Source organism: Bradyrhizobium sp. 179 (assembly GCF_023073535.1).
Taxonomy (GTDB): domain Bacteria; phylum Pseudomonadota; class Alphaproteobacteria; order Rhizobiales; family Xanthobacteraceae; genus Bradyrhizobium.
In genome coordinates this window covers 1-55295 of the sequence record NZ_JADPJR010000055.1, presented here as the reverse complement: position 1 = coordinate 55295, position 55295 = coordinate 1, and the positions used below count along the sequence as shown (strand labels likewise).

Genomic DNA, 55295 nt, shown 5'->3' with positions numbered 1-55295 from the left:
ATCTCCGCGAGATGGGGGTGGGCGACCAGACCGTGCCGAAGCGGATGCGGGCTTTTGGCGAGGCCTTCTATGGCCGCGTCCAGGCCTATGACCAGGCCATGGAGGGCGGCGGCGAGGCGCTGGCATCGGCGATCTGCAAGAATATCTTGAACGGGACCGGCATCGATCAGGCGCAGAGGCTCGCGGCTTATGCCCGGGCCACAGAAGCCGATCTCGGCCGGACCGACGAGGCCGCGCTCTTGCGCGCGTCCTTCAAGTTTCCCCCAGCCCTCCCAGAGGATGTCACGCCATGAGCCGACCGACGACCGGATCCGAGCCCGATCCCTGGCGGGCGCCCGTCATCGTGGCGCAGGTCCCTGACACCGGCCTGCATCGCGTACTCGAGGCCTCGGCGGCCGAACGGCAGGCCATGGCCGAGCTCGCGGGCCTGCGGGAGATCCTGTCCGCTCATGCCAGCTTCGATGTGGTGCCGAGAAGCGGCGGGCGGATCCAGGTCACGGGGCTGGTCCGCGGCCGGATCGGCCAGACCTGCGTCGTCACGCTCGATCCGATCGAGACCGAGATCGAGGAGGAGGTGGACCTGATGTTCGCTCCCGAAGCCGAGGCGCGCCGGCTGGCCGACCTGATCGAGGAGGGACAGGACGACGAGGCGCTGCCTGCGGTCGCCGACCCGCCGGAGGCGATCGTCAATGGCATCATCGACCTTGGGCGTCTCGCCACTGACGCGCTGTTTCTGGCAATCGATCCCTATCCGCGCAAGGAGGGGGCCGTGTTCGAGGCGGACGTCACCGCCCTCGATCCCGAGGACCATCCCTTCGCAGCCCTGAAGGCCCTGCAGGACAGGAAAAAGGGCAAATAGCTTGGATTTGCGGCGGGACCGCTTCGGACCGGACACGAACCGTTTGCCGCGCTGGTTTGAAGAACGGTTTCATCCGTTTGATTTCAATGCGTTTCCGCCCTGATTTGTCGGTGCGCTCGCGGATCGTCCTGAATGCAAAAGGCTGGGGGCAAGAGGTTGTTTCGGGGGTACAAAACGCTATTGTCGCGGCCCGGTCCGGGTGCGGCGTGGCGCTCGGCCAACCGCCATGTCCGTGGCGAACCCATTTTGCGGCCCGCTAGCTTAAGACCGCACGAGACCAGTTCCAGGACTTTCATGCCAAGCAAGATTCGCATCGCGCTGGACGCCATGGGAGGCGATGTCGGCCCCGCCGTGGTCATTCCCGGCGCTGCCATCTCGCTTGGCAGGCACCGCGACAGCGAATTCCTGCTGGTCGGGGACCGCGCCAAGATCGAGCCCGAGCTCGAAAAGCACTCCGCGCTCAAGGCCGCCTCGAAGATCATCCATACCGACGTCGCGGTCAGCATGGAGGACAAGCCGAGCCAGGCGTTGCGGCGCGGCCGCAAAACCTCCTCGATGTGGCTCGCGATCGATGCCGTGAAGAAGGGCGAGGCGGATGTTGCGATCTCCGCCGGCAACACCGGCGCGCTGATGGCGATGGCGCGTTTCCACCTACGCACGCTGCCGGGCATCGACCGCCCGGCGATCACCGGGATATGGCCAACTAAGCGTGGCCAGTCCGTCGTGCTCGACCTCGGTGCGACCATCGGCGGCGACGCCCACCATTTGGTGTCGCTCGCGCTCATGGGCGCGGCCATGGCGAGCGTGCTGTTCGACAAGACGCGGCCCACGGTCGGGCTGCTCAACATCGGCGCCGAGGAGATCAAGGGCCACGAGGAGATCCGCGAGGCTAGCGAGATCCTGCGTGCGAGGAACCTGCCGGAGCTCGACTATATCGGCTTCGTCGAGGGCGACGGCATCGGCAAGGGGCTGGCCGACGTCATCGTGACCGAAGGTTTTAGCGGCAACATCGCGCTCAAGGCCGCCGAGGGAACCGCACGGCAGATGGCGGAATTACTCCGTAACGAGATGCAGCGGAGCTGGCTGTCCAAGCTCGGCTATCTGTTTGCGCGCAGCGCTTTTCAGGCCCTGCGCGACAAGATGGACCCAAACAAGTCGAATGGCGGCGTGTTCCTGGGACTGAAGGGACTAGTGGTCAAGAGCCATGGCGGAATCAGCGCCGAAGGCTTTGCCTATGCGATCGATGTTGGCTATGAGATGGCTCACTACGATCTCCTGAACAAGATCAATCAGATGCTCAACCGCGAGGGTGGTGCACTCAGTTCCGTGCAGGCCGCGCAGGAGGCTGTTTCGTGACGAAAATTCGTTCGGTCGTGCTCGGCTGCGGCTCTTATCTGCCGGAGCAGGTGGTGACCAACGCCCAATTGGCGGCCCGCATCGACACCTCCGACGAGTGGATCGTACAGCGCACCGGCATCCGTGAACGGCACATCGCGGCTGAGGGCGAGTTCACCTCGCACTTGGCGCTGCGGGCGGCGCAGGCTGCGCTGAGCGATGCGGGGGTGGACGCGCAATCGATCGAGCTGATCGTGCTGGCGACCTCGACGCCGGATAATACGTTTCCCGCAACCGCGGTCGCCGTGCAGCACGGGCTCGGCATCAACCATGGCGCGGCGTTCGACCTCCAGGCGGTCTGCTCCGGTTTCGTGTTCGCGCTGGCCACCGCCGACAATTTCCTGCGCACCGGCGCCTATAAGCGCGCGCTGGTGATCGGCGCCGAGACCTTCTCGCGCATCCTCGACTGGAACGACCGCGGCACCTGCGTACTGTTCGGCGACGGCGCCGGCGCTGTCGTGCTGGAGGCGCAGGAGCAGCCGGGCACCGCCGCGACCGACCGCGGCATCGTGACCACTCATCTGCGCTCCGATGGCCGCCACAAGGCAAAGCTGTTCGTCGACGGCGGGCCGTCCTCGACACAGACCGTCGGCCATCTGCGTATGGAGGGCCGCGAGGTCTTCAAGCATGCGGTGGGCATGATCACGGACGTGATCGTCGATGCCTTCCAGGCGACCGGGCTCAATGCCGACAGCATCGACTGGTTCGTGCCGCACCAGGCCAACAAGCGAATCATCGACGCCTCCGCGCACAAGTTGCATATCGCGCCGGAGAAGGTGGTGCTGACCGTGGACCGTCACGGCAACACCTCGGCGGCTTCGATTCCCTTGGCGCTGTCGGTGGCACGCAGGGACGGCCGCATCAAGAAGGGCGACCTGGTTCTCCTGGAGGCCATGGGCGGCGGCTTCACCTGGGGCTCCGCGCTCGTGCGCTGGTAGCAACAGTCGATAAAATTTTGCCGGAATCAGCGCGATTATCGATGCGTCTGCATTGATGAGCGCTGTTGACCGTTGTATCGTAAGCTCCTAATTTCAGACAACAATTGTTCGCCGTGATGTGGGGCAGGGCGATGACCGATCAAAGCAAAACCGTAACGCGTGTCGATCTGTGCGAAGCCGTCTACCAGAAGGTGGGCCTGTCGCGCACGGAATCGTCCGCCTTCGTGGAACTCGTGCTCAAGGAGATCACCGACTGCCTTGAGAAGGGCGAGACGGTAAAATTGTCCTCGTTCGGCTCCTTCATGGTGCGCAAGAAGGGTCAGCGTATCGGCCGTAATCCGAAGACCGGCACCGAGGTGCCGATCTCGCCGCGCCGGGTGATGGTGTTCAAGCCGTCGGCGATCCTGAAGCAGCGGATCAACGCCCAGCACCGCACCAATGGCGACGCCAGCAAGGCTCAACCCGAGGCGTAATCGCCTTTCGGAAAGGATTGGCATTTGGACAAGGCGCCGGATGCGTTCCGAACCATCAGCGAAGTAGCGCAGGAACTCGACATTCCGCAGCACGTGCTGCGGTTCTGGGAGACGCGGTTCTCCCAGATCAAGCCAATGAAGCGCAGCGGCGGCCGCCGCTACTACCGCCCCGACGACGTCGACCTGCTCAAGGGCATCCGCCGCCTGCTCTACGGGGAGGGCTACACCATCCGCGGGGTGCAGCGGATCCTGAAAGAGCACGGCGTCAAATCGGTGCAGGGCCTCGCCGACAGCGCCGCCGCGGTCTCGTTCGGGGCCATCGAGGACGCCATCGGCGCGAGCTTGATGGAGCCCGACGACGAGGCACCGATCAGGGGCGTCACCGACAGCGACGATGACGATTACCAGGGCGACGAAGAGGAAGGCATCGACTTCCGCTTCGCCGAGATCGACGACGAGGACATCCTCACCACCTTCCGCAAGGGCGGCACTGCCGCCGCGCCGGCTGGCCCCAGCGCGCTGGACCGGGAGCGGCTAGGGCGGGCGCTCGCCGACCTCGTTGCCTGCCGTGAGATGCTGGATCAGGCGCTGAAGGACGGGTAGGGCCGTTCCGCCGGCTTTGCGGGCAGTTCCGGAATTTGAGCCGACACCAATTTGGTGCGGGCGCCTTGCACAAGGCGGCGATCCTAGCTAATGGAACGGCATTCGGAGCGTGGCGCAGCCCGGTTAGCGCACTAGTCTGGGAGACTAGGGGTCGGAGGTTCAAATCCTCTCGCTCCGACCATTTTCTCAACTCATCTGTCGGGTGGATTGACCGTCGGCGTGGAGTCTGCTCCCGCCCGTGACGGATGCGCGCGTCAGTCGTGGATGGCTGCTTCGGTGGTCGGGAAACAAAAACGCCGAAAACAACCCCATGCACAGTAGCGATGTCATTGGAGAATGACGGTTTTCCGAAGCGATTTGACAGCGGTGGAGAAGAGACTGCCAGGGTCACTTAAGTAGAGGGCCGGGGGTTATCGGATTTGCGCCATTCGGCGCTGCCGTCAGCCCGCAGAGTAAATGGTATACTGACGAGAATAATGGCGCAGTAGCGTCGGAGTTCTTTGAATTGCAGGCCATTTCGCTTCGACGCCGGTTGTGTGTTCACAACACCTCTGCACGAATCTGAGCCACGCCACGATCGGTAATCCCCAAGCTGCGCGCAGCGGCCAGCGAAAGGTCGAGGACACGACTGCGGACGAACGGACCGCGGTCATTGACTGTGACGATGACGCTTCGGCTGCCGTGAGTAACGCGCAACTTGGTGCCGAAGGGCAGGTGGCGGTGCGCCGCTGTTAGCCGATTACGATCAAACGATGAACCGCTTGCTGTCTTGCCTTTGGGATAAGAATAGTAGGAGGCTTTGCCGGAAATGACACGATGAGAAGATTGGGCTCCTAAACGATCTTTCGAGGGCTCTTCCGGAGTCAGAGGTTGCGCTTGCTGTGGGGTCGAAGGTTGCGATTGCGTTTCGTCCTTCTTTGTCTGGTCGAGCCCTTCAGGAACTGGCTCCGCGTGTGCTTTGGGAATGATGGACCACCTGTCGTCGAAGGTTTGCGCGACAGCAGGAGTCGAGCAGATCGCCATCCAAGCTGGGATTGTTGCAATCGCGATCATTCTACAAAGAACTTGCATGATCGGCCTCACGCATGAAACTGACGGACAATGCAAACTCATCGGCCTGTGTTCCTGCACCAGCATTTCTCGTGCAGACAAAGGTGAATGCATACCGCTGGTTCGATGCCTAGTTCCGAGAGTACTAAAGGCGCAGCGCAGCAAGCACTTGTCTCGCTGCGGCGCATCACGCCGTAGATCTGCGGCGAGGCACGAAATTGCCGCACCCAGCAGCCGCTGCTTGGCTTCTACTCGGAGAGTGCAGTCCTTCGATCTCGAAACTGCTCGAGCTTCGCAATTTGTGTTAGCTGCCACAACGGGGCATCGGGTTGAAGGCTTCAACGTCCTTTAGCTGGCCGGTACAGGGAATCTGCTCGGCGGGGACGCGGTACAGTTTCGGGTCGATGCGCGTGATCATTGTCACGGAGCGCGGCGGCTCAATGATGCTGGCGCTATCGAGCCCATGCGGAGGGAGAGGGGCGCGCCTTCCCGGGCGTTTCCTCGGCGTCGTAGTTCTACGGGCTTAAGCGTGGCCCTTGATCTCGTAGTGACCAGGCACGCATTTGTAGCGATCGAGGCGCCAGTTGGCGCGATAGATCGGATGCTCGCCCATCCATTTCGCAAGCGGGGCCTGTGCGCCGATCGCGCATTGCATCATCGACATCTCGGGCGTCATGTTGCTGTCGGTCACGATTTCCTCGACGCAACTGCCTGAGCTGGCTGCGCTGAGCCGGCAGAGCACGGCAACGACGGTCACGAACATTCCTGTCACCTCATCGGTTATTTCTGACCACGAAGAGGATGCAAGCGGAGTGCCAGAGCCTGTGACACGCAACAAATACGCTGGCCTGGGCCGACTTGCCCCAGCGTACGGAATCGATTTGACGATTCGGATTATAAAAAAATTCCCGCTAACACGAAGCCGGACAAATACGGGGCCGGCCTCAGCAATGGGCGGATTGTGGGCTATCGCATACGGCTTTTTGAGCGGCCTTGCGCGCACACCTCGTCCTTGAGACGATTGCTTCACGCGGTCTCCTCAGGATGAGGCTCGCTCAAACTGATGCCGCGCATTGTGTCCTCATCCTGAGGACCTGCTGAAAGCGCGCGTCTCGAAGGATGCGCCGCGGTGAGAGGTCGCCGGACCACGGTGACCTCGACGAGGCTGCCGATGCCCTCATGTGAATAGTCCGCGGCCCGAAATCACCGGCGTCGAATGATCGCGCTGATGCGCTTTTACCTGCCGATGCGACGCTGCTACATTTTACGCGGCGCCCCGCAGCGCGGGCAGCTCTGAAGAAACATACCGACAAGGGGAGGGACCGAAGTCCCATGAAGGATTTTGCAGGAAAGATCGCAGTCATCACCGGCGGCGGCACGGGAATGGGGCGCGAGCTCGCACGGCAGCTCGTGGCTGAGGGCTGCAACGTCGCGATGTGCGACGTCTCGGAAGCCGCGATGGCCGAGACCAAGCGGCTCTGCGAGGCCGAGAAGCTGCCGCAAGGCCTGCGCGTCACGACGCATGTCGCCGACGTCGCGATCGAGGACCATCTGAAGCGTTTTCGCGACGAGCTCGCCGAGCAGCAGAAAACGGACCGGATCCATTTGTTGTTCAACAATGCCGGCATCGGCGGTGGCGGCAGCCTGTTCACCAACACGCGCGAGCAGTGGGAGCGCACCTTCAACATCTGCTGGGGCGGCGTCTATCTCGGCGTGCGCACCTTCCTGCCGATGCTGGTCGCCGCGGACGAGGCGCACATCGTCAACACCGCGAGCGTCAACGGCTTCTGGGCCTCGATCGGCATGAACCAGGCGCACACCGCCTACAGCTCGGCGAAGTTCGCGGTGAAGGGATTTACCGAAGCGCTGATCAACGACCTCCGCTTGCACGCGCCGCACGTCAAATGCTCGGTGGTGATGCCCGGTCACATCGGCACCTCGATCGTCTCCAATTCGCGCAAGGTGCAGAGCAGTGATGGCTCGGACCGGCTCAATGCCGACGAGGTCGCGCTGACCCGCAAGCGCATGATCGCGGCCGGCGTGCCAGATGCCGACAAAATGACGGAGGAGGACATCCAGGCGGCGTTTGCCGAGCGCGCCCGCAGCTTCCTGGAGGATGCGCCGACGACGGCGGCCGAGGCCGCGAAGATCATTCTCGACGGGGTCAAGGCGGAGCGATGGCGCATTCTCGTCGGCGAGGACGCCAAGCGCCTCGACGAGCGCGTGCGCGCCGCGCCGGAGCAGGCCTACGACCGCGCCTTCTACGAAAGTTTTACGCAGGAGGTCGGCTGGCGGCTGGGTTGAGGCCGCCTGCGAGCGGGGCGCCCATGTGGGTATGATGATCGTCATGGCAAGAGGTGCTCAGGCAATTTTACGTGCCACCTCTTGCCAATGTGACGTCCGCATCATGACCGATCGGTATGTCACGCATGCGACACGACAATGTTCAAGCGATGGTGATCTCGAACGGCTTTCATTTTGGTCGCGGCTGCTTGGTTGGGGACCTGAAATGGTTTAGTCAAGCAGGCGTAACGCGCGACGATAGAGCGTAGCTCCCGATGATGCCCGCATGCCTCTCCGACGACTGGACCCTTTGCCCGGAGCGAGAGGACATCTCCGCTGAATTCACGCGGCTGCTCACCGCGGCTCAGGAGGGCGGCGCCACCATCGCCGAATGCCTGATGATCGCGCGGCAGCTGAAGCGGGGCGACGGCCGCTCCTGGCACCGCGAGTGGAAGAAGTTGGCGCAAGCCAATCGGCAGCGCGCCGAGGCGGCCTCCGCAGAAGGTCACATGGCGAGCGCACGGCGCAACTGGCTGCGCGCCATGAACTACTATGGCGCCGCGGCGATGCCGCTCGAGCAGGACGACGAGCGCCGCTGGGTCGTTGTGCTCGCAATGCAGGAATGCGCACGCCGCTACCTTTCCGCGCGCAGCCCGGCCGGTGAAGTCGTGACCGTCCCCTGGCTCGACGCACATGCGCTGCAGGGCTACTTCCTACCTGCGCCGTCGGGAAGCGGGCGGGCTCCGACCGTGATCTGCATCGGCGAGCCCGGCCACCGCAAGGAGGAATTCCTGTTCAAGCTCGTGCCACATGCGTGCGAGCGTGGATTCTCGGTGTTGGCGCTGGACCTGTTCGGCGATCAGCGCGACGATTATATCGATGTGCTGTTGCGGCGCCGGGATCTTGAGAGCGCGATAGCGTGCGTCATGGACTATCTGGAGACGCGCAGTGACGTCGATTTCGCGCGCGTTGCAATCGTCGCGGATGGCTGGGGCTCTTCCTTCGTGGCGCGTGCGGTGTTGCAGGAGCCGCGGCTTGCCGCTGCCGTCTGCGACGGCGGCCTGTGGGACCTGCACGAGCGGGCCTTCTTCGCCAGCCGATTCGCACTGAGCGACGTCAGCATCGTGCCGGTGCCCCATGCGCCGCTGATGGCTTCCAGCATCGACTGCCCGGTGTTGATCACGCTCGGCGAGGATGGCTGGCTGAAGGCCGACCGGGCGCGTCAGATCGTCCAGAGCTCCCGCATTGGCAGCTCGGACGTCATGTTGAAGGTGTTCACTGCGGCCGAGACCGGCGCGGCGCAGGCCCATGCGGATAATCCGAGCCTTGCCAACGAATACATCTTCGACTGGCTCGAATCGCGGCTCGGCGCAGCCGGCTAGATATGATGTAAAGCGCGCGTCAGAAATCGAGCGTGAGGCGGACGCAGGCCTTCTCGAGGCGCGACTTCAGCATTGCGAGCTTGGCGGTGAATTCGGTGAGCTCTTGCTCGTCGAACTCCTGGAAGACGAATTCCTTGATGGTCTTGTACTGCTCGTTGAGGCTCGCCAGGTGCTTCTGCGTCTTCTCGGTCAGGGACAGCCGGACCACCCTGGCGTCGGTCGGCGAGGGCCGACGGCGCAACAGGCCCTTCTTCTCGAGCAGCTTGGACTGGGTGGTGACGAACGACGGATCGACGTGGAGAAGCTTGGAGACGACGTTGACCGGAATGCCGTCGTCCTTGTCGAGGTCGGAGATGGCCATCAGGATCAGCCATTGCGGGCCGCTGATGCCGAGCGTCCTCGCCCAGAACTGACGCAGCTCCTCCAGATACATGTTGATCGAAGAGATCTCCCAGGTGAAGCGCCTGATGATATCCAGATTGCCGACGGAGCGCAGGCGTGAACCCTCTTTCCTCGTTGCGGACACAGCGTCACTCCCGTGAACTGATTCTTCAGGCCAGTGTTCGTAGCAGGCCATAGTCCACGCAAGCCTGTCCTGACGCAAGTGCAGAGCAGGGTAATTTCGTCACTAAAACTACAAAGATGATTAGCTCAGTTGATTGCTCCTTGGGCGGGTGTTGCGCGCCGGGCACAGGTCCAGCAAAACCAGAAAGCTGATCTAATAAACTATTTTGATTACCGAAAGACGCAGGCATATTGATCGATGACGGTGGGGGGTCCTCGATCGTCCCGTTGCAGGTGGTTCGCTCACGTCCCTCGCTCGAAGCGGGTGTGTCCGAAAGCGCAAAGCGGCCGAGCGGATTTGAGAGACGGAGATCTGGGGGGCCATACGGTCCGGTCTCCGTAAAATGAGCAACTTGGAGGTTTTAAATGAAACTGGTGAAGAGCCTTTTGCTCGGCACTGCGGCGGGTCTGATCGCCGTCGGTGGAGCCCAGGCGGCCGATCTTCCGGTCAAGGCCAAGGCGGTCGAATACGTCAAGATCTGCACGCTCTATGGTGCGGGTTTCTACTACATCCCGGGCACCGACACCTGCATCAAGCTGGGCGGCTATCTGCGTGCTGAAGTCGCCCTCAACGCGGGCGGCAACTACAACGCCCAGTACAACGGCGTCTTCGCGGCGAACAACCGGCTGACGAACTACTACTCGATGCGCGCTCGTGAAGATCTCAACATCGACACGCGCACCGCGACCGAGTACGGCGTGGTCCGCACCTATTTCGACGCGGTCTTCACCTGGACGACTGGCAATTATAGCGGAACCGGTTCGGCCACGGGCGGGACTCAGTATAGCAGCACGATCGGCCTCAACGCAGCCGGCACCGCCCTCACCGGTTCGGCCAGCAGCATCAACCCGACCGATGGCGGCATCTCGGGCGGCGCGCTCGGCGTCTACTATGCCTTCATCCAGTTCGCCGGCTTCACGATGGGTAAGGCTGTATCGCAGTTCGACGCGCCCTGGGTCAACTATCCCGGCAACAACTTCGATCAGCTGGTCGGCGGCAGCGGCTCGACCAACGGCGTCGCCCAGTTCACCTACACGGCCGATTTCGGCCAGGGCGTGACGGCGACGATCTCGGCGCAGGACCAGACTCAGTTCTTCACGACCAACCTCTGGAACACGGCGGGCATGAGCACCACCGGCGTCCTCGGCGGCGCCTACGGGTCGAACGACATCGGCGGCACCCGGTCGCCCGACCTCGTCGGCACGGTCCGCGTCGACCAGGCCTGGGGTATGTTCCAGGCGTCGGTCGCCGCACACGACAACCACGTCGGCTATTACGGCGCCACTGAAGTCACCGGTCATCCGGAGGACAAGTGGGGTTGGGCCGTCCAGCTCGCTCTGTCGATCAAGAACATTCCGACCGGCGCCGGCGACGTGATCAACGTGTCGGGCGTCTACACCGAGGGCGCGAGCCGCTACAACTTCCAGTCGCTGGCCGCGACCAGCTACTCGATGTTCGGCAGCTCGAACGCCGCTTATCAGAGCATCGGCTTCGCCGGCGTGTCTGACGCGGTGTTCGGCCCGGGCGGCAACCTCGAGCTGACCAAGACCTACGGCTTCCGGGGTGCCTACACCCACAACTGGAGCCCGTACTGGAACACGGCACTCTATGGTGCGTGGGCTGCGGTCAACTACAACGGCACCGCCAAGGGCCTGATCTGCGGCAGCGCGGCGTTCGCCACCCTGACCGGCACCTGCAACCCGGACTTCAACATTGGCCAGGTCGGCGTCATCACCCGCTGGACACCGGTGAAGAACCTGACGTTCTCGGCTGACTTCACCTACAGCCATCTCGACCAGAAGTACTCGGGCGCGATCACGACCGGAGCACTGACGACCGTCGCCAAGCCGGCGGCCACCTACGAGCTGAAGGACCAGGACACCTACAGCCTGCTGCTGCGCGCACAGCGCAACTGGTAAGCTCGGCCCTCGAAGATGAAGCAGCCCCGGCGGGAAACCGCCGGGGCTTTTTTACAATGAGGCGGTTCGGAAATCGGCAGCCTCCCACGCAGTCGATGAAGACGTGCTATGCGATTCAATCGCCTCAGATTTATTTACTTACCTGAGTTACTAAGCTATATAGCTCTCAGCCGATTACGAAAGTTGCGGCTCTTGGCTTCACGCTAAGCCTCCAGAAACCTCCGGTGATGCCCCACCGGAGGTTTTTCGTTGTGCCTGTTTCAGCCGCGGATGGCGCGGGTGCGCGAGTTCGGCCGGTAGGCGAGGCGGCTGTGACCGGCGCAGTAGGATTGCCCCTCCGGCGCAGCATTGCCGCAGAAGCAGAAATCGTCTTCGCCCGGCGTCGAGATGGGCCAGCGGCAGCGATTCTCGGACAGCTCCAGCAGCGAACAGCGGTTGCCGTCGTCGATCGGCTCTGCAACCACGGGCATGCCGGTCTCGCCGTAGATCGTGGCGAGCATCTCGTATTGCAGGCGCGGGACGGCCTTCGGCGCGCGCGCCGACGCAAAGCCCCTGTCGTGAACCTTGCGCTCATCGACCGTCCGCCCCCGCGTCAGATTCAATCGGGACAGCTTGCCGATCACCGCGTTGCGGCTGACGCCGATGTCGGCGGCGATCTCTCGACAGGAGAGGCCAGCGTCGAAGTGCCGCTTCAAGAGTTCAATGCGTTCGTCGGTCCAAGTCGGTGAAGCGGTTTGAGAAGGAGTCGGGGAAAGAGCAGGCATGTGTAACGGTCCCAGGTTGCAGATGTCGGCCATCCGCCTCTCGAGATCGGTCCGCCTCACGTCCGGCGCGCGCTCACGTCCTGCCATTGTCGCGGATCGACAAAAGCCCGTCCTTGATGGCGAGACGGATGCCTTCCTCGATCAATGTCCGCGCGACGCCGGGAACGCTCGTGCCGTGGGTGCCCTGTCTCACCAATTTCTCCAGATAGGTGATGGTCGAGAGCGCCAAGGTTACGGGAATGCGGTCAGTCTCGGCTTTTTCGGTGGCCATGGCCCGAACGCTAGCCTCTTACTCGGGTACATAAAAGTAACGATTAAGACTCTATTTAGGTTCGGGGGTGCGAGTCAAATCCGGGCCAGACCGGTGTATCAGCCCATTGGAATCGCTGGAGAAGTTGGGCACGGCGCGGCGCGCCGCCCGAAAGCCGGGCGGCGGCGTGGCTTCACCCACATCAGGAGAGGCGGGCCGGCTCAGCCGTGCACGATCGCCTTTTCGATCATGCAATGGATGCCCTTGGCACCGTTGACGGTCTGGGTCACCCGCAGATCGGCGGCCAGGCTGCACAGCGTGTAGGCGTCTTCACGCGACAGGTTTCGCGTCTCGCCGAGCAGCGCGATCATGTCGCGCAGCGCGCGCACCACGCATTGGTCGAGGTCCGGGTCCATCGCCATGGTCATGTAGTGCGTCGCCGTCTCGGCGCGGGGATAGTCGAACTTGAGATCCTTGCGCAATGTCAGGCGGAAGCGGCCCCGGAGTGCAGTCTCGATCGCGGTGACGCAGACCTCGCCGTCGCCTTGCACGCCGTGCCCGTCGCCGCAGGAGAACAGCGCGCCCGGCACGAACACCGGCAAATAAAGTGTTGCGCCCGCGCCGAGCTCCTTGTTGTCGAGATTGCCGCCCATCGCGCGGGGGACCAGCGAGGAGATGCGGCCCCAGGCCGGCGGCGGTGACACGCCCATGACGCCGAAGAACGGCTTGAGCGGCAGGTCCAGACCCCATGGCATGCGGCCGGTCATCCGCGTTCGGTCGAGCGGGATGTTCAGGATACGCGTCGCGTGGAAATCGTCGGGCAGGGTGCCGGACAGCGGCTTGATCATGTTCCAGCCCCAATCCTGCCGGAGCTCGACGTCGAGGATCTCGATCGCGAGGACATCGCCGGGCTCGGCGCCTTCGACCGCGATCGGACCGGTGAGGATGTGGCCGGGCAGCATGCGCTCGTTCCTGGCGTGAACCTCCAACATCTCCGGCGGAATGTGAAACTGATTGCGGTCGGGCAGCATGTCCGGACCGCCGCTGATGGTGTCGATCGTCACCTCGTCGCCGCTGGCGATGGTGAGGACGGGCCTGAGCGCGGCTTCGAAGAAGCCCCAATGGCAGGTTTCTGGGCTGGAATGCAGGTGATGATGGGTCATTTGCCGGGTCCGGTTGGTTTCATCGGCCGCGGGCTTGACCCGGCGATCGATCCTCTTTCAAGAAGATTTCTGAAGAAGGCCGGGCCGGTCAAGCCCGCGCATGACAGGCACGATCATTCCAGCGAGGCTCTCCTGTTTTTCGCTCTCTCCAAGACCCTCGGCGTCGCGCTGCTGCCGATCAATCTCCTGGTCGAGCTTGGGATGCTGTCTGTCGTGCTGATGGCGACGCGCTTTGCCGCGTTCGGCCGTAAGCTTGCCGCAGTCACGCTGGTTCTGCTGGCGCTCGCGGCGTTCTCGCCGCTCGGCAATCTCTTGCTCTATCCGCTGGAGTCGCGCTTTGCGCCCTGGGATCCGTCGCGCGGTGCGCCAGATGGCATCATCGTGCTCGGCGGCTCCGTCGACACCGAGCTGTCGGCGGCGCATCGCACGCCGGTGGTCGCGCACGCGGCCGATCGTCTGTTTGCGCCGGCCGAGCTCGCCCGCCGCTATCCCAATGCGCGCATCGTCTTCACCGGGGGCACGTCGAACCTGGTCTCGACCGTCGCGAGGGAAGCTGATTACTCCGCGCCAGTCCTGGAGAATGTCGGCATAGCGAAGCAACGCCTGATCATCGAGCGGGACTCGCGCAACACCTGGGAGAATGCCATCTTCACGAAGCAATTGGTGTCACCGAAGCCGGGCCAGCGCTGGCTTCTGGTGACGTCGGCCTTTCACATGCCGCGCTCGATGGGGATCTTTCGCAAGGCCGGATTTGACGTCGAAGCCTATCCGGTGGACTGGCGAATGGGTGGGCGTGACGATCTGTTTTCCTTCACCAATAGGGGTGCGGACGGACTTGGCCGAACCGACGTCGCCGTGCGCGAGTGGATCGGCCTCGTGGCCTACCGCGTGATGGGCAGGACCGGCGAGTTGCTTCCGGGGCCCGCCAAGGACTAGAACGAGAGCCGCAAAACAACAACAGACGGCGCGATCGCCGGCCCGGAGGACGCCATGCAACAGCAGAGCGCGGATAGGATCGACCTTGCTGCACTCGTCGCCGATCTCAATAGCCTGCTCCGGCTGAAGACGACGGTGATCGGCATGAAACTGTTCGCGCGCGCCGCGGACATGGAGGCGATCCCAAAAATCCGGCGGCCGAACGCGATCCACACCACCGACCAGATCGTCAGCATGGCCGCGCGTCTGGGATGGACCGTCGGCATCACGGCCGACGATCTCGTGGGTGCGCAATGCCGCGCCGTGATCGGTCTTGCGCCGCAGGATGATAAATGGCTCGCGGGCGAAAATTACGTCGGGGTGTGGCACGGCACGGCGGAAGATGCACGCAAGCGCCAGGAAGCGCTCGACGTGGTGCCGTTCGGGCAATATCAGGCGCTCGCCGTCAGCCCGCTGGCGAGCGGCAGGCTCGATCCGCCCGACATTTGCCTCGTTTACGCGACGCCCGGGCAGATGATCATCCTGATCAACGGGCTGCAATATACCGACTACAGGAAGTTCGAATGGGGCGTGGTCGGGGAGACCGCCTGCGCGGATTCCTGGGGGCGGGCGCTCAAGACCGGCGAGCCCAGCCTGTCCTTGCCATGCTATGCCGAACGGCGCTATGGCGGCGTGCCGGACGAGGAGATGCTGATGGCTTTGAAGCCCGCGCACCTCGCCAAGGCAATCGAGGGCATGAAGGCGCTGGCCAAGAATGGCCTGCGCTATCCGATTCCGCCCTATGGCATTCAAAGCGACGTCCGTGCCGGCATGGGCGTGAGCTACGCGAAAAAGTAAAGGCCGATTATGAGCTCTGCGAAATTCGACATCGTCGTCTACGGCGCGACCGGTTTCACCGGCCAACTCGTCGCCGAATATCTGTCGGCGCGTTACAAGGACGACAAGGCGCTGACATGGGCGCTGGCCGGCCGCAGCCTCGACAAGCTGAAATCGGTGCGCGAAGCGATCGGCGCACACGCCGAGACGCCACTGATCGTGGCCGACGCATCGGATGCGGCTTCGCTGAAGGCGATGGTGGCGCAGACCAGATCAGTGATCACGACGGTCGGGCCGTATCAGTTCTATGGCGAGGAACTGCTCGCGGCCTGCGTCGCTGCGGGCGCGGATTATTTCGATCTCTGCGGCGAGCCGGTCTGGATGCGGAAGATGATCGACAAATACGAGGCCGCAGCCAAGGCAAGCGGCGCGCGCATCGTGTTTTCCTGCGGCTATGATTCCGTGCCGTTCGAGCTTGGCACTTTCTTCGTGCAGGAAGAGGCCAAGCGCGTGTTCGGCGCGCCGGCGCCGCGCGTCAAGGGCCGCGTGCGCGACATGCGTGGTACGCTGTCAGGCGGCACCGCGGCGAGTGCAAAAGCGACCTTCGATGCGGTTGCCAAGGACCTCAGCCTTGTCGCCATTCTCAACGACCATTTTGCACTGACGCCGGGCTTCACCGGCCCGAAGCAGCCGAAGGGCAACAGGGCGGTCTATGAGGAGGATCTGCAATCCTGGGCTGCACCGTTCATGATGGCACTGATCAACACGCGTAACGTTCATCGTTCTAACATGCTGATGGGCTTTCCCTACGGGAAGGAGTTCGTCTACGACGAGATGGTTCTGACCGGTCCCGGCGAGAAGGGTGAGGCCAACGCGAAGCGCGTGATGGCCGCCAATGCCGAGAAGACCGGGCCGAACGCACCGAAGCCGGGCGAGGGGCCCTCGAAGGAGGAGCGCGAGAAGGGTCTCTTCAATCTGCTGTATGTGGCGATCACACCGGACGGCCGCCAGGTGCGCGCCGGCGTCACCGGTGACCGCGATCCCGGCTACGGCTCGACCTCGAAGATGATCTCCGAATGCGCGATCTGCCTGCTGCGCGAGGCGGCTGACGTTCCGGCCGGCTTCTGGACACCGGGTGCAGCGATGCAGCACAAGCTGATCAAGCGGCTGCGTGACAATGCGGGGCTGACGTTCGAGGTGGAGACGTAGGCGGTGCCATCAAGGACGCTGTCATGCCCCGCGAAGGCGGGGCATCCAGTACGCAGCGGCCTCTCGGCTCTATCACGACCGTCTCTGAAATACTGGATCGCCCGGCTTCGCGGGCGATGACACCGAGCTTGCCGCTACACCGCACGCGCGTCATAGGCGTACATGAAATCCATGCCCTTGGCGCCAAGTGGCAGGAGCCACTTCAGCATCTGATTGCGAACCCACGCACCGGTGGCGCTAAATTCGCGCTTGCTGTTGCCATTGCGGCGCGCCATGGCGACGATCTTTTCGGTGCGCGGGCGGCGCGAGGCCTCGAAGGTCTGGAAGGTGGCGCTGAGCTCCTGCCCCTCCTGCATCAGCCGCGCGAGCCGCATCGCATCCTCCAGCGCCAGCGAAGCGCCTTGGCCGGCATGGGGGCTGGTCGCATGCGCCGCATCGCCGATTAGCAGCGAGCGCTTGCGCGACCAGGTCGGCAAGGTCGCGACGTCGAGCGTGTCGGTGACGACGATGTTCTCGGCCGCTTCGATGATGTCGGGAATCGGATCGTGCCAGCCGCGATGGAAGCCGCGCAGATGCTGCTTCAGCGTCGCGTGGTCGAGCGCGCGAAACATCATCGCGTCCCTGCCGTGCGCCGGCTGCGTGCTCCACCACATCACGCCGTCGTCCGGATCGGGGCTGCAATAGCCGTAGCCGAAGAAGCCACTCTGTCCGAACGTGGTCTCGACGTGGCGGCCGATCGGCCTGCCGTCGAGCACCGCGTGCGGCACGAAGCCGCCGAAGCCGATCAGTCCGGTGTTGAACGGCTGCGGCCCGTCCGGCACCACCTGGCGGCGCGCCACCGAGTGGACGCCGTCGGCGCCGATCAGGAAGTCGCCCTCGGCGGTGGTGCCGTCGGCGAAGTAGGCGATGATCGGTTGGTCGCCGCGGTCCTCGATTTTGATCAGGCGCTTCTCGAAGTAGAGTGAGACGCAGGCACACCAGGCCTTGTCGATCAGGATTTCGTTCAGCGTGGCGCGGGAGATGTTGACGGCCGGCTGGCCGAAGCGCCGCTCCATGTCGCGGTTGATCGAGCCGAGCCTCTCACCGTCCTGCGAATAGAAATCGAAGGCCTCCGCGACCGAGCCGCGGCTGATCAACTCTTTCGCAAGGCCGATCTCGTCCATGACATGCATGCCGTTCGGTGCGATCTGAAGGCCGCCGCCAATGCCCTTCGAATAGGGCCAGGCCTCATAGATCGCGGACTCGATGCCGGCCCGGCGAAGCAGGATCGCGACGACGGGCCCGGCGATGCCGGCGCCGATGATCAGGGCTTTGCGGGGACGGTAGGACATGGCTTGCTCCCGACGTGTCCGTGGTGCTAGCAGAAATCACGGCTGCTAAATCTCTTAGTAGCTAAGATATATACTGACTAAGTGATGAGGCGGATCTTGTCAAGGACGAAGGCGCGCGATGCGCTGTTGCAGGAACTCGAGGAGGCGATGCGCAGGTCGTCCGCGCAGGGCGTGCTCTATGGCCAGACCGTTGCGAACGTTGCCGGAATTGCCAATTCCGACCTTGAATGCATGGACATCCTGTATCTCGAAGGCCGTGTCACTGCGGGCCGGCTGGCCGAGGTCACGGGGCTCACGACCGGCGCCATCACCGGCGTGGTCGACCGGCTCGAAAAGGCCGGGCTGGTGCGCCGTGAACGCGACGAGACCGATCGCCGGAAAGTTTTCATCGCGGTCGTGCCGGACGCGGCGATGAAGATCGGTCAGTTCTACGTACCGATGCAGCAGGCGATGGAGAAGGTGTTCGGCGGCTATTCCGACGAGCAATTACGTCTGCTGCTGCGCTTCGCCAATGAAGGTTACAAGGCCGTGCTCGCAGCCACGGAGACGCTCAAGGGCCTACTCGAGACCCCACCGGAGAAGCGTCCCGCTCTCAAGCTGAAGAAGCTTCGTCGTCAGCCTTGATCTTGTAGACCTGCGCGGCCGCGATCATGCCCCACATCGCGCCCAGCATCATCCAGAAGTGCCGCCAGTGGTCGGTGTCGATCACAAAACTTTCGCCGACAGTGCCGATGAAGGCAGAGAACACCGCGAGATAGGCGCGCTGCCAGGGCACGCGGACGAAGATGTGGCGGAAGCCCATGGTGACGGTGGTGAAGACCAGCGCGGGATAGCACACGCCAGAGAGCCAGCCGCCGGACATGAAGGCGTTGAGATAGGAATTGTGGGTGTCCTCGGGGAAGAAGCGGTGGAACTGCAGGGGGCCGATGCCGAACGGCAGGTCGAGCGCCAGGTCAGCGCCGAGGATGTGGCGGCCGAACCGGCCGAAGCGGCCCTCGTCATAGCTCTGGTCGAAGCTCGCGCGCTGCTTGAACATCTCGGCAATCGAGTCGAATGACAGCAGCACCGCGATCAAGGCCAGTCCCAGCACCGCGGCGACGATCGCCATGGCGATGATGCGGGACCGCTGCGCGTTGGTGCGGCTGGTCAACACCATCAGCGCCAGCATGAAGGCGGAGGTCAACACCAAGCCGCCCCAGGCGGCGCGGGAGAAGGCGAGCAGGATCGCCAGCGACATGAGGCCGAAGCCGATGACATTGCGGAACGCCTTGCCGAGCTTGTCCGAAACCACGCTCTGGAGCGAGAACAGCGCCGGCAGGATGAGGAAGGCGCCGAGCACGTTCGGATCCTTGAACGTGCCGCGCGCACGTCCGTAGAGCGTGAGGAGATCGTCTCCGCCAGGGATCAGGTGGAAGTAACCGGCGACCGCCAATAGCGAGGCGACCATGGCGCCGACCACGAGCCCGCGGCGGAGCATGTCGAGCCGGGCCGCCGTATCCTCCGAGGTGACCATCGCGAAGAACACCACGGTCACCGCCATATACCAGGAGGTCGCGATCCAGCTCGCCACCTCGGGCTGATCGAGCAGCGGGATCGCGCTGATGGTGTAGCCGACATTGAGCAGGACCAGCATCAGCACCAGCGGCATCAGCGCGAGCTTCAGCCGCAGACCGGTGGCGAAGAAGGTGACGGTCGCGAGCAGCGTCGCGATCTCGTAGGGGCTCGGCTCGATGAACACGATCGCGCCCGACGCGCCGACCAGCCATACCAGCGCGCGCTGGAAGGCCAGCACGCCGGGTGCAGCCCGTACGGCTACGTTTACTTCACCGGCTGTCGCCGCATACGCCATCGCACGCTCATACGCTTACGCTACTGGTACGCCACAATACCGCTGTCATCGCCCGGCTTGACCGGGCGATCCAGTACTCCGCGGCGCCTATTGCGGACAACGGCTGGCGCTGCGGAGTACTGGATGCCCCGCCTTCGCGGGGCATGACAGATAAACTCAATACGCGTTCTCGTTCTTGGTCAGCAGCGAGATCGGCGTCTTCAGGAGAATGTAGAGGTCGAACAGCACCGACCAATTCTCGATGTAGTAGAGGTCGAACTCGACGCGCTTCTGGATCTTCTCTTCATTGTCGATTTCGCCGCGCCAGCCGTTGATCTGCGCCCAGCCGGTGATGCCGGGCTTGACGCGGTGGCGCGCGAAATAGCCGTCGACGGCTTCGTCGAACAGGCGGCTCTGGAGCTTGCCCTGCACCGCATGCGGACGCGGGCCGACCAGCGAGAGGTTGCCCGAGAAGACCACGTTGAAGAGCTGCGGCAGCTCGTCGAGGCTGCTCTTGCGGATGAAGCGGCCGACGCGGGTGACGCGTGGATCGTTCTTGGTCACGACCTTCGAGGCGGTCGGATCGGCCTGATGGTGGTACATCGAGCGGAATTTGTAGACGTCGATCCGCTCGTTGTTGAAGCCGAAGCGTTTCTGGCGGAACAGCACCGGGCCGGGGCTGTCGAGCTTCACCGCCAACGCCACCAGTCCCATTACCGGCAGCGCGGCGAGCAGCGCGAGACTGCCGACGATGCGGTCGAACAGCCATTTCATCACCAGATCCCAGTCGGTGATCGGCGCCTCGAACACGTCCAGCGTCGGCACTTCGCCGAGATAGGAATAGGAGCGGGGCCGGAAGCGCAGCTTGTTGGTGTGCGCGGAGAGGCGAATGTCGACCGGCAGCACCCAGAGCTTCTTCAGCATCTCCAGGATGCGGGTCTCCGCCGAGATCGGCAGCGCGAACAGCACGAGGTCGACACGAGTGCGGCGGGCGAATTCGACGATGTCGTCGACCTTGCCGAGCTTGCGCGCGCCGGCGCAGGTGTCGAGCGCGCGGCTGTCGTTGCGATCGTCGAACACGCCGAGAACGTGGATGTCGGAATCCTCCTGCGCCTTCAGCGCCTGGACCAGTTGCTCACCGTTGCTGTCGGAGCCGACGATAATGGTGCGGCGGTCGAGCCGGCCCTCGCGCGCCCAGCCGCGTACCAGCGAGCGCAGGATGAGACGCTCGGCGATCAGCGCGGCGAGCCCGAGGAAGTAGAAGGCGGCAAGCCACAGCCGCGACACTTCGCTGCCGAACTTGGCGAAGAACGAGATGCCGATGAAGAGCAGGAAGACGAACGACCAGGACGAGATCATCCGCGTCATCTGCCGAAGCTGCCCGCGGAACAACTGCACCTGGTAGATGTCGGCGGCCTGGAAACAGACCACGGCGGCGACCGCCACCGCGATAATCTGCGCAGGATAGACCCAGTTGAACCCACCGGCGAGCGGCATGACATAGCCGGCGTAGAGCGCAATGCCGACGAGGCTGAGCAGCGCGAAATCAGCCAGGCGGACGAAGCCGGCGATCACGATGGGCGAATAGGCGCGGGCGACCTTCTGATTGACGACGTCGAGCGCTGCGGGCGAGAGCCGGCGGCGGCGCTCCACAAAGGGTTGGTCAGCCGGCTTTGCCACGGCGCTGGTCGCGGCATCGAGCATCGAGCGTGCGTTGAGCGGTTCCACGGGCGTCCACGTCCATTCCAAAGCCCCGCGGCACGGCTTTGCGCACCCGGGCAAGCATCCCCCGGCACTTCGATTATCGAACAAATCGGAAGATTTTCTGAAGCGGGCTTAAGAATGGTTAATGATTGGCAAATGCGTCCCGATAAGCGGCGAGCACGCCGTCGACCATCGCTTGCTGCGAAAAATGCGCTGAGATGCGCGCGCGCAAGGCGGTTGCGCGCTGGGCCGTCCCGTGCGGATCGTCGAGTGCGGCCGCGATCGCTTCGGCCATGGCCTCGGAATTGCTCGGCGCGAACAGGGCGGGGCTCTCCGGCCCGAAGATCTCGGGAATGCCGCCGATGCGGGCCGCGATCATGGGAATGCCGGCAGCACCCGCCTCGATCACGACATAGGGCATGGAATCGCCACGCGAGGGGACGACCAGCAGCCGGCCCTTGGAGAAGCCGTACCGCGCCTTGACGTGCCCGATGAAACGGATCGCGCTGGAGAGGCCGAGCCTCTCGACCTGAGCCTTCAGCGCCGCGCTTTCCTCGCCGTCGCCGCCGAGCGTCAGCGTGACCTTCTTACCGTTCTCGTGCAGGCGCGCGACGGCATCGACCAGCAGATCCGCGCCCTTGATGTGCCTGAACTCGCCGACATAGGCGAGGTCGGTGGCATCCTCGGCGGTCGCGACGGGCTCGAACTCCTCCGGCGTGACGCCGTTGAAGACGCAATGCACCACGCCCTTAGGCGTGCCGACGATGCGTTGATAGGTGTCGCGGGCAAATGCGCTCTCGAACAGGAACAGGTCGGTCGCGTCCATCAGCGTGCGCTCGAGCCGCGCGTAGAACTCGCCCTTGAATGTGTTGAGGGGGTAATGCAGCGAGCCGCCATGCGGGGTGTAGATGCGGATGGTGTCGTCGGAGCGCCGCCGCATGCGGATGAAGGCGCCGGCCTTGGCGCCATGGCCGTGCATGACGTCGGGCTTGAGCGTCGCGATCAGGCGTCGCATGCGAAGCCACACCAGGACGTCGTCAGGTGACGGTTCGCGGCGGATCGCCAGCCGATGCACGCCGAGCTTCAGCCGCGGCGCGAGCTCGGCAAGCGCCTTGTCGGCGCGCTCGCCACCGGTGAGACTGTCGGCGAGGATGCCGACATGATGGCCGCGGTCGACCTGGCCATTGGCGACGTCGAGGATGTGGCGGAAGATGCCGCCAACGGGTGCGCGCACGGCGTGCAGGATGCGAAGCGGCCGGTCGGAAGCAGGGGGCATGATCAAAACCAGCGCTCGACGGCAACTGCCGAACAATTCTCGTGAAATAATCGAGACGGATTAAGGGCCGTCGTGGTTAACAAACGGTGACGGGCGCGCATGCGTCGGTCGCCGGACGCAGCGATTAACCCAGCGGCAACCTTAATGGAGTGTAGTCGCCCCGTTGAGGCAGCTTGTGGCGTTGCCCCTGCGGGAGTGTTCGATGCGTTTAGCGTTCTGGCGTGCCGGCAAGGACAAGGCGGTAATCGAGCGGGCTGTCTCAAAGTCCAAATCCGAAGCCGCGCCCAAGGTCGAAGCGAAGCCTGCGCCGGTCGCCGCGAAGCAGGCGCAAGTCGAATCCGGCGACATCGACCTGCACGCGCTCGGCGCGACATTGGCGCGCAAGCGCGGCTGGATCATCGTGCCGACCGTGCTGGTGCTCGTTGCATCGGTTGTTGCCGTCAATCTCGTCACACCGCGCTACAAGTCCGAATCGCGGATCCTGATCGATGGCCGCGAGAACGTGTTCCTGCGCCCGAACAGCGATCGCACCGAAGAGCGGCAGGCGCTCGACGCCGAGGCCGTCACCAGCCAGGTGCAGCTCGTGCTCTCGCGCGATCTCGCGCGCGAGATCATCAAGAAGAACAAGCTCGCGGAGCGGCCCGAATTCGATCCGGTGCTGCAAGGCATCTCGCCGCTGAAGTCGCTGGCGGCGCTGGTCGGCGTTGGCCGCGATCCGTTCTCGATGACGCCGGAAGAGCGCGTGCTGGATGCCTATTACGAGCGCCTCCAGGCTTACGCCGTCGACAAGTCGCGCGTGATCGTGGTCGAATTCCAGTCCGCCGATCCCGAGCTCGCCGCGCGCGTCGCCAATTCTATCGCCGACGTCTATCTCGTGCTCCAGCAGGGTGTGCGCCAGGAGCAGGCCAAGAACGCCAGCCAGTGGCTGGCCGGCGAGATCGAGAATTTGCGCAAGAAGGTCTCCGAGGCGGAGGGGCGGGTCGAGGACTTCCGCTCCAAGTCGAGCCTGTTCGTCGGCACCAACAACACCACGCTATCGAACCAGCAGATGGGCGAGATCAATACCCAGCTCAACAACGCGCGCTCAATCAAGGCCGACGCAGAATCCAAGGCGCGGCTGATCCGCGAAATGCTCCAGAGCGGCAAGCCGATCGAGGCATCGGAGGTGGTGAACTCCGAACTGATGCGGCGGCTGTCGGAGCAGCGGGTGACGCTGCGTGCGCAGCTCGCCGAGCAGTCGTCCACGCTGCTCGGCAATCATCCCCGGATCAAGGAGTTGAAGGCGCAGCTTGGCGACCTCGACAATCAGATCCGCGACGAAGCGGCCAAGATTTCGCGTTCGCTCGAAAGCGACGCTCGAATCGCCAGCGGCCGGGTCGACGGTCTGACGGCGAGCCTCGAGCAGCTCAAGAAGCAGGCGGCATCCACCAACGGCCAGGACGTGCAGCTCCGCGCGCTCGAGCGCGAGGCCAAGGCGCAGCGCGACCTGCTGGAAACCTATCTCGCCAAATATCGCGAGGCCAACACCCGCGAGACCATCGATACCGCCCCGACGGACGGCCGCATCATTTCGCGCGCCATCGTCTCGAATACCCCGGCCTACCCGAAGAAGCTGCCGATCGTGCTGATCGCGACGATTGCGACGCTGCTGCTGTCGTCCGGCGTCGTCGTCACCGGTGAGCTGCTGCGCCAGACTGCGCCGCGGGCTGTGGCTGCGGTCCTACCGTCGCGGGTGACGCTGCGCCAAGAAGCGGCAGCGGAGCCGGTGGTCGAGCCGAGGGTCGATCCCGTCGTCGACGAGCCCGGGCCGCTTCAGCCGGCGATGGCGCCTGAGGCCGACATCACCGAATTCGCCGAGATCGAGCAGCTGGCCAAGAGCCTGCGCGCCGCGGGCGCAGCGGCGAAGAAGATCACGGTGCTCGGCACCGCGGCCGGCGACTCGATTACGCTTTCGGCCCTGACCCTCGCCCGACATCTCGCGCGTGACGCACGCGTTGTCGTGGTCGATCTCGCCGCATCCTCGCCGACCATTGCCGCGGTGGCCGTCGATGCCTCCACGCCCGGCCTTGCCGAGCTGATGCAGGGCGAAGCGTCTTTCGCGCAGGTCATCACCCGGGACAAGCTGTCGCGGCTGCATCTGGTCATGGCCGGCCGTCCTGGCTTCGATCGCAGCCTGCTGCAATCACCGCGGGTGGCGCTCGCGATCGATGCGCTGCTCCGAGCATACGACCACGTGCTGCTGGATGCCGGCAGTGCCTCCGACCTGCCGGCCGAGTTGCTGACGGTCGATGCCCGCGCCGTCGTGGTGCCGGATGCATCGATGGCACAGGATGCGCGCACGCTGATGTGCGAGCAGCTGAGCGCCGTCGGCTTCAGCGACGTGACGATGCTGAGCAGACCGGTGCAGCCGTCCGATGCGATGGACGCGCCGCGCGTGGTGGCGGCGTAGGCGAGGGCGCTTCCCCGTAGTCTATCGATCAGTGCTGCTCTTACCTCCCCCCGCAAATGGAGAGACGAGGGCGCCGGCGTTACCCGAACGCCTGACGCAGACTGCGCGCCAGGTCGAGCAGCATCTGGTTCTGCTTCACCAGCCGCTTGCCGCGGTTCAACGAGGACATCGCCACCGCCGCGAGCCTGCCGCGTGAGGTCAACGGCACAAAGCTGTCGAAAATGTCTTCGTCGTCCTTGCAGAACATCCGCTTGTAGTCGTCCGAGCCGATGCCGAGGTCGAGCGAGCGGTAGCCGCGCTCGGCGCAGCGGTCGATGATGTAGCGCATCAGGATCAGACCGGGACTGTAGCGGGCATTCTCGGACATCGTGTAGGTGTTGAACATCATCGAGAGGCGCTGGCCGTCGGCGACGCCGGCAAAGATCGCGATCACTTCCTCGTCGCATTCGAGCGCGTGGACGTCGATCACGCGTCCTTCTCCTTGCCGGGCGAGGCAGGCGCTGCGGATGAACTGTTCGACGCCCGGTTCGGCGAAGACGTTCGGCAGCTTCTGCTCCGCCATCCGCGCCGGCTTGACGCGAAAGAACCAGTCGAGCAGGCGCACGATGTCCGCATCCGTGGTCGCAAGGTGGTAGCGGTAGCCAGCGAGGGCCTGGAGCTTCTTCTCCTTGCTCTTGAGACGACGACGGAAGGAATTGCTGATCCGCGATGCGGGCGGACCGCCCGGTTCCATCGCCAGCAACGGGCAGCCGTTGACCGAGCTCTGCCGCGGCAGCAGCGCAAACGGGTTCTGCTGATCGTGCCAGCGCTTAGGCTGCTGCGTCAGCGAGAGGACGTCGACATGCTCGCGCAGCGGCGCAAGCAGCGCATCGAGATCGGCGAGAACGACCTGTGCCGCGAATTCAGCGTTCCACAAGCCCATGTTGAAGGTGGTATGCTTCCCGCCCATGAAGCAGGCCGTGCGTACGCCGTGGGCTTGGTGCAGCGACAGCGGCAGCAGCACGAGCGGCCGGTGCTCGATGTCGCGGGCGATCACGACGAACGGGCGCGCGCCCTCGCGTTCGCCGACCAGCTGCTGCCAGGGACCGAGCAGGTCAAACCGCTGATACGGCGTGAAGAGGTGGCCGCTCTCCTCGAAGGCGCGCCAGGCCGCCTCGGCCCCGCCGAGATCAGTGACGATATCGACCTGGCCGATGCGGCTCGCTTTCGACCGCGCTGGCGCTTCTGCCGTCCGGCCTTGCATCGCCGCAGCCATGGTCATTCGCGAAACCTGTCGAGAAATCGAAAATATACGTATTTCGGCCGGTGGCCGACCTTTGCAAAGAAACGTCAACAAAGGGTAATGACAATAGGAGAGGGAGCAGGCGCCGGCGCGCGCGAAGGTGGGACCTTGGCATCCGACGACAGATGGCTGGAGCGTCTTCGGCTTGAGCTGGCCTGGTTCAGCGGCCAGGCTGCGCTGCGCAGTCGTGGTGCCGGCACCATCCTGCGCTTTGCGCATGTGCGGCCGCGGCGGCGCGGCGGCTTTCAGCCGCTGGGCGCGCACGAGATCACGCCGCAATTCCTCGACCGCGCCATTCGCGCGCTGAAGCAGTGGAAGTACGATTTCCTTGGCATGGACGAGGTCTGCCGCCGGGCGGTGACGCTGCCGGAGAAGCGGCGCTTCGTGGCGCTGACCTTCGATGGCGCCAACAAGGATTTCATCAACTTCGCCTATCCGGTGCTGGCGCGGCACGCTGTGCCTTGCACGATCTATGTCCCTACCGCCTTTCCCGACGGCGTCGGCGAAGCCTGGTGGCTCGGGCTCGAACGGATGATCGCGCGCGAGAGCCGCATCAGCCTGATGATGGGCGAGACGGAGCAGCGCTTCACCGTCACGGACAATGCCGAGAAGCAGGCGCTGTTTTCGTATCTCGAGAGCTGGTTGCGTTCGCTGCCGCCGGCGGATCTGTCGGCGGCGATCGCCGATCTCTGCGCGCGCTACCGGATTGACCTCGCCGCGATCTCGCGCGAGGCGTCGATGGATTGGGAAGATCTGACGAAGCTCGCCGCCGATCCGCTCGTCACGATGGGCAGCGCGACCGTCAACTATCCCGTTCTCGCCAACATGAAGGATGCGGCCGCGCTCCGCGAGATGACCATGGGCAAGGCGGTCGCAGAAGCGGCCTTCCGCCGCGAGATCAGGCATTTCGCCTTTCCGTTCGGCGATCGCTCGTCGTTTGGGCGCAGCCACGTTGTGATGGCAGAGGAGGCCGGCTTTGCCAGTGCCGTGTCGACGATCCCGGGCATCGTGGATGCAGAGGGACGCACCAATCTGCGCGCGCTGCCGCGGATCTCGTGGGACGGCCGGGTGCGATCGCTACGCATGATGCGCGTGCTGGTGTCGGGCGTTGCCTTTGCGCCGGTGAAACCGACCGGCAGTGCCGCGAACTAGAAGCGCTACGAACTGGACTTGGCGCGATCGGGACGCTGCATCCAGCTCACGATCGGCATCGCCGGCAGCACCCAGCCCATGCCAACGACCACGTAGTAGATCGCCTGGCGCCAGCCGGACTCGGCGATCCACGGCATCTGCGCCAGCGCCATGCCGAGCAAGGCCCAGACCGTGGCCAGCATCAGGAGCAGGATGGCGCCGAGGAACTTGCGGGTGCGGATCGTCATGGCGGGAGCTTGCTGCTTTCGCGTAACTTGCGCTGCGGGAGCGGGGGACTATAAGGGGCGCGCAGTCCGGTTCAAGCCTCCTTGGTTCAAGTCCTGGTTTTTGCTCCCAATGACGACGATTTCCGCCCCGTCCGAGCCGCATCGCGCCGTGCGCGTGTGGCTGATCGCCGTGGCCGCGCTGATCGCGCTGATGGTGCTGGTCGGTGGCGCGACGCGGTTGACGGAATCCGGCCTCTCGATCGTCGAATGGAAGCCGGTCACCGGCAGCGTGCCGCCGCTCACCGAAGCGCAGTGGACCGAGGCGTTCGAGGCCTACAAGAAGATCCCGCAATATCGCGAGCTCAATGCAGGCATGAGCCTGTCCGAGTTCAAGGAGATCTTCTGGTGGGAGTGGAGCCACCGGTTGCTCGGCCGTTTCATTGGCATCGCCTATCTGCTGCCGTTCCTGTTCTTCCTATGGCGCGGCGGTCTGTCGGGGGAGCTGAAGCGGCGGTTATGGCTGCTGTTTGCGCTTGGCGGGCTTCAGGGCGCGGTCGGCTGGTGGATGGTGGCCTCGGGCCTGACGGAACGCATCGAGGTGTCGCAATATCGGCTGGCGACGCATCTGGTGCTCGCGCTTCTGATCTTCGCCGGTATCGTCTGGACGGTGCGGCGGCTCAAGGAGCGGCCGCAGATCGCAGCACCTGCGCGCCTGCGGTTCACGAGCGCGCTGCTCCTCGTCGTGACCTTGGTGCAGATCTATTTCGGCGCGCTGGTCGCGGGCCTGCGCGCCGGCCGCGCCTACAACACCTGGCCGCAGATCGACGGCGCGTTCATTCCCTCGGCGGAACGGCTGTGGTTCGAAACGCCGTGGTGGCGCAACCTGTTCGACAACGTTCTGACGGTGCAGTTCGAGCACCGCATGACGGCGTACGCGTTGTTCATGCTAGCGACGCTGCACGCACTTGACGCCGTGCGTTCGCGCACAGGTGCGGCGGCAAGCGGCGCGCTGTGGTTGTTGGCTGCGGTAAGCGTGCAGGCGGTGCTCGGCATCCTGACGCTGCTCAACCAGGTTCCGATTGGACTGGCGCTTGCGCACCAGGCGGTCGCGATCGTGGTGTTGATACTCGCGGTGGTGCAGACGGAGCGACTGGCTTCGCGGCAGTCGATCGAGGCGCGGCCGCGCGGTGTTCCGCTCGGTCAGGCGAGCTGATCAGCAATAGCCATAGATGCCGCACGCGTAGGGCAGTCGCCAGAAATAGTCGACCTGCTTTCCGCCGTAATACGGGCCCTGATAATCGTAATCCCAGGGGCGACCGTAATAGCCCGGCAGCGTGTGCGAGCCGGGCAGCAGCGGCGTGCCGGGCAGGTTGCGGATGTAACTGCCGATGCCATAGGCCGGCGAGATCAGCGCGTCGGGATCGGTCGCGACATAGACTGTTGGTGCTTCCTGCGGCGGAACAGCTGCGCGCCGCTTCGGTGTGGCCGGCAGATCGGCAGCCAGCGCGGTTGAAACCGTCAGCATCGCCGCAAGGGCAGGCACCATCCAGCGCAGCATCGTCGGCTCCGAATCAAAGGGGCGATCCAGTGACGATGTATGCGGCAGCTATGGTTAACGAGTGTTAACTGACATCAGCCATTCCGGGGCGGGGCGAAGCACCGAACCCGGAATCTCGGGTTCAGCGCTGTGCCCCCGGAATGACGCCAAAGCCTTACGCGCCCAGCGCCTGTTCCAAATCCGCAATCAGATCTTCCTTATCCTCGATGCCGATCGAAAGCCGCACCACGTCGGGGCCGGCGCCGGACTTGATCTTGGCGGCATCGTCGAGCTGGCTGTGCGTGGTCGAAGCCGGGTGGATCACCAGCGAGCGGGTGTCGCCGACATTGGCCAGATGCGAAAACAGCTGCAATTTCGACACCAGGCTGACGCCGGCGTCATAGCCGCCCTTGAGGCTGAAGGTGAACACGGCGCCCGCGCCCTTCGGTGCATATTTGCGCGCGAGCTGATTGTACTTGTCGCTCGGAAGGCCGGCATAACTGACTGAAGCCACTGCCGGGTGGCCGACGAGGAATTCGGCGACCGCCTTGGCATTGTCGCAGTGCTTCTGCATGCGCAGCGGCAGCGTCTCGATGCCGGTCAGGATCATGAAGGCGTTGAACGGCGAGAGCGCCGGCCCAAGGTCGCGCAAGCCCAGCACGCGGCAGGCGATCGCGAAGGCAAAATTGCCAAAGGTCTCCTGGAGGCGGATGCCATGATATTCGGGCCGTGGCTCCGACAGCATCGGATATTTGCCGCCGGTGGACCAGTCGAAGGTGCCGGCATCGACGATGATACCGCCCAGCGAATTGCCATGGCCGCCCAGGAATTTCGTCAGCGAGTGCACGACGATGTCGGCGCCATGGTCGATAGGGCGGATCAGATAGGGCGAGGCCAGCGTGTTGTCGACGATCAGCGGCACGCCGGCTTTGCGCGCCACCGTCGAGATCGCTTCGATATCGGTGATGCCGCCGGCGGGATTAGCGATCGACTCGATGAAGATCGCCTTCGTGCGGGGCGTCACCGCGCGCTCGAAGCTTGCGATGTCGTCGGGGTCGGCCCACACCACGTTCCAGCCAAAGCTCTTGAACGCATGCGTGAACTGATTGATCGAGCCGCCATAGAGCTTTCGCGCCGCGATGAATTCGTCGCCGGGCTGGAGCAATTGCTGCAGCACCACGACTTGCGCGGCATGGCCCGAAGCCACCGCAAGCGCGGCCGTGCCGCCTTCGAGCGCCGCGACACGTTCTTCCAGCACCGCGTTGGTGGGATTGCCGATGCGGGTATAGATGTTGCCGAACGCCTGCAGACCGAACAGCGAGGCGGCGTGGTCGGCGTCGTTGAACACGAAAGACGTCGTTTGATAAATCGGAGTTGCGCGCGCACCGGTGGTGGGGTCGGGCTGTGCACCGGCATGCACGGCGAGCGTGGAAAATCCCGGAAGGCGATCGCTCATTGAGGCGTCCTGTTCTCTTGATCTGAAATCGCGCGGCATGCTGATCGGCGCGGCGTCCGCCGTCAAGCTGCTGCTTCACATCGGAACGATCGTGCTACGCATTGTCGCGATCGCGAAATGAATCCTTCGCGATCGCGTCAGCTCTGCTCGGTCTTGTTTTTGGCGGCGCGATCGGATGCCGCGGTGTCGCCACCGCCGACACTCATCCGATTGAGGGATAGCCGCATGCCTTGCGTCGGTGCCGGAGCGCGCTTGGAACTGAGCGTGCGTGAATTGACGCCCATCCAGGAGATCTCGGACGACAGGCGCCCGTATTCGATCTTGGGACAGCGGTTCATCACCACCTTGATGCCGACGGACTCTGCCTTCGCCGCCGCCGCGTCGTCGCGCGCGCCAAGCTGCATCCAGATCACCTTCGGCAGCGGATCGAGCGTGAGCGCCTCTTCGACGACAGGCATGATGTGGCTCGAGTTGCGAAAAATGTCGATCATGTCGACGGGACGGCCGATGTCTACGAGCGAGGCCACGAAGGGGTTTCCGAGCAGCTCCTTGCCGACATGGCCGGGATTGACCGGGATCATGTCATAGCCGCGCTGCGCCAGATATTTGAACGCAAAATAACTCGGCCGCACGTTGACGGGCGAGGCGCCGACCATCGCGATCGACTTCACGCTGTTGAGGATGCCGCGGATGTAATTGTCGGGGTAGGCGTCGTGGTTCATCTCTTATCTTTTCTTGTTATCATTCATCCCGCCACGTCGGCGTACGCTTCTCGATGAAGGCGCCAATGCCTTCCTCGGCGTCGCGCGCCATCATGTTCTCGGTCATCACCTCTGCCGCATAGCGATAGGCGTCGGCAAGGCTCATCTCGGCTTGGCGATAGAACGCCTCCTTGCCGAGCTTGACGGTGTAGGCAGATTTCAGCGCGACCTGATTTGCGAGCGCAATCGCGGCATCGCGCTCAGTGCCGGCGGGGACGACGCGATTGATAAGGCCGATCTCGCGGGCGCGCGTGGCCGAGATCGGCTCGCCCGTCAGCAGCATCTCCATCGCCTGCTTGCGTGGAACGTTGCGCGACAGCGCCACCATCGGGGTCGAGCAGAACAGGCCGATATCGACGCCGGGCGTGGCGAAACTCGCAGCGTCCGAGGCGATCGCGAGATCGCAGCTTGCAACCAGCTGGCAGCCGGCCGCGGTGGCAACGCCCTGGACCGCGGCGACGACCGGTTTGGGCAGGCGCACGATCGCCTGCATCATGGCGCTGCAGGCGGTCATGATCTGCGCAAAATAGGCGCGGCCGCGATCAGGATCGGCGCGGCGACCGCTCAGTTCCTTCAAATCGTGGCCCGCGCAGAATGCCGGTCCGTTGGCCGCGATGACGGCTCCGCGGATACGCTTGTCCTCGGCGATCGCATTCACGCTCGCGTGCAGGTGCCCGATCATCGCCTCAGAGAGGCTGTTGCGGGCCTCGGGCCGGTTCAGCGTGAGGATGGCAATGCTGCCGACGATTTCGCGCAGCAGGATCGGCGGTTGCGGGGAAGGGGCGCGGGCGACCTGGGCGGACATCGAAGCGTTTCCGGTTAGATTATTGCATTTGGATGACGCAGATAACTTAATGTACCAGGGGACATGAAGCGAGGGTGGGGAACAGCATGGCGTTAGCGAAAATGAGCGTGGCAGAGCTCGAGCAGTTTCTGCGCGACGAGTTTCCCCAGGCCTTCAGCGGCGATGACGTTACGATCGAAAGCGCCGATGGCCAAACCTGCCTTTTGCGCCAGCGCTACAGCGAAAGGATGCTGCGGCCGGGCGGAACCGTGTCCGGCCCGACGCTGATGGCGCTGGCTGATTTCGCCATGTACGTGGTGCTGCTATCGGCGATCGGGCCGATCGGGCTCGCGGTCACCACCAATCTCAACATCAACTTCCTGCGCAAGGGCCAGCCGGGGCAGGACGTGCTGGCGGAGGCGCGGCTGCTCAAGCTCGGCAAGCGCCTTGCGGTCGGCGAGGTAAATCTGCTGTCCGGAACCTCGCCCGACCCAATCGCGCATGTCACCTCCACCTATTCCATTCCAAATGTTTGAGGTTTTTGCAGGTATCTTACTACCATAATTTTAAGCCATTGATATTGTTAGTGTAATTTCGCGCTTTGGGCATTGACCGCTGCGCCGCTCTTCTCTAGAAACCGCCCAGTCTGGTGCGGTGTTCGCGCCGATGTCTCCCTCACGGAAATTCTGACATGAAAACCTTTTCGGCAAAGCCGGCCGAGGTGACGAAGAAGTGGGTGCTGATCGACGCCAAGGGTCTGGTCGTCGGCCGTCTCGCCACCATTGTCGCCATGCGGCTCCGCGGCAAGCACCTCCCGACCTACACCCCGCACGTCGATTGCGGCGACAACGTCATCATCATCAACGCGCAGCATGCGGTCCTCACCGGCCGCAAGCGCGAGCAGAAGACCTACTACAAGCACACCGGCTACGTCGGCCACGTCAAGGAGCGCACCGCGCGCCAGATCCTCGAGGGCAAGCATCCCGAGCGTGTGCTCGAGAAGGCCGTCGAGCGCATGATCCCGCGTGGTCCGCTCGGCCGCGTGCAGATGGGCAATCTCCGCGTCTACGGCGGTGCCGATCATCCGCACGAGGCGCAGCAGCCCGAGAAGATCGACATCGCCAAGTTGAACCGCAAGAACACGAGGGCCGCATAACATGGCCGAATCCATCCAGTCGCTCGACCAGCTCTCGCAGCTCAAGACGGCGGCCGCGCCCGAGGCGCCCAAGCACGAGAAGAAGGTCGACAAGTTCAACCGCGCCTATGCTACCGGCAAGCGCAAGGACGCAGTCGCCCGCGTCTGGATCAAGCCGGGCGCCGGCAAGGTCATGGTCAACGCGCGTGAGGTCGAGGTCTATTTCGCCCGTCCCGTGCTGCGTATGATGATCCAGCAGCCGTTCGTCGCGGCAGCGCGCGCCGGCCAGTATGACGTGATCTGCACCGTCGCCGGCGGCGGCCTGTCCGGCCAGGCCGGCGCCGTCCGTCACGGCATCTCCAAGGCGCTCACCTACTTCGAGCCGGAGCTGCGCGGCGTGCTCAAGAAGGGCGGCTTCCTCACCCGGGACTCCCGCGTGGTCGAGCGCAAGAAGTACGGCAAGGCCAAGGCCCGCCGGTCCTTCCAGTTCTCGAAGCGTTAATCACTTCGGCCGCATTCGCCGCGAAAGCGGCTTCAATGAGATGCAAAAGGGCGCTGATTTCAGCGCCCTTTTTGTTGTTCGTTTGTACGCAAATTGATGGCGTGTTTCCCGAAAACTTGGGTCCGCGTGAAAACCTGAATGGAACCCGCGGGACATAGCGTCGCATTCGGAAGGGCGCGCAAATCGGCGGTGCCGATCGCGTAACTGCTATATTCTAGAGGGGGCCGACATGATGTCGCTCGATAGCATCACGCTCTATTTGGTCGCCACCATGGTTGCCGCTCTGCTCGGCGCCATGATGGTGTTTTTCGGCAGGCAAGAGAACAGCCCCGCGCTGAAATGGTGGGGCACCGCCTATCTGCTCGGTGCCGCCTCCGTCGCGCTGTGGACTGCGGCCGGCGAAAAGCTGGGCCCGCATCTTTACCTCGCGCTGAACGCGATCGGATTCGCGGCCTGCGGCATGGTGTGGAACGCCGCGCGAGTCTTTCATGGCCGCAAGCCCAACTGGCCCGGCCTCGTGCTTGGCGCGCTCGCCTGGATCGCCGCGGTGACGCTGCTCGGCGCCGAGCCGTCCATGCTGCGCATGATCATCGGCGCCGGCATCGTCTCGGTCTATGCGGCCCTGACCGCGAGCGAACTCTGGACCGAGCGGCGCAAGAGCCTGCAACGGCGCCGGCCGGCCTTCGCGGTGCCGATGATGCATGGCTGCGTCTTGATGCTGCCGATCCTCATCGGCAGCTTCCTGCGCCCCCACGATGCGACCTTCTCGTCGAGCATCTGGGTCACCGTGTTCGCGGTCGAACTCGTGCTCTATGCCGTCGGCACCGTGTTCGTGATCTTCATGCTGGTGTCCGAGCGCACGGTGACCGCGCACCGGACCGCGGCGTCCACCGATCCCTTGACCGGCATGCTCAACCGGCGCGGCTTCTCCGAAGCCTGCTCGCGCGTGATCGAGCGCGAGGCCAAGGCCGGGCGGCCGGTGACCGTGATGATCTTTGATATCGACCACTTCAAGTCGATCAACGACCGGTTCGGCCATCCCGCCGGCGACGAGATGCTGAAACTTTTCTCGACCGTCGTCGTCAACAACCTGCGCATCTCCGACCTCTCGGGCCGCATCGGCGGCGAGGAGTTCGCAGCCCTGCTGCCGTGTTCGCTGGAAGAGGGGGTGCTGGTCGCCGAGCGCGTGCGCGAAGCGTTCGAGACCTCCGGCGTCGTGGTCGATGAAGGTCCGGTCGATACCACCGTCAGCATCGGCGTCGCCGGCGGTCCGGCCGGCACCGAGCTCGAGGTGCTGCTGGCCTCGGCCGACACCGCGCTGTACCAGGCCAAGCGCGGCGGCCGAAACCGCGTCGAGGCGGCGGAGGAGCTGCCGCTGTCGCTGGAGAATTGGCGCCGCCAGAGCGCGGCGCGGACCGGCGCCGCGCAGGTACGTCCGGCCACCGCCTGAGACGGCAGGCGACCTTGCGGTAATCCTCTGTTTACCATTCGATCCCTACCATCATGGTCATGGAATCGATCCGTCGACAGACCCCGCAGGCCGCCCTGATGTCACTCGAAGCCCAAGCTGCCTCGGCGCGCGGTGGCTTCGCCTGTCTGTTCTCGACCGCGGACGAATACGAGCGCGCGCTGATCACGGAGCGTCGTTCTCAAGGACGATACGGCCAAGGCCGCAGCTACTGGCCCTTCGTGCTGTTCGTCGGTTGCGCGTTCATCGTGGTGGGCACCGTGCTGCTGCTCGCCTGAGAGGTTTGCGTTTTCCAGCCGGCCAAGCGCCGTTTCGGAGCCTTTTTCTTTTGCGACGGCTGCGGTAGACACGCCCATCGAACAAAAATGAGTGGAAACCGATGATCACCGAGATCGCGCAGATCGATGTCAAGCCGGGCAGCGAAAAGGATTTTGAGGCGGCTGTCGCGAAGGCAAAGGCCGCCTTCGGCCGCTCCAAGGGCTTTCACGGCTTCGAACTGCACAAGTCGATCGAGAAGCCGCAGCGCTATCGGCTGATGGTGAAGTGGGCGAGCCTGGAAAACCACACCGTCGATTTTCGCGGTTCCGAAAACTTCACCGAATGGCGCGGCCTCGTCGGGCAGTATTTTGCTTCACCCCCCGAAGTCGAGCACACCGAGATCGTGCTGACGACCTGACGAGCAGGCTCAGGCCGCCTCGGTCAGAGACGGCGCCTCATACGTCTTGAAATGATCGATCATGACCTTGGCAATGGCGACCAGTGGCAGCGCCAGCGCGAGGCCCCAGATTCCGAACACGACGCCGAGCAGGATCTGGAACGCGAACAGCGTGGCCGGTGGAATGTCCAGCGCCTGGCGCTGAAGGAGCGGCGTCAGCACGTAGCTCTCCATCGCATGGACGGCGAGGAAAAGCAGCAGCGCCGACAGTGCCGCGAGCCAGCCCGAAGCCAGGCTCGCCAGCACCACGATGACGCCGGCGATAATGGCGCCGACGGTTGGGATAAAGGCAAGCAGGCCAGCCTGGATTCCCAGGATGAACGCGCCGGGGATGCCGATGATGGCCAGGCCGATCCAGGTCACCGCGCCGACCGCGAGCATGACCGTAATCTGCGCGATCAGCCAGCGCTCCAGCGTTTCAGCGGTACGGTCGATGATGAGGGTGACGCGCGTACGATGCTTGGCCGGCGCGAGGAACAGCAGGCCGTCGTGATAGACGCCGGGCTGGGCGGCGAAGGACAGCCCTAGGAACAGCACGATAAAAATGTTCCCGACACCATGGATGGTGCCGAGCAGCAGCTTGAAGGTCTGGCTCACGATCGCTCCGCCGCTGGAAGCGAGCGCGCCGGCGCCGGGCAAAGGACCGCGCGGGGGCGCTGCTGGTGAGGGCGTCGAGCTCGCCGGTGCGTCGGCCGAGAAGTCAGATGCAGCATTGCCGAGGTCGAAGAAGCTGGTGTCGATGCCGTGGTTTTCGAGGAAAGACCTGACGTTGGTGATCTGCGACTTGATGGTTTTGCTCAGCAGCGAGGCCTGCTCCGCGATGGTGGCGCCGCCGAGATAGGCGACGCCCGCGAGCATCAAAGCGAGGGCGATGCAGACGATCGCGAGCCGGACGGGATGGGGCAGGTGCACGCGGCGGCCGAGCGCCCCCGTCAGCGCGTTAAGGCCCAGGCCGAGCAGCATGCCGGTGAAGATCAGCAGCAGGGTGGCGGCAAAATACCAAGTGAAGACCAGCATCGCCGTGAACAGCACGACACTGACGCCCCCGACCGAGATCGCCCAGGCGAGATCGGCGCGGGCGCGGGGCCGTTCATCTGCGGGAATGGTCACATCGGGTCCTTTCGGCGGCTGCGGGGAGGCACTCTTTCGCGAAATCCCGCCTCGGATCAAGCCGGTCGAAAACCGCCGGTTTGACGTTGTCCACCTTGTCGTGCCAGCGCGAACAGTGTCGCGGCCGCCCTCTGGCCGGGCATTTGCGCGAAAATGGCATTGCCGTCCCGCGATCCCCTCTGTTGAATTTGTTCTCCCCCAAGGGCATGTTTGGAGAATCTTCTTGCGGGAGGTCGGAACGGGAGATGAGAAAGCCGGTCGTCGGCGTGATCGGGAATTCCCATCGCGTCGAAAATCGATTTCAGGTCCAGATGGTCGGCGAGCGAAATCTGCGCGCCGTAGCCGAGGTCTCCGGTGGCTTGCCGCTGATGTTCGCAGGCTCGCCCGACATCACCGATATCGGGGCGCTGCTCGATACTGTCGACGGCGTCATCCTCACCGGCGCCCGGGCCAACGTGCACCCGACGCGTTTCAACGTCGATCCTTGCGAGAAGCACGAGCCTTACGACATCCACCGCGACGAAGTCGCGCTGGCGCTCTCGGTGGCCTGCGTCGCCCGCGGCATCCCGCTGTTCGGCATCTGCCGGGGCCTGCAGGAGATGAACGTCGCCTTCGGCGGCTCGCTGCATCCCGAGATCCGCGAAATCCCGGGCCGCATAAACCACCGTATGCCCAGGCTCGAAAATGGCGAGATCCATCCCGATCCCACCGTGGTGTTCGCCGACCGCCACGACGTCGACCTGACGCCGGGCGGCGCGTTCGCGAAGATCCTCGGCTGCGAGAAGATCCGGGTCAATTCGCTGCATGGTCAGGGTATCCTGGAGCCCGGCAAGCGCGTGCTGATCGAGGGCGTCGCCGAGGACGGCACCATCGAGGCGATCCGCATCGCCGAAGCCCCGACCTTCGCGCTCGGCGTGCAATGGCACGCCGAATACGACCCCCAACGCAATCCGATCAATCGCAAACTGTTCGAGGCCTTTGGCGAGGCGCTCGCGGCGCGGCAGAAGGCTGCGGCGTAGGCTAAGCACACGGCGAGAATGCCTCGGTTTTTTCGCAATCCGGTTTCTGCCGCAACGTCTGTGCCAGAATCGGGGAGCAGGAGCCCTCGCACTGATCGCTCGGCGGCATGCAGCCAACGAGCGAGATGATCGCGAGCACGTTCGGACCGATCGGCACGGACGGGGTGAGGTGGTACGATAGCAGCGCCGGGCGCAGGGCGGATCAGCTAGGCATGGTCGGCCACCGCCTCTCTTGGACCAATCACATCGCCATCCTGCAGGACCATCGCATTGCGTTGCACAATCGCGACGTTGGTCTGCGCAGCATTGAGGTTCACGAGAGGACCACCATATGCTCTGCAAGGGAGCCCTTGCCGTGCAGACCATGAAGGCGGCCCTCGTTGCGGCGATTACCGTCGTGGCTTTGACCTGCTGCCTCCTTCCCAGCTCAGCGGAGGAGAGCGGCCGTGTTGCACTGGTTGCTTCGATCGACGGGGCCATTGGCCCTGCGTCAGCCAGCTACGTGCGGGAGGCTTTGGCCAAAGCGAGCGAACGGCGCGCCGAGGTCGTGCTTCTGAGAATGAACACGCCCGGCGGTCTCAATTCCAGCATGCGCGAGATCATCGCGGATGCGCTCGCCTCGTCCATCCCTATCGTCGGCTACGTCGCCCCATCCGGCGCCCACGCGGCGAGTGCCGGGACCTACATTCTTTATGCGACCCACATCGCGGCGATGGCACCAGGCACCAATATCGGTGCGGCGACGCCGGTCCAGATTGGCGGGCCGCTACCGGGCTTGCCGAGCGGCACACCCGAGAAGGATGGCAAAGACAAGAAGGGTGAGCCGAAGGACGCGATGACGGCGAAGGCCACGAACGATGCCGTTGCCTTTATCCGCAGCCTTGCCGAGCTGCGCAACCGCAATGCGGATTGGGCAGAGAAGGCGGTGCGTGAGGCCGCCACTCTCTCTGCCAATGGCGCGTTAGAGGCACATGCGATCGATCTCGTCGCGCGCGATCAGGCCGAATTGCTGCGGCAGATCGATGGCCGTGTGGTGGAGATTGCAGGCGGCAAGTCGCAGCGCCTCGCGACGAAGGATGCTGTCGTCGAAGCCATCGAGCCGGGACGGATATCCCGCTTCCTGGCGGTCATCACCGATCCGAACGTGGCGTTCATTCTCCTGATGGTGGGCATTTACGGTCTGATCTTCGAGTTCATGTCTCCCGGAGCCGTCGCTCCCGGAGTGGTCGGCGCGATCTGTCTGCTGATCGGCCTCTATGCGCTCAATTTGCTGCCGATCAACTATGCCGGCCTCGCCCTGATGCTGGTCGGACTCGTGCTTCTCACCGTCGAAGCCTTCAATCCGACGGTGGTGATCGGTCTCGGAGGGATCATTGCCTTCGTGCTGGGTGCGCTGATGCTGTTCAGGGTCGAGGCGCCCGGCTACCGCCTGTCGTGGTCGGTGATCGGCATCACTGCAGCTGTGTTCGTCGGCTTTGCTCTGGTCTTGCTTGGTTCGCTTCGGCGTGCCGCCAAGGCTCCTGAACGGGTCGGCGCGCAGGCCATGCGAGGCTTGCCTGCTGAGGTCCTCGATTGGAATGGGAGCGAAGGTCATGTCTTCGCCCATGGCGAGCGCTGGCAGGCGCGCGGCGCCGACTCGTTCAAGCCCGGAGAGACGGTCGAAGTTACCAGCGTCGTCGACCTGACGCTGCTGATACGGCGCGCGCCGCTGCGGAGTGGTAAGGGAGGTACATCATGATGCTGGAATATCTGACCTATGCGGCACTCGCGTTGCTGGTCATCATGTTTCTGTCCCAAGCCATTCGAATTCTGCGCGAGTACGAGCGCGGCGTCATCTTTACGCTCGGCCGCTTTACCGGTGTGAAGGGCCCGGGCCTCATCATCCTCGTTCCGATCGTGCAGCAACTCGTCAAGGTCGATCTACGCGTGATGGTGCAGGTCGTGCCGCCGCAGGACGTGATTTCGCGGGACAACGTGTCCGTCAAGGTCAATGCCGTTCTGTACTTCCGCATCGTCGATCCCGAGCGCGCCATCATCAAGGTCGGCGATTACATGGCGGCCACCAGCCAGCTCGCCCAGACCACGTTGCGTTCGGTGCTCGGCAAGCACGAGCTCGACGAGATGCTTGCCGAGCGCGACAGGTTGAACGCCGATATCCAGGAGATCCTCGACAAGCAGACTGACATCTGGGGCATCAAGGTCACCGGCATAGAGATCAAGGACGTCGATATCAACGAAACCATGGTTCGCGCGATCGCCAAACAGGCCGAGGCGGAGCGCTTGCGGCGAGCCAAGGTGATCAATGCGATGGGCGAGCAGCAGGCCGCCGAAAAGCTCGTCGAAGCCGGCCGGATCCTCGCGCAGGAGCCTCAGGCAATGCAGCTGCGTTATTTCGCGGCTCTGCACGACATCGCCGGCGAACGGTCGTCGACCGTCGTGTTTCCGCTGCCGACGGGCTTGCTCGATCATTTCATGCCGCGGCCTAACAACCCTTAGCCGTAAGCGGCGAGGATGACCCCATCTCGGCCCAAAATGGGCATCTCGAATGTTGATGCCTACTTAAACGGGAGAAACATCCGAAGGACCCCGCCTATGGCGGACCCCCCGGCGAATATCACGTCCTCATGGTGAGGAACTCGCCTCAGCGTGCGCCTCGAACTATGCAGGCAGGCCGAGCACGTTCGACAAGATTGCAGCAGTCATATGCGATAGCCTTACCACAACTTCCGAAACGAAAAGGCGCCCCCTTTCGGAGCGCCTTTTGCTTGTCGCATGGCATTCGAGCCGATCAGCCCGAATAGTACATGTCGAATTCGATCGGATGCGGGGTCATCTCGAAGCGCTCGACTTCGGTCATCTTCAGCTCGATATAGGCATCGATGAAGTCGTCGTCGAACACGCCGCCGGCCTTGAGGAAGGCGCGGTCCTGGTCGAGATTCTCGAGGGCTTCACGCAAGCTGCCGCACACCGTCGGGATCTGCTTCAGCTCTTCCTTCGGCAAATCGTAGAGATCCTTGTCCATCGCCGGACCCGGATCGATCTTGTTCTTGATGCCGTCGAGGCCGGCCATCAGCATCGCGGCGAAGCCGAGATAGGGATTGGCGAGCGGATCGGGGAAGCGCACTTCGACGCGCTTGGCCTTCGGCGAAGCGGTGTAAGGGATGCGGCAGGAGGCCGAGCGGTTGCGCGCGGAGTAGGCGAGCAGCACGGGCGCTTCATAGCCAGGGACCAAACGCTTGTAGGAATTGGTCGAGGGATTGGTGAAGGCGTTGATCGCCTTGGCGTGCTTGATGATGCCGCCGATGTAATGGAGGCAGGTCTCGGACAGGTCGGCGTACTTGTTGCCGGCGAACACCGGCTTGCCGTCCTTCCAGATCGACTGGTGAACGTGCATGCCCGAACCGTTGTCGCCATAGACCGGCTTCGGCATGAAGGTGGCGGTCTTGCCGTAGATGTGCGCGACCTGGTGGATGCAATATTTGTAGATCTGGATGTGGTCGGCCATCAGCGTCAGCGTGTCGAACTTCATGCCGAGCTCGTGCTGGGCGGAGGCGACTTCGTGGTGATGCTTCTCGACCTTGACGCCCATCTTGGCCATGGCCCCGAGCATCTCCGAGCGCATGTCCTGCACGGAGTCCTGCGGCGGAACCGGGAAGTAGCCGCCCTTGGTGCGGACGCGGTGGCCGAGATTGCCGCCTTCATATTCGGTATCGGAGTTGGTCGGCAGTTCCGAGGAGTCGAGACGGAAACCGGTGTTGTAGGGGGTCGAGGAGAAGCGCACGTCGTCGAACACGAAGAACTCGGCCTCGGGGCCGACGAAGACGGTGTCGCCCACGCCCATCGACTTCACCATCGCCTCGGCCTTCTTGGCGATGCCGCGGGGGTCGCGGTTGTAGGGCTCGCCGGTGGTCGGCTCGAGCACGTCGCAGGTGATGACCATCGTGGTCTCGGCGAAGAACGGGTCGATCGTCGCGGTCACCGGATCGGGCATCAGGCACATGTCGGACTCGTTGATCGCCTTCCAACCGGCGATCGAGGAACCGTCGAACATCGTCCCTTCGGCGAAAATATCCTCATCGATCATGCTGACGTCGAACGTCACATGCTGCCACTTGCCGCGCGGATCGGTGAAGCGCAGGTCGACGTATTTGACGTCGTTGTCCTTGATCGATTTCAGGACGTCTTTGGCGGTCTTCATGCATACCCCTTTTGGCTCTGCGGGTCGGTTTCCAGATGAGCAAGATTATTCTCGCTTTGGGCGAGTTTTGCGCGCGTACAAACGAAATCAGGCCGCCGAAGCAGCCTTATTTCCTGTCAGAGTGTCGCAAAATGCGGGATAGCACCCGGCTCAGATAGCGTCCAGCCCGGATTCGCCGGTTCGGATGCGGATCGCCTCTTCGATATTGGAGACGAAGATCTTGCCGTCGCCGATGCGCCCGGTCTGCGCCGCGCGCCGGATCGCGTCGATGGCGCGCTCGACCAGATCGTCGCCGATCACGATCTCGATCTTCACCTTGGGCAGGAAGTCGACGATGTATTCTGCGCCGCGGTAGAGTTCGGCGTGACCCTTCTGCCGGCCAAAGCCCTTGGCTTCGGTGACGGTGATGCCCTGTAGGCCGACTTCCTGAAGCGCTTCCTTCACCTCGTCGAGCTTGAATGGCTTGATGATGGCTTCGATTTTCTTCACTGCGCGCCTCCCGGCCTTTCGATCAAATAGCAACGTCTTCGTCAGGATGCGCTTTTGTCACGCACAATCGTTCTTCGCTATGCCGGGATGCCTGACCAGCCCGGCAACGACGGCCGGCCACGCCCTGATAGATGCCAGTGAGCACGACAAACCGAAGCGGCTTCCTCGAAAGCAGGGTCTATGCCAAGTTGCAAATGCCCTGATTATTGGAGCGTTATCAGCCTTTTAACGAGCACAATCTGATAGGTGGCGCCGACCGGCACAAAATACCGAAGACTACGAAATAGGCAAACGGTTCAATATGTGTGCAGATCGTTTGTTTCGTGGGATGGGTCGGCACGGAACGTGCCTGTTGAACGGGCGTTTGGACAGGGAAGTGGCATGGAAGTTCTGACCAACGCTGAAATGCAGCGCGCCGATCAGCTCAGCATTGCGGCAGGCACGCCCGGCTTCAAGCTGATGCTCGGCGCCGGCCAGGCGGTCGCCGAGGCGGCCAATGCGCTGGTGGAGGAGGGGCCGATCCTGATCGTCGCCGGTCCCGGCAACAATGGCGGCGACGGTTTTGTCGCAGCCGCCGAGCTCGCCGCCCAAGGGCGCGAGGTCTCGGTGATCCTGATGTGCGAGCGCGACCAGCTTCAGGGTGACGCCGCCTCGGCCGCGCGCGGCTGGAAGCACCCGGTGCTCCCGTTCAATCCGCAGGCGATCGGAAAGCCGGCACTGATCATTGATGCGCTGTTCGGCGCGGGTCTCAGCCGTCCGGTCGATGGCGAGGCGCGCGCGATGATCGAGGCGATCAACGGCAACGGCGCGCCGGTGCTGGCCGTCGACCTGCCGAGCGGCATCAACGGCACCAGCGCCGCGGTGATGGGCGCGGCCGTGAATGCCGCGGAGACCGTGACTTTCTTCCGCAAGAAGCCGGCGCATCTGTTGCTGCCCGGTCGCATGCATTGCGGCCGTGTGCGCGTCGCCGACATCGGCATCGACGCAAGCGTGCTGGACGAGATCGCCCCGCAGCTCTTCGAGAACGATCCGGATTTCTGGGGCGCCGCCTTTCCGGTGCCGCGCGTCGACGGTCACAAATTTGCGCGAGGCCATGTGCTGGCCGTCTCCGGTGATGCAGCCGCAACGGGCGCTGCGCGGCTTGCCGCACGCGCGGCGCTGCGGGCCGGCGCCGGCCTCGTGACGCTGGCGAGCCCGCGCGATGCGCTCGCGATCAACGCGAGCGCGCTGACCGCGGTGATGGTTCGCCCGATCGACACCGCGATCGAGTTCGGCGAGCTTCTCGGCGACAAGCGCTATAACACCTGCATGATCGGCCCCGGCGCGGGCGTCGGCGAGCGCACCTGCGATCTCGTTCACACCGCGCTGACGGCCCAGCGGCGCCTGGTGCTGGACGCCGACGCGCTGACGAGCTTTGCCGCAAAGCCCGAGCGGCTGTTCGAATCGATCAAGTCGTCGCAGGACAATACGGTGGTGCTGACCCCGCACGAGGGCGAGTTTCCGCGGCTGTTTTCCGACCTCAGCAACAAGCATCCGGGCCGCTCGAAACTCGAGCGCGTTCGCGCCGCCGCCGAGCGCTCCGGCGCCGTCGTGCTGTTGAAGGGACCGGACACGACGATCGCCGCCCCCGACGGCCGCGCCATCATCGCCGCCAACGCGCCGCCCTGGCTCGCCACCGCCGGCGCCGGCGACGTGCTCTCGGGCATCATCGCTGGCCTCCTGGCGCAAGGCGTGCCGGCGTTCGAGGCCGCCAGCATCGGCGTGTGGATGCACGGCGAGGCGGGGCGGGAAGCCGGGCCCGGGCTGATCGCAGAGGATCTCACCGAGACGCTGCCAGCCGTGCATCGGCGGATCTATGACGCGCTCGGGGTAGAGTACTAGTGCTCAGGCCACTCGCGCTGCCCGACATGGATGCCGCCGCACAGGTCCATCGCATCGCGTTCGACCACGCCATGTCGTGGCTGGTTGGGCTGCACACGCTGGACGAGGACCGCTGGTTCTACCGCGAGCGCGTTTTTCCGATATGCCGCGTGTGGGGAAGTTTCGACGGCGATGTGCTGAGCGGGCTCATCGCTTTCCGTGACGGATGGATCGAGCAGCTCTATGTGCTTCCCGTTGCCCAAGGCCGCGGCGTCGGCACCGGACTGCTCGAGGTCGCCAAGCGCGCCTGTGAACGGCTGGAGCTCTGGACCTTCCAGCGCAACGCCTCGGCGCGAGGCTTCTACGAGAGAAGGGGTTTTAGCTTGGTCGAGCAGACCGACGGTATGCGAAACGTGGAGAATGAGCCGGACGTCCGTTACCGCTGGATACGCGAACCCACTTGATGTGCAAAAGAATGTAGTCTATAAACTACAAGTGGTTGACCTCAAGCAGACTGAGACCTTTCGGAAGTGGCGATCGCGTCTCAGGGACGAGCGTGCCAGAGCGGTGATTGCGTCGCGATTGGATCGGCTGGCTCAAGGGCATGCCGGCGATGTCGAGCCGGTGGGCGATGGCGTGAGCGAACTGCGTATCCATTACGGCCCCGGCTATCGCATCTATTTTCAAAAGCGGGGCAACACAATCATCGTTCTGCTGTGCGGCGGCGACAAGAGCACGCAGGCGAAGGACATCAAGGCGGCCAAGCGCCTCGCCGAGATGTGGAGCGAATGAGATGGGCGAGAAGCTGACGACTTATGATCCGGCGGAGGACCTTCAGTCCGACGAGGCGATTGCCGTCTTCATGGAAGAGGCGTTCAAGACGGAGGACGTAGCCTATATTGCCCACGCGCTTGGCGTCGTCGCCCGTGCCAAAGGCATGACGCAGATCGCCAAGGAGACGGGCCTTTCTCGTGAGCAACTCTATCGCTCGTTCAGCGCCAACGGCAATCCGACGCTGAAGACGACTATCGCGGTGATGAAGGCCCTTGGGATCGAGCTTACGGCCAAGCCGCACGCCTAATTGGCGGGGCGCTCACTCCACCGCGTACCAGCGCACCAGGCGCGGGGCGGCCCAGTCGGTCAGAACGGATTCGAGCAGCCATCGTCCGGGTGAGGTCGCCGCGAACGCGATGCGCTGGGTCTGGCGGGGCTCGATCGCGAGCGTGTCGAGCCAGTAGGGCTTCCAGCCGTCGTCAAGTTTGTCGAGCAGGCGGAAGGGGTGGCCGTGCAGGTGGAACACGGTGGTGATCGGGGCGGCGTTCTGCAGGACCAGCACGACGGTGCGGCCGGTCTTGGCGCGGAAGGCGGGGGCGGAAGCGGTGGAAAAGTTTGCCGGCCGCGCCCAGCCGGAATCGGCTGCGCCCAGCGCGACATCGAACCGCAGGGCGCCTCTCAGATCGAGTTGATCGGGCAGGTCATTGGGAGGGAGAGGTTGCGGCGGCAATAGCGGCGCGCGCTCCAGCCTGCCCGATACCTTGAGGCTGCCTACGCTTCGCGCCTCCTTGCCGTCATGCAGCACGAAAGCGGCCGATGTGGCCGCGTCCACAAACGCGTCGGCCCGCGCACCGGGAGCCAGCACGAGGACGCCATTGCGAGCCGGGAAGGGCTCGGCCGGCTGCCCGTCCAGGGCCATGACCCGGACCTCGTGGCTTTCCAATTTGATCGCCAGAACAGTGCGTTGGGAGCCATTGATAAAGCGCAGCCGCAGCCGCTCATTGGCCGCGGCTGAGAGCTCGAATGAAGTCTGTCCGTTGATCGTATAGAGCGGCGTCCTGTCCTGGGGATCGCGACCGGGGACAAGCGCGGTCCCGTCCGGCCGCAGGCGCCATTCCTCAATCAGCAACACCTCGTCGCGATCGACGGGGACCCGATTTGCCTCCTCGGCGATGATCGGAAGCGGCCGCGCGGGTTGCTTCAGGCCGTCCTCGAAGAGCCGGAAGTCGGCCAGCAGGGTTCCGGCACTAGATATTGAGATGATTGATGTTTCAGTCGCGTCCGGGGCGGTTGGCGCGCGCCCCCGGAGCGGATCGGAAGCGGCCGGGCCGTTCAGGCCGGACCAGACTGGTGCAAGCGGCACAGGCAGCTCGTTCCGGAACACCACCTCGCAGCGGTTGCCGCGCTTGAGACGAACGTTTCCCAGATGGCTTACGGCGGCGAGCTCCCAGATCGGCGTAGGCGGCTGACCCTGCCTCAGCGCCAACGTCGCCGGCCTTGCCTGGAGGGCGAGCTGGGCAGTGACCGGCGGGGTGGCGCCACCGGCGATCAGCCCGGCCGCCGTGGCGCCGAGGCCCGCCAAGACCTCGCGTCGGCTCAGGTCAAAAATCCACGTTGTCATGGCCGATCCGGACCACGCCGCGCTGGATAAGTCCAGCCGTCATGCCTATTTGATGCCTGCCTCCGACCAGCCATTTTTTTGCTGCGAACAGTCGGGCACATGCTATAAGCCCGGCCGCCCGCGGCATCGCGGCCGGCCTTGATGCGAATTCACGCGGGCGTGGCGGAACTGGTAGACGCGCTGGATTTAGGTTCCAGTGTCGCAAGATGTGGGGGTTCGAGTCCCTCCGCCCGCACCAAGCGCTTTCAGCGTTTGCACGGATTACGAGGCCAGCTTCCTCGCGGATGTTTGTCCGCTTGGAGCCGGCCTGTTGAACCACCGGCGTTGAGGCGTCTGCCTCGCGCCGGATTAATGACAGCGTCCCGACGCATGCGCGCCGGGACCGAACGAGAAGAAGATTGGACGCCATGCAGGTCACAGAGACCCTCTCGGAAGGTTTGAAGCACGAGTTCAAGATCAGCGTCCCTGCGTCTGATCTCGACGCCAAGGCCGATGCCAAGCTCGTCGATCTCAAGGACAAGGTCCGCCTCAACGGCTTCCGTCCCGGCAAGGTGCCGGTCGGTCACCTGAAGAAGGTCTATGGCCGCTCGGTGATGGCCGAGACCATCGACCAGACCATCCGCGACACCAACACCCAGCTGTTCTCCGAGCGCGGCTTCCGCCTTGCGACCGAGCCGAAGATCACCATGCCGACCGAGCAGGCCGAGGTCGAGGAGCTGCTGTCGGGTAAGACTGATCTGACCTACACGGTCGCAATCGAGGTGGTGCCTTCGATCGCGCTCGCCGACTTCAAGACCTTCCAGGTCGAGAAGCCCGTCGCCGAGGTCACCGATTCCGACGTCGACGAGGCGATCAAGCGCATCGCTGATTCCAACCGTACCTATGCTGACAAGGGCGAGGGCGCCAAGGCCGCCTCGGGCGACCGCGTCACCGTCGCCTTCAAGGGCACCATCAACGGCGAAGCCTTCGAGGGCGGCACCGGTGAGGGCATCCAGGTCGTCATCGGCTCCAACACCTTCATCCCCGGCTTCGAGGAGCAGCTGACCGGCATCGGCGCGGGCGAGACGCGCACGCTAAAAGTGTCGTTCCCGAAGAACTACATGAACGACAAGCTCGCCGGCCAGCCCGCCGAGTTCGAGACCACCGCGACGTTGATCGAGGCGCCGCAGGACATCGCGATCGACGACGAGTTCGCCAAGACGCTCGGCCTTGAATCGCTCGACAAGCTGAAGGAAGCCGCGCGCGAGCGTCTCGCCGCCGAGTTCGCGACCGCGACGCGTCAGCGTGTCAAGCGCGCGCTGCTCGACCGCCTCGACGAGGCGCATCGCTTCGAAGCGCCGCCCTCGCTGGTCGACGAGGAGTTCAATCTGATGTGGAACTCGGTCAAGGCCGAGATGGACTCCGCCGGCAAGACCTTCGCCGACGAGAACACCACGGAAGATGCCGCCAAGGAAGAGTACCGCAAGATCGCCGACCGCCGCGTGCGCCTCGGCCTCGTGCTCTCCGAGATCGGCGAGAAGAACAAGATCACCGTGACCGACGACGAGGTCGGCCGCGCGGTGATCGAGCGGGCGCGCCAGATGCCCGGCCGTGAGAAGGAGGTCTGGGACTATTACCGCAACAACGCCCAGGCGCTGGCCCAGCTTCGTGCACCGATCTATGAGGACAAGGTCGTCGATTTCATCCTCGAACTCGCAAACGTGACCGAGAAGAAGGTCTCGCGCGAGGACCTCTACAAGGACGACGAGGCGGAAAAGACCGCTGCCTCAAGGGATTGAGGCAGTCTTCTATTAAGAATGATCAGCGAAGAGGCCAAGCTAGCCAGATGGCCGGCTGGGCCTCTTTGTGCGAATCAGCTTCAACTACCCGAGGGATTAAGCCTTAATGCGCTCCGCACTTGTCAGGCGCGAATTGGGCTATATCTGTCGGTACGCCCTGTACCAATGTTCTACCTCTGCCAAGTTCCTGCATCACAGGACGTCCATCCGCCTTCCGGCAAATCCAGCCAAACTGGCAGCCAAGCCTGGCGATGTCCGTCTCCGAAACCCTAGGTGACTCATGCGCGATCCGGTTGAAACCTACATGAACCTCGTGCCTATGGTGGTCGAGCAGACCAACCGTGGCGAGCGCGCCTACGACATTTTCTCGCGCCTGCTGAAGGAGCGCATCATCTTCGTGACCGGCCCGGTCGAGGACGGGATGTCGACGTTGATCGTCGCGCAGTTGTTGTTCCTCGAGGCTGAAAATCCGAAGAAGGAAATCTCGATGTACATCAACTCGCCGGGCGGCGTGGTGACGTCGGGGCTTGCCATCTACGACACCATGCAGTTCATCCGCCCGCCGGTCTCGACGCTGTGCACGGGCCAGGCGGCTTCGATGGGCTCGCTGCTGCTTGCCGCCGGCGAGAAGGAGATGCGCTTCTCGCTGCCGAACGCGCGTATCATGGTTCACCAGCCCTCCGGCGGCTTCCAGGGCCAAGCCACCGACATCATGCTGCACGCCCAGGAAATCCTGAATCTGAAGAAGCGGCTCAACGAGATCTACGTCAAGCACACCGGCCAGACCTACAAGTCGATCGAGGACGCGCTGGAACGCGACAAGTTCCTGACTGCGAACGACGCCAAGGAGTTCGGTCTGGTCGACAGGGTGATCGACAAGCGCGCCGAGGAACCGGCGCCGGCGAAAACCCAATAGCACTACCCGGTGGTTACGGCGATCCCTCGGGATCGCCGGGGACCGTCAGGACGGTGTTCACGTTAAGGGCGCGTTGCAAAACGCCGTCTTGCGTCCTGCGACAGGCAGAAAGTTCCGCTTTCGTGCTTGTTTTTCGTGGTAATCCAGCAACGCCGGAATGATTTCGATCACTTCGCCCGTGCCAAGGCCGGAAATCACGGTATTGTCACGGGTAGCCGGCGAGCCCCGATTAGCGAATTCTTGATAGTCGGGTGACAGCATGGTTGGCTACGATTGATCGGCTAAGATCGCGGAGAATCGAGCGACCGTGATTCGCACGGGATGTAACGCGTAGGGTCTTTTTTGGTACGGAATTTGCTCTACTTAAGCTTCATGCCGGCCATCGTGTCGGAATGGAGCGATCGAGCGGAACGGGATCGAACCGCGGACGGAGACATGAATGAGTAAGGTCGGCACGAGCGACTCCAAGAACACGCTATATTGCTCGTTCTGCGGCAAGAGCCAGCACGAAGTCCGCAAACTGATCGCGGGTCCCACGGTCTTCATCTGCGACGAGTGCGTTGAGCTCTGCATGGACATCATCCGCGAGGAGAACAAATCCTCGCTGGTCAAGTCGCGCGACGGCATTCCGACGCCGAAGGAAATCTGCAAGGTCCTGGACGATTACGTGATCGGCCAGAGCCATGCGAAGAAGGTCCTGTCGGTCGCGGTGCACAACCACTACAAGCGCCTCAACCACCAGACCAAGCACAACGACGTCGAGCTCGCGAAGTCGAACATCCTGCTGATCGGTCCGACCGGCTCGGGCAAGACGCTGCTCGCGCAGACGCTCGCCCGCATCCTCGACGTGCCGTTCACGATGGCGGACGCGACGACGCTGACCGAAGCCGGCTATGTCGGCGAGGACGTCGAGAACATCATCCTGAAACTGCTCCAGGCTGCCGACTACAATGTCGAGCGCGCCCAGCGCGGCATCGTCTACATCGACGAAATCGACAAGATCAGCCGCAAGTCCGACAATCCCTCGATCACGCGCGACGTGTCGGGTGAGGGCGTGCAGCAGGCGCTGCTCAAGATCATGGAAGGCACGGTGGCTTCGGTCCCGCCGCAGGGCGGCCGCAAGCATCCGCAGCAGGAATTCCTGCAGGTGGATACCACCAACATCCTGTTCATCTGCGGCGGCGCCTTCGCCGGTCTCGAAAAGATCATCTCGGCGCGCGGACGGTCGACCTCGATCGGCTTCGGTGCCCAGGTGCTCGCGCCAGAGGATCGCCGGACCGGCGAGATCTTCCGTCACGTCGAGCCTGAGGATCTCCTGAAGTATGGCCTCATCCCCGAGTTCGTCGGTCGTCTGCCGGTCGTGGCGACGCTCGAGGACCTGGACGAGACCTCGCTGAAGAAGATCCTCACCGAGCCGAAGAACGCGCTGGTGAAACAGTACCAACGCCTGTTCGAGATGGAGAACATCGAGCTGACCTTCGCCGACGAGGCGCTTGGCGCGGTCGCGCGCAAGGCGATCGAGCGCAAGACCGGCGCGCGCGGTTTGCGTTCGATCCTCGAGGCGATCCTGCTCGAGACCATGTTCGACCTGCCGGGTCTGGAAGGTGTGGAAGAGGTCGTGATTTCGCGAGAAGTCGTGGAAGGCACGGCGCGTCCGCTCTACATCTACGCAGATCGGTCCGATCGCGCCGTCGAGAATGCCAGCGCCTGATTTCCCGGCGCTGGAACGCTCCAATCGTCTCATCAAGGAGGGCTGCGGAGCTGTATCTCCGCAGCCGGTGTTGCGTCGCTTACCTGCGTGCGTAAGCGCCTGAAGGCGCGCGTTTTTCAATGACTTGACACCCCCCGGGTCGATAGCCACCTAATGTCGGCGGCGAGCGAAAATTCTCTTCTGGATTCGCCTCAGTTCCGATCCGGCAAGCCGGTCCGACTCGCAAAAGGACCGACCGGCTCTGCGGATCACGTCGGCACCTTGTGGCGGTTGCGCATGATCAGCGGGCTGCGTGCAAGGGGGCAAAGCAAAAGGAAAAGGCCATGACTAATCCCAAACCTCGGCCAACCATCGTTCATGGCGAAACGCACGCTTATCCCGTGCTGCCGCTGCGCGATATCGTCGTCTTCCCGCACATGATCGTGCCGCTCTTCGTCGGCCGCGAGAAGTCGATCCGCGCGCTCGAAGAGGTGATGAAGAACGATGCGCTGATCATGCTGGCGACGCAGAAGAACGCGTCCGATGATGATCCGGCGCCCGATGCCATCTACGAGACCGGTACGCTTGCCAGCGTGCTCCAGCTCTTGAAGCTTCCCGACGGCACCGTGAAGGTGCTGGTTGAAGGGCTCGAGCGTGCGCGCGTGCAGAAATACACCGATCGCGCCGACTATTACGAAGCGACCGCCGTCGCGCTCGCCGACACCGACGCGAAGTCGGTCGAGGCGGAGGCGCTGGCGCGCTCGGTCGTGTCCGACTTCGAGAGCTACGTGAAGCTCAACAAGAAGATCTCGGCCGAGGTCGTCGGCGTCGTGCAGGCGATCACCGATTTCGCCAAGCTCGCCGACACCGTCGCCTCGCATCTTGCGGTCAAGATCGCGGACCGCCAGGGCATCCTGGAGACGCTGTCCGTCACCACGCGCCTCGAGAAGGTGCTGGGCCTGATGGAGAGCGAGATCTCCGTGCTCCAGGTCGAGAAGCGCATCCGCTCGCGCGTCAAGCGCCAGATGGAGAAGACCCAGCGCGAGTATTATCTCAACGAGCAGATGAAGGCGATCCAGAAGGAACTCGGCGACGACGACGGTCGCGACGAGCTCGCCGATCTCGAAGAGAAGATCTCCAAGACCAAGCTCTCCAAGGAAGCGCGCGAGAAGGCGCAGCACGAATTGAAGAAGCTGCGCCAGATGTCGCCGATGTCCGCGGAAGCGACCGTCGTGCGCAACTATCTGGATTGGCTGCTGTCGATCCCGTGGAACAAGAAGTCCAAGGTGAAGAAGGATCTGGAAGCGGCGCAAGCCATCCTGGACTCCGATCATTACGGGCTCGAGAAGGTCAAGGAACGCATCGTCGAGTATCTCGCAGTGCAGTCGCGCGCCAACAAGCTGACGGGTCCGATCCTGTGCCTCGTCGGGCCTCCCGGCGTCGGCAAGACCTCGCTCGGCAAGTCGATCGCGAAGGCGACGGGGCGCGAATTCGTGCGCGTCTCGCTTGGCGGCGTGCGCGACGAGGCCGAGATCCGTGGCCACCGCCGCACCTATATCGGCTCGATGCCCGGCAAGATCATCCAGTCGATGCGCAAGGCGAAGTCGTCCAATCCGCTGTTCCTGCTGGACGAGATCGACAAGATGGGCGCCGATTTCCGCGGCGATCCGTCCTCGGCGCTGCTCGAGGTGCTCGACCCCGAGCAGAACGCGACCTTCAACGACCACTATCTCGAGGTCGACTACGATCTGTCCAACGTGATGTTCATCACGACCGCGAATACGCTCAATATTCCGGGCCCGCTGATGGATCGCATGGAGATCATCCGGATCGCGGGCTACACCGAGAACGAGAAGGTCGAGATCGCGCGCAAGCACTTGATCCCGAACGCGGTGTCCAAGCACGGCCTGGACTCCAAGGAGTTCTCGATCGACGACGACGCGCTGCTGCTCTTGATCCGCCGCTATACCCGCGAAGCGGGCGTGCGCAATCTGGAGCGTGAGCTCTCGACACTCGCCCGCAAGGCGGTGAAGGAGCTGATGATCTCCAAGAAGAAGTCGGTCAAGGTCACCGAGAAGACTCTGGAAGAGCTGCTCGGTGTGCCGAAATACCGCTTCGGCGAAATCGAGAGCGAGCCGCAGGTCGGCATCGTCACCGGCCTTGCCTGGACCGACGTCGGCGGCGAGCTGCTGACGATCGAAGGCGTCATGATGCCCGGCAAGGGCAAGATGACGGTCACGGGCAATCTCCGTGATGTCATGAAGGAGTCGATATCGGCGGCGGCGTCCTACGTCCGCTCGCGTGCGATCAACTACGGCGTCGAGCCGCCGCTGTTCGACAAGCGCGACATCCACGTGCACGTGCCGGAGGGCGCGACGCCGAAGGATGGTCCGTCCGCGGGTGTCGCCATGGCGACCGCGATCATCTCGGTCATGACCGGCATTCCGGTCCGCCACGATGTCGCGATGACAGGCGAGATCACGCTGCGCGGTCGCGTGCTGCCGATCGGCGGCCTGAAGGAGAAGCTGCTGGCTGCTGCCCGCGGCGGCATCAAGACGGTGCTGATCCCCGAGGACAATGCCAAGGATCTCACGGAGATTTCCGATGCGATCAAGGGCGGCATGGAGATCATCCCGGTTTCTCGCCTCGACGACGTTGTCGCCAAGGCGCTGGTCAAGAAGCCGGTCCCGATTGTCTGGGAAGAGGACACCAAGGTGACGGTGAAGCCGGACGGGGATGAGGCCGCCGGCGGCCTGACCGCCCACTAAGGTTCAGCGAAAGATGATAAAACGGCGCCTTCGGGCGCCGTTTTTGTTTTGGGGCCAGAGGGAGAGGCGATGCAGATCGATGGGCAATGCCATTGCGGCAAGATCAGCTTCGAGGCCGACATCGATCCCGAGGCGGTCTCGGTTTGCCACTGCACTGACTGCCAGGCCCTGACCGGCTCGCCGTTCCGGGTGACGGCCGTCTGTTCCGGAGCGGACGTCCGCCTGACCGGCGGCACGCCCAAAATCTATGGCAAGCGGGGCGACAACGGCCGAATGCGCTTCCAGCATTTCTGCGCCGATTGCGGTTCCCCGCTGTTCACGAGCGGTGAGGGCGACCAGGCCGACGACTGGGGCATCCGCTGGGGCAGCATCCGCCAGCGCAACACTCTTAGGCCGGTCCGGCAGATCTGGTGCCAGTCGGCCGCGGTCTGGATCGATGCGGTGCCAGGGCTGCCGGGGAGACCGAAGGATTGAGCTTGGCGTGTATCGGGAAGTCCGCCTTCGCCTGTCGGGCTCCGGCGTGACAGCCCTCGCCCGCTTCGCGTCAATGATGTTCCGAAGGTGGCTTGCCCAGCCGTAGGTCGCGAAGCGAGCTGAGCGGCCCGAGACATAGGTGACACTTCGTACCGGACACATGGGTTACACTTTCCGCTTTTGTTCTGCGGGAGGTGCGGATGCCGTGGAAAGCGAGTTCGGTGATGGAGGAACGCCTGCGGTTTGTCGTCCGGCTGCTGGACGGCGAGGCCATGACGGACGTCTGCCGGGATTTCGGCATCTCGCGAAAGACCGGCTACAAGATCTTTGGCCGGTACAAGGAACACGGGTTCGAGGCCCTGACGGACCGGTCGCGACGGCCGGTGCGCTACGCCAACCAGCTGCCG

The 55295-nt window shown here is 63.8% G+C and carries 56 protein-coding genes and 2 tRNA genes (1 of these 58 running past the window's edge); 37 read left to right on the top strand and 21 right to left on the bottom strand.

Annotated features, from left to right (window positions below):
- The 7 genes from IVB12_RS13625 to IVB12_RS13595 all read left to right on the top strand — a co-directional run.
- On the top strand, positions 1 to 293 hold the 3' portion of the coding sequence (locus tag IVB12_RS13625) for a ubiquinol-cytochrome C chaperone family protein (protein ID WP_247299609.1). Its footprint begins 259 nt before the window's first position; only the last 293 of its 552 coding nucleotides appear in the window; its start codon lies off the left edge, out of view; its stop codon occupies positions 291 to 293.
- Positions 290 to 859: a DUF177 domain-containing protein gene (locus IVB12_RS13620; protein WP_247299607.1), complete on the top strand. Its 570-nt coding sequence runs from the start codon at positions 290 to 292 to the stop codon at positions 857 to 859. The genes IVB12_RS13625 and IVB12_RS13620 overlap by 4 nt, the downstream gene beginning before the upstream one ends.
- A 294-nt stretch (positions 860 to 1153) precedes the next feature.
- Entirely contained in the window at positions 1154 to 2215 is a 1062-nt protein-coding gene (gene plsX / locus IVB12_RS13615) for a phosphate acyltransferase PlsX (RefSeq protein WP_247299598.1), read from the top strand.
- Positions 2212 to 3192 (top strand): beta-ketoacyl-ACP synthase III, encoded by a 981-nt coding sequence (locus tag IVB12_RS13610; RefSeq protein ID WP_247299596.1) that lies wholly within the window; start codon positions 2212 to 2214, stop codon positions 3190 to 3192. Before plsX ends, IVB12_RS13610 begins: the two co-directional genes overlap by 4 nt.
- 131 nt (positions 3193 to 3323) lie before the next feature.
- On the top strand, positions 3324 to 3665 hold the full coding sequence (locus IVB12_RS13605; RefSeq protein ID WP_018456841.1) for an integration host factor subunit alpha: 342 nt from the start codon (positions 3324 to 3326) through the stop codon (positions 3663 to 3665).
- 24 nt (positions 3666 to 3689) lie between these two features.
- On the top strand, positions 3690 to 4268 hold the full coding sequence (locus IVB12_RS13600; protein ID WP_247299595.1) for a MerR family transcriptional regulator: 579 nt from the start codon (positions 3690 to 3692) through the stop codon (positions 4266 to 4268).
- Positions 4269 to 4371: 103 nt separating this feature from the next.
- A tRNA-Pro gene (locus IVB12_RS13595) sits at positions 4372 to 4449 on the top strand.
- Between the two features lie 359 nt (positions 4450 to 4808).
- Here IVB12_RS13595 and IVB12_RS13590 read toward each other — a convergent pair.
- Positions 4809 to 5321 (bottom strand): septal ring lytic transglycosylase RlpA family protein, encoded by a 513-nt coding sequence (locus IVB12_RS13590; protein WP_247299593.1) that lies wholly within the window; start codon positions 5319 to 5321, stop codon positions 4809 to 4811.
- A 520-nt stretch (positions 5322 to 5841) separates the two neighbouring features.
- Positions 5842 to 6081 carry a hypothetical protein gene (locus IVB12_RS13585; RefSeq protein ID WP_247299591.1) on the bottom strand — a complete coding sequence of 80 codons (240 nt, stop codon included), beginning with the start codon at positions 6079 to 6081 and terminating at the stop codon, positions 5842 to 5844.
- A gap of 569 nt (positions 6082 to 6650) precedes the next feature.
- On the opposite strand from IVB12_RS13585, the gene IVB12_RS13580 reads away from it, so the two are divergent.
- Positions 6651 to 7622, top strand: a complete 972-nt coding sequence (locus tag IVB12_RS13580) for an SDR family NAD(P)-dependent oxidoreductase (RefSeq protein WP_247299589.1) — start codon at positions 6651 to 6653, stop codon at positions 7620 to 7622.
- Positions 7623 to 7876: 254 nt separating this feature from the next.
- A complete protein-coding gene (locus IVB12_RS13575) occupies positions 7877 to 8983 on the top strand; it encodes an alpha/beta hydrolase (protein WP_247299587.1) in 1107 nt (368 codons plus the stop codon).
- 19 nt (positions 8984 to 9002) lie between these two features.
- On the opposite strand, the gene IVB12_RS13570 is transcribed toward IVB12_RS13575, so the two are convergent.
- Positions 9003 to 9509: a MarR family transcriptional regulator gene (locus tag IVB12_RS13570; RefSeq protein WP_247277084.1), complete on the bottom strand. Its 507-nt coding sequence runs from the start codon at positions 9507 to 9509 to the stop codon at positions 9003 to 9005.
- A 404-nt stretch (positions 9510 to 9913) separates the two neighbouring features.
- Between IVB12_RS13570 and IVB12_RS13565 the strand changes: the two genes are divergently transcribed.
- Positions 9914 to 11467 carry a porin gene (locus tag IVB12_RS13565; protein WP_247299585.1) on the top strand — a complete coding sequence of 518 codons (1554 nt, stop codon included), beginning with the start codon at positions 9914 to 9916 and terminating at the stop codon, positions 11465 to 11467.
- Between the two features lie 260 nt (positions 11468 to 11727).
- Here the strand turns inward: IVB12_RS13565 and IVB12_RS13560 are convergent, their stop codons facing one another.
- The 3 genes from IVB12_RS13560 to IVB12_RS13550 all read right to left on the bottom strand — a co-directional run bounded on the left by IVB12_RS13560 (position 11728) and on the right by IVB12_RS13550 (position 13644).
- On the bottom strand, positions 11728 to 12231 hold the full coding sequence (locus IVB12_RS13560) for a GcrA family cell cycle regulator (protein WP_247299583.1): 504 nt from the start codon (positions 12229 to 12231) through the stop codon (positions 11728 to 11730).
- 73 nt (positions 12232 to 12304) lie between these two features.
- A complete protein-coding gene (locus IVB12_RS13555) occupies positions 12305 to 12502 on the bottom strand; it encodes a hypothetical protein (protein ID WP_007603456.1) in 198 nt (65 codons plus the stop codon).
- Between the two features lie 200 nt (positions 12503 to 12702).
- Positions 12703 to 13644 carry an acetamidase/formamidase family protein gene (locus tag IVB12_RS13550; RefSeq protein WP_247299581.1) on the bottom strand — a complete coding sequence of 314 codons (942 nt, stop codon included), beginning with the start codon at positions 13642 to 13644 and terminating at the stop codon, positions 12703 to 12705.
- A 168-nt stretch (positions 13645 to 13812) separates the two neighbouring features.
- Here IVB12_RS13550 and IVB12_RS13545 point away from each other — a divergent pair, with 168 nt between their 5' ends.
- From IVB12_RS13545 to IVB12_RS13535, 3 genes are read left to right on the top strand one after another with little or no spacing between them, the layout of a single operon-like run.
- Positions 13813 to 14580 (top strand): YdcF family protein, encoded by a 768-nt coding sequence (locus tag IVB12_RS13545; RefSeq protein WP_247299694.1) that lies wholly within the window; start codon positions 13813 to 13815, stop codon positions 14578 to 14580.
- A 54-nt stretch (positions 14581 to 14634) separates the two neighbouring features.
- On the top strand, positions 14635 to 15417 hold the full coding sequence (locus IVB12_RS13540) for a DUF169 domain-containing protein (protein WP_247299579.1): 783 nt from the start codon (positions 14635 to 14637) through the stop codon (positions 15415 to 15417).
- Between the two features lie 9 nt (positions 15418 to 15426).
- Positions 15427 to 16605: a saccharopine dehydrogenase NADP-binding domain-containing protein gene (locus IVB12_RS13535; protein WP_247299577.1), complete on the top strand. Its 1179-nt coding sequence runs from the start codon at positions 15427 to 15429 to the stop codon at positions 16603 to 16605.
- A 134-nt stretch (positions 16606 to 16739) separates the two neighbouring features.
- Here the strand turns inward: IVB12_RS13535 and IVB12_RS13530 are convergent, their stop codons facing one another.
- Positions 16740 to 17936: an FAD-dependent monooxygenase gene (locus tag IVB12_RS13530; protein ID WP_247299575.1), complete on the bottom strand. Its 1197-nt coding sequence runs from the start codon at positions 17934 to 17936 to the stop codon at positions 16740 to 16742.
- A 147-nt stretch (positions 17937 to 18083) separates the two neighbouring features.
- On the opposite strand from IVB12_RS13530, the gene IVB12_RS13525 reads away from it, so the two are divergent.
- On the top strand, positions 18084 to 18560 hold the full coding sequence (locus IVB12_RS13525; protein ID WP_247299692.1) for a MarR family transcriptional regulator: 477 nt from the start codon (positions 18084 to 18086) through the stop codon (positions 18558 to 18560).
- On the opposite strand, the gene IVB12_RS13520 is transcribed toward IVB12_RS13525, so the two are convergent.
- The 3 genes from IVB12_RS13520 to IVB12_RS13510 all read right to left on the bottom strand — a co-directional run bounded on the left by IVB12_RS13520 (position 18529) and on the right by IVB12_RS13510 (position 22744).
- The gene (locus IVB12_RS13520; RefSeq protein ID WP_247299573.1) at positions 18529 to 19785 is read right to left on the bottom strand and encodes an O-antigen ligase family protein; all 1257 of its coding nucleotides are present in this window, start codon (positions 19783 to 19785) and stop codon (positions 18529 to 18531) included. The genes IVB12_RS13525 and IVB12_RS13520 overlap by 32 nt on opposite strands.
- Positions 19786 to 19941: 156 nt before the next feature.
- The gene (locus IVB12_RS13515) at positions 19942 to 21492 is read right to left on the bottom strand and encodes an undecaprenyl-phosphate glucose phosphotransferase (protein ID WP_247299571.1); all 1551 of its coding nucleotides are present in this window, start codon (positions 21490 to 21492) and stop codon (positions 19942 to 19944) included.
- A gap of 118 nt (positions 21493 to 21610) precedes the next feature.
- Complete coding sequence (locus IVB12_RS13510) at positions 21611 to 22744, bottom strand: glycosyltransferase family 4 protein (RefSeq protein ID WP_247299569.1); 1134 nt, start codon at positions 22742 to 22744, stop codon at positions 21611 to 21613.
- Positions 22745 to 22946: 202 nt separating this feature from the next.
- Between IVB12_RS13510 and IVB12_RS13505 the strand changes: the two genes are divergently transcribed.
- Positions 22947 to 25193: an exopolysaccharide transport family protein gene (locus IVB12_RS13505; RefSeq protein ID WP_247299567.1), complete on the top strand. Its 2247-nt coding sequence runs from the start codon at positions 22947 to 22949 to the stop codon at positions 25191 to 25193.
- Between the two features lie 79 nt (positions 25194 to 25272).
- Here the strand turns inward: IVB12_RS13505 and IVB12_RS13500 are convergent, their stop codons facing one another.
- Positions 25273 to 26454: a GNAT family N-acetyltransferase gene (locus tag IVB12_RS13500; RefSeq protein ID WP_247299565.1), complete on the bottom strand. Its 1182-nt coding sequence runs from the start codon at positions 26452 to 26454 to the stop codon at positions 25273 to 25275.
- A gap of 129 nt (positions 26455 to 26583) precedes the next feature.
- Between IVB12_RS13500 and IVB12_RS13495 the strand changes: the two genes are divergently transcribed.
- Positions 26584 to 27627, top strand: coding sequence for a polysaccharide deacetylase family protein (locus IVB12_RS13495; RefSeq protein ID WP_247299563.1), 1044 nt, complete (start codon positions 26584 to 26586; stop codon positions 27625 to 27627).
- Positions 27628 to 27632: 5 nt separating this feature from the next.
- Here the strand turns inward: IVB12_RS13495 and IVB12_RS13490 are convergent, their stop codons facing one another.
- Positions 27633 to 27854: a DUF2842 domain-containing protein gene (locus IVB12_RS13490; protein WP_247299561.1), complete on the bottom strand. Its 222-nt coding sequence runs from the start codon at positions 27852 to 27854 to the stop codon at positions 27633 to 27635.
- Between the two features lie 109 nt (positions 27855 to 27963).
- On the opposite strand from IVB12_RS13490, the gene IVB12_RS13485 reads away from it, so the two are divergent.
- Positions 27964 to 29046: a COX15/CtaA family protein gene (locus IVB12_RS13485; RefSeq protein WP_247299559.1), complete on the top strand. Its 1083-nt coding sequence runs from the start codon at positions 27964 to 27966 to the stop codon at positions 29044 to 29046.
- Here IVB12_RS13485 and IVB12_RS13480 read toward each other — a convergent pair whose 3' ends face one another.
- From IVB12_RS13480 to IVB12_RS13465, 4 genes are all read right to left on the bottom strand, one after another.
- Positions 29047 to 29391 carry a hypothetical protein gene (locus IVB12_RS13480; protein ID WP_247299556.1) on the bottom strand — a complete coding sequence of 115 codons (345 nt, stop codon included), beginning with the start codon at positions 29389 to 29391 and terminating at the stop codon, positions 29047 to 29049.
- A gap of 154 nt (positions 29392 to 29545) precedes the next feature.
- Positions 29546 to 30826: an O-acetylhomoserine aminocarboxypropyltransferase gene (locus IVB12_RS13475; RefSeq protein ID WP_247277100.1), complete on the bottom strand. Its 1281-nt coding sequence runs from the start codon at positions 30824 to 30826 to the stop codon at positions 29546 to 29548.
- Between the two features lie 137 nt (positions 30827 to 30963).
- The gene (locus IVB12_RS13470) at positions 30964 to 31548 is read right to left on the bottom strand and encodes a CoA-binding protein (protein ID WP_247299555.1); all 585 of its coding nucleotides are present in this window, start codon (positions 31546 to 31548) and stop codon (positions 30964 to 30966) included.
- 19 nt (positions 31549 to 31567) lie between these two features.
- Positions 31568 to 32392, bottom strand: coding sequence for an enoyl-CoA hydratase (locus IVB12_RS13465; RefSeq protein WP_247299553.1), 825 nt, complete (start codon positions 32390 to 32392; stop codon positions 31568 to 31570).
- An 86-nt stretch (positions 32393 to 32478) separates the two neighbouring features.
- Between IVB12_RS13465 and IVB12_RS13460 the strand changes: the two genes are divergently transcribed.
- From IVB12_RS13460 to IVB12_RS13435, 6 genes are all read left to right on the top strand, one after another.
- Complete coding sequence (locus IVB12_RS13460; protein ID WP_247277103.1) at positions 32479 to 32907, top strand: PaaI family thioesterase; 429 nt, start codon at positions 32479 to 32481, stop codon at positions 32905 to 32907.
- 155 nt (positions 32908 to 33062) lie between these two features.
- Positions 33063 to 33527 carry a 50S ribosomal protein L13 gene (gene rplM / locus IVB12_RS13455; protein ID WP_011087726.1) on the top strand — a complete coding sequence of 155 codons (465 nt, stop codon included), beginning with the start codon at positions 33063 to 33065 and terminating at the stop codon, positions 33525 to 33527.
- A gap of 1 nt (position 33528) precedes the next feature.
- Positions 33529 to 34008 carry a 30S ribosomal protein S9 gene (gene rpsI, locus IVB12_RS13450; protein WP_247299545.1) on the top strand — a complete coding sequence of 160 codons (480 nt, stop codon included), beginning with the start codon at positions 33529 to 33531 and terminating at the stop codon, positions 34006 to 34008.
- Between the two features lie 229 nt (positions 34009 to 34237).
- Positions 34238 to 35458, top strand: a complete 1221-nt coding sequence (locus IVB12_RS13445) for a GGDEF domain-containing protein (RefSeq protein ID WP_247299543.1) — start codon at positions 34238 to 34240, stop codon at positions 35456 to 35458.
- A gap of 59 nt (positions 35459 to 35517) precedes the next feature.
- The gene (locus IVB12_RS13440) at positions 35518 to 35754 is read left to right on the top strand and encodes a hypothetical protein (RefSeq protein WP_247299541.1); all 237 of its coding nucleotides are present in this window, start codon (positions 35518 to 35520) and stop codon (positions 35752 to 35754) included.
- A 101-nt stretch (positions 35755 to 35855) separates the two neighbouring features.
- Positions 35856 to 36152, top strand: coding sequence for an antibiotic biosynthesis monooxygenase family protein (locus IVB12_RS13435; RefSeq protein ID WP_247277107.1), 297 nt, complete (start codon positions 35856 to 35858; stop codon positions 36150 to 36152).
- Between the two features lie 9 nt (positions 36153 to 36161).
- Here the strand turns inward: IVB12_RS13435 and IVB12_RS13430 are convergent, their stop codons facing one another.
- A complete protein-coding gene (locus IVB12_RS13430; protein ID WP_247299539.1) occupies positions 36162 to 37301 on the bottom strand; it encodes an AI-2E family transporter in 1140 nt (379 codons plus the stop codon).
- Between the two features lie 245 nt (positions 37302 to 37546).
- Between IVB12_RS13430 and IVB12_RS13425 the strand changes: the two genes are divergently transcribed.
- The 3 genes from IVB12_RS13425 to IVB12_RS13415 all read left to right on the top strand — a co-directional run bounded on the left by IVB12_RS13425 (position 37547) and on the right by IVB12_RS13415 (position 40816).
- The gene (locus tag IVB12_RS13425; RefSeq protein WP_247277109.1) at positions 37547 to 38320 is read left to right on the top strand and encodes a gamma-glutamyl-gamma-aminobutyrate hydrolase family protein; all 774 of its coding nucleotides are present in this window, start codon (positions 37547 to 37549) and stop codon (positions 38318 to 38320) included.
- Between the two features lie 355 nt (positions 38321 to 38675).
- The gene (locus tag IVB12_RS13420) at positions 38676 to 40058 is read left to right on the top strand and encodes a nodulation protein NfeD (RefSeq protein WP_247299690.1); all 1383 of its coding nucleotides are present in this window, start codon (positions 38676 to 38678) and stop codon (positions 40056 to 40058) included.
- Positions 40055 to 40816, top strand: coding sequence for a slipin family protein (locus IVB12_RS13415; protein ID WP_247277111.1), 762 nt, complete (start codon positions 40055 to 40057; stop codon positions 40814 to 40816). The genes IVB12_RS13420 and IVB12_RS13415 overlap by 4 nt, the downstream gene beginning before the upstream one ends.
- Positions 40817 to 41108: 292 nt before the next feature.
- Here the strand turns inward: IVB12_RS13415 and glnA are convergent, their stop codons facing one another.
- Both glnA and IVB12_RS13405 read right to left on the bottom strand, forming a co-directional pair.
- Positions 41109 to 42518: a type I glutamate--ammonia ligase gene (gene glnA / locus IVB12_RS13410; RefSeq protein WP_247277112.1), complete on the bottom strand. Its 1410-nt coding sequence runs from the start codon at positions 42516 to 42518 to the stop codon at positions 41109 to 41111.
- 150 nt (positions 42519 to 42668) lie between these two features.
- Positions 42669 to 43007: a P-II family nitrogen regulator gene (locus IVB12_RS13405; protein ID WP_007603495.1), complete on the bottom strand. Its 339-nt coding sequence runs from the start codon at positions 43005 to 43007 to the stop codon at positions 42669 to 42671.
- A gap of 381 nt (positions 43008 to 43388) precedes the next feature.
- Here IVB12_RS13405 and IVB12_RS13400 point away from each other — a divergent pair, with 381 nt between their 5' ends.
- From IVB12_RS13400 to IVB12_RS13385, 4 genes are read left to right on the top strand one after another with little or no spacing between them, the layout of a single operon-like run.
- Positions 43389 to 44888 (top strand): NAD(P)H-hydrate dehydratase, encoded by a 1500-nt coding sequence (locus IVB12_RS13400; protein ID WP_247299536.1) that lies wholly within the window; start codon positions 43389 to 43391, stop codon positions 44886 to 44888.
- Between the two features lie 26 nt (positions 44889 to 44914).
- Positions 44915 to 45331, top strand: coding sequence for a GNAT family N-acetyltransferase (locus tag IVB12_RS13395; RefSeq protein ID WP_247299534.1), 417 nt, complete (start codon positions 44915 to 44917; stop codon positions 45329 to 45331).
- A 31-nt stretch (positions 45332 to 45362) separates the two neighbouring features.
- Positions 45363 to 45659 (top strand): type II toxin-antitoxin system RelE/ParE family toxin, encoded by a 297-nt coding sequence (locus tag IVB12_RS13390; RefSeq protein ID WP_247299532.1) that lies wholly within the window; start codon positions 45363 to 45365, stop codon positions 45657 to 45659.
- Position 45660: 1 nt separating this feature from the next.
- On the top strand, positions 45661 to 45948 hold the full coding sequence (locus tag IVB12_RS13385; protein ID WP_247299530.1) for an addiction module antidote protein: 288 nt from the start codon (positions 45661 to 45663) through the stop codon (positions 45946 to 45948).
- 12 nt (positions 45949 to 45960) lie between these two features.
- Here the strand turns inward: IVB12_RS13385 and IVB12_RS13380 are convergent, their stop codons facing one another.
- Entirely contained in the window at positions 45961 to 47262 is a 1302-nt protein-coding gene (locus IVB12_RS13380; protein WP_247299528.1) for a multicopper oxidase domain-containing protein, read from the bottom strand.
- A 153-nt stretch (positions 47263 to 47415) separates the two neighbouring features.
- Between IVB12_RS13380 and IVB12_RS13375 the strand changes: the two genes are divergently transcribed.
- From IVB12_RS13375 to IVB12_RS13365, 3 genes are all read left to right on the top strand, one after another.
- Positions 47416 to 47500, top strand: a tRNA-Leu gene (locus IVB12_RS13375).
- Between the two features lie 169 nt (positions 47501 to 47669).
- The gene (tig, locus tag IVB12_RS13370) at positions 47670 to 49040 is read left to right on the top strand and encodes a trigger factor (RefSeq protein ID WP_247299526.1); all 1371 of its coding nucleotides are present in this window, start codon (positions 47670 to 47672) and stop codon (positions 49038 to 49040) included.
- A 280-nt stretch (positions 49041 to 49320) separates the two neighbouring features.
- Positions 49321 to 49956 (top strand): ATP-dependent Clp protease proteolytic subunit, encoded by a 636-nt coding sequence (locus IVB12_RS13365; RefSeq protein ID WP_247299524.1) that lies wholly within the window; start codon positions 49321 to 49323, stop codon positions 49954 to 49956.
- A gap of 57 nt (positions 49957 to 50013) precedes the next feature.
- On the opposite strand, the gene IVB12_RS13360 is transcribed toward IVB12_RS13365, so the two are convergent.
- The gene (locus IVB12_RS13360) at positions 50014 to 50217 is read right to left on the bottom strand and encodes a hypothetical protein (RefSeq protein ID WP_247299522.1); all 204 of its coding nucleotides are present in this window, start codon (positions 50215 to 50217) and stop codon (positions 50014 to 50016) included.
- 178 nt (positions 50218 to 50395) lie between these two features.
- On the opposite strand from IVB12_RS13360, the gene clpX reads away from it, so the two are divergent.
- The 4 genes from clpX to IVB12_RS13340 all read left to right on the top strand — a co-directional run.
- A complete protein-coding gene (gene clpX, locus IVB12_RS13355) occupies positions 50396 to 51667 on the top strand; it encodes an ATP-dependent Clp protease ATP-binding subunit ClpX (RefSeq protein WP_008547851.1) in 1272 nt (423 codons plus the stop codon).
- Positions 51668 to 51990: 323 nt separating this feature from the next.
- Positions 51991 to 54414, top strand: a complete 2424-nt coding sequence (lon, locus tag IVB12_RS13350; protein WP_247277118.1) for an endopeptidase La — start codon at positions 51991 to 51993, stop codon at positions 54412 to 54414.
- Between the two features lie 69 nt (positions 54415 to 54483).
- Positions 54484 to 54888, top strand: a complete 405-nt coding sequence (locus tag IVB12_RS13345; protein ID WP_247299521.1) for a GFA family protein — start codon at positions 54484 to 54486, stop codon at positions 54886 to 54888.
- A 224-nt stretch (positions 54889 to 55112) separates the two neighbouring features.
- On the top strand, positions 55113 to 55295 hold a 183-nt coding region (locus tag IVB12_RS13340), incomplete at its 3' end, for a helix-turn-helix domain-containing protein (protein ID WP_247299688.1).

Bases quoted from the DNA above. Each gene is read 5' to 3' on its own strand.
- IVB12_RS13535 (WP_247299577.1), top strand. From the start codon at position 15,427: ATGAGCTCTGCGAAATTCGACATCGTCGTCTACGGCGCGACCGGTTTC.
- IVB12_RS13385 (WP_247299530.1), top strand. From the start codon at position 45,661: ATGGGCGAGAAGCTGACGACTTATGATCCGGCGGAGGACCTTCAGTCC.
- IVB12_RS13585 (WP_247299591.1), bottom strand. From the start codon at position 6,081: ATGTTCGTGACCGTCGTTGCCGTGCTCTGCCGGCTCAGCGCAGCCAGC.
- clpX (WP_008547851.1), top strand. From the start codon at position 50,396: ATGAGTAAGGTCGGCACGAGCGACTCCAAGAACACGCTATATTGCTCG.
- IVB12_RS13590 (WP_247299593.1), bottom strand. From the start codon at position 5,321: ATGATCGCGATTGCAACAATCCCAGCTTGGATGGCGATCTGCTCGACT.
- IVB12_RS13395 (WP_247299534.1), top strand. From the start codon at position 44,915: ATGGATGCCGCCGCACAGGTCCATCGCATCGCGTTCGACCACGCCATG.
- IVB12_RS13465 (WP_247299553.1), bottom strand. From the start codon at position 32,392: ATGTCCGCCCAGGTCGCCCGCGCCCCTTCCCCGCAACCGCCGATCCTG.
- IVB12_RS13485 (WP_247299559.1), top strand. From the start codon at position 27,964: ATGACGACGATTTCCGCCCCGTCCGAGCCGCATCGCGCCGTGCGCGTG.
- IVB12_RS13360 (WP_247299522.1), bottom strand. From the start codon at position 50,217: ATGCTGTCACCCGACTATCAAGAATTCGCTAATCGGGGCTCGCCGGCT.
- IVB12_RS13480 (WP_247299556.1), bottom strand. From the start codon at position 29,391: ATGCTGCGCTGGATGGTGCCTGCCCTTGCGGCGATGCTGACGGTTTCA.
- lon (WP_247277118.1), top strand. From the start codon at position 51,991: ATGACTAATCCCAAACCTCGGCCAACCATCGTTCATGGCGAAACGCAC.
- IVB12_RS13445 (WP_247299543.1), top strand. From the start codon at position 34,238: ATGATGTCGCTCGATAGCATCACGCTCTATTTGGTCGCCACCATGGTT.
- IVB12_RS13490 (WP_247299561.1), bottom strand. From the start codon at position 27,854: ATGACGATCCGCACCCGCAAGTTCCTCGGCGCCATCCTGCTCCTGATG.
- IVB12_RS13505 (WP_247299567.1), top strand. From the start codon at position 22,947: ATGCGTTTAGCGTTCTGGCGTGCCGGCAAGGACAAGGCGGTAATCGAG.
- IVB12_RS13425 (WP_247277109.1), top strand. From the start codon at position 37,547: ATGAGAAAGCCGGTCGTCGGCGTGATCGGGAATTCCCATCGCGTCGAA.
- tig (WP_247299526.1), top strand. From the start codon at position 47,670: ATGCAGGTCACAGAGACCCTCTCGGAAGGTTTGAAGCACGAGTTCAAG.
- IVB12_RS13555 (WP_007603456.1), bottom strand. From the start codon at position 12,502: ATGGCCACCGAAAAAGCCGAGACTGACCGCATTCCCGTAACCTTGGCG.
- IVB12_RS13605 (WP_018456841.1), top strand. From the start codon at position 3,324: ATGACCGATCAAAGCAAAACCGTAACGCGTGTCGATCTGTGCGAAGCC.
- IVB12_RS13380 (WP_247299528.1), bottom strand. From the start codon at position 47,262: ATGACAACGTGGATTTTTGACCTGAGCCGACGCGAGGTCTTGGCGGGC.
- rplM (WP_011087726.1), top strand. From the start codon at position 33,063: ATGAAAACCTTTTCGGCAAAGCCGGCCGAGGTGACGAAGAAGTGGGTG.
- IVB12_RS13560 (WP_247299583.1), bottom strand. From the start codon at position 12,231: ATGCCTGCTCTTTCCCCGACTCCTTCTCAAACCGCTTCACCGACTTGG.
- IVB12_RS13530 (WP_247299575.1), bottom strand. From the start codon at position 17,936: ATGTCCTACCGTCCCCGCAAAGCCCTGATCATCGGCGCCGGCATCGCC.
- IVB12_RS13415 (WP_247277111.1), top strand. From the start codon at position 40,055: ATGATGCTGGAATATCTGACCTATGCGGCACTCGCGTTGCTGGTCATC.
- IVB12_RS13575 (WP_247299587.1), top strand. From the start codon at position 7,877: ATGATGCCCGCATGCCTCTCCGACGACTGGACCCTTTGCCCGGAGCGA.
- glnA (WP_247277112.1), bottom strand. From the start codon at position 42,518: ATGAAGACCGCCAAAGACGTCCTGAAATCGATCAAGGACAACGACGTC.
- IVB12_RS13365 (WP_247299524.1), top strand. From the start codon at position 49,321: ATGCGCGATCCGGTTGAAACCTACATGAACCTCGTGCCTATGGTGGTC.
- IVB12_RS13400 (WP_247299536.1), top strand. From the start codon at position 43,389: ATGGAAGTTCTGACCAACGCTGAAATGCAGCGCGCCGATCAGCTCAGC.
- IVB12_RS13475 (WP_247277100.1), bottom strand. From the start codon at position 30,826: ATGAGCGATCGCCTTCCGGGATTTTCCACGCTCGCCGTGCATGCCGGT.
- IVB12_RS13460 (WP_247277103.1), top strand. From the start codon at position 32,479: ATGGCGTTAGCGAAAATGAGCGTGGCAGAGCTCGAGCAGTTTCTGCGC.
- IVB12_RS13435 (WP_247277107.1), top strand. From the start codon at position 35,856: ATGATCACCGAGATCGCGCAGATCGATGTCAAGCCGGGCAGCGAAAAG.
- IVB12_RS13525 (WP_247299692.1), top strand. From the start codon at position 18,084: ATGCGCAGGTCGTCCGCGCAGGGCGTGCTCTATGGCCAGACCGTTGCG.
- rpsI (WP_247299545.1), top strand. From the start codon at position 33,529: ATGGCCGAATCCATCCAGTCGCTCGACCAGCTCTCGCAGCTCAAGACG.
- IVB12_RS13440 (WP_247299541.1), top strand. From the start codon at position 35,518: ATGGAATCGATCCGTCGACAGACCCCGCAGGCCGCCCTGATGTCACTC.
- IVB12_RS13500 (WP_247299565.1), bottom strand. From the start codon at position 26,454: ATGACCATGGCTGCGGCGATGCAAGGCCGGACGGCAGAAGCGCCAGCG.
- IVB12_RS13520 (WP_247299573.1), bottom strand. From the start codon at position 19,785: ATGGCGTATGCGGCGACAGCCGGTGAAGTAAACGTAGCCGTACGGGCT.
- IVB12_RS13620 (WP_247299607.1), top strand. From the start codon at position 290: ATGAGCCGACCGACGACCGGATCCGAGCCCGATCCCTGGCGGGCGCCC.
- IVB12_RS13510 (WP_247299569.1), bottom strand. From the start codon at position 22,744: ATGCCCCCTGCTTCCGACCGGCCGCTTCGCATCCTGCACGCCGTGCGC.
- IVB12_RS13580 (WP_247299589.1), top strand. From the start codon at position 6,651: ATGAAGGATTTTGCAGGAAAGATCGCAGTCATCACCGGCGGCGGCACG.
- IVB12_RS13550 (WP_247299581.1), bottom strand. From the start codon at position 13,644: ATGACCCATCATCACCTGCATTCCAGCCCAGAAACCTGCCATTGGGGC.
- plsX (WP_247299598.1), top strand. From the start codon at position 1,154: ATGCCAAGCAAGATTCGCATCGCGCTGGACGCCATGGGAGGCGATGTC.
- IVB12_RS13540 (WP_247299579.1), top strand. From the start codon at position 14,635: ATGCAACAGCAGAGCGCGGATAGGATCGACCTTGCTGCACTCGTCGCC.
- IVB12_RS13345 (WP_247299521.1), top strand. From the start codon at position 54,484: ATGCAGATCGATGGGCAATGCCATTGCGGCAAGATCAGCTTCGAGGCC.
- IVB12_RS13565 (WP_247299585.1), top strand. From the start codon at position 9,914: ATGAAACTGGTGAAGAGCCTTTTGCTCGGCACTGCGGCGGGTCTGATC.
- IVB12_RS13470 (WP_247299555.1), bottom strand. From the start codon at position 31,548: ATGAACCACGACGCCTACCCCGACAATTACATCCGCGGCATCCTCAAC.